This window comes from Dactylosporangium cerinum, assembly GCF_042653625.1.
Taxonomy (GTDB): Bacteria; Actinomycetota; Actinomycetes; order Mycobacteriales; family Micromonosporaceae; genus Dactylosporangium; species Dactylosporangium cerinum.
In genome coordinates, this window is the sequence record NZ_JBHSIU010000086.1 from 121,665 (window position 1) to 178,532 (window position 56,868).

49 protein-coding genes and 1 pseudogene (1 of these 50 cut by a window edge) are annotated in these 56,868 nt (G+C 71.6%); 32 read left to right on the forward strand and 18 right to left on the reverse strand.

All coding sequences use genetic code 11. From position 1 onward, the window contains the following. Positions 1–141: 141 nt before the first annotated feature. Genes alr through tsaE form a run of 3 tightly spaced genes read left to right on the forward strand, consistent with a single transcriptional unit; the run spans position 142 to position 2,869 of the window. Positions 142–1,266, forward strand: coding sequence for an alanine racemase (alr, locus tag ACFPIJ_RS49570; protein ID WP_380126457.1), 1,125 nt, complete (start codon positions 142–144; stop codon positions 1,264–1,266). Further along, the gene (locus tag ACFPIJ_RS49575) at positions 1,263–2,354 is read left to right on the forward strand and encodes an alpha/beta fold hydrolase (RefSeq protein ID WP_380126458.1); all 1,092 of its coding nucleotides are present in this window, start codon (positions 1,263–1,265) and stop codon (positions 2,352–2,354) included. Before alr ends, ACFPIJ_RS49575 begins: the two co-directional genes overlap by 4 nt. 11 nt (positions 2,355–2,365) lie before the next feature. Continuing rightward, positions 2,366–2,869, forward strand: coding sequence for a tRNA (adenosine(37)-N6)-threonylcarbamoyltransferase complex ATPase subunit type 1 TsaE (gene tsaE, locus ACFPIJ_RS49580; protein WP_380126459.1), 504 nt, complete (start codon positions 2,366–2,368; stop codon positions 2,867–2,869). On the opposite strand, the gene ACFPIJ_RS49585 is transcribed toward tsaE, so the two are convergent. After that, positions 2,834–4,903 carry an Hsp70 family protein gene (locus ACFPIJ_RS49585; RefSeq protein WP_380126460.1) on the reverse strand — a complete coding sequence of 690 codons (2,070 nt, stop codon included), beginning with the start codon at positions 4,901–4,903 and terminating at the stop codon, positions 2,834–2,836. The genes tsaE and ACFPIJ_RS49585 overlap by 36 nt on opposite strands. A gap of 125 nt (positions 4,904–5,028) precedes the next feature. Between ACFPIJ_RS49585 and tsaB the strand changes: the two genes are divergently transcribed. The 6 genes from tsaB (at position 5,029) to ACFPIJ_RS49615 (ending at position 11,074) form a co-directional block, all read left to right on the forward strand. Further along, positions 5,029–5,703 (forward strand): tRNA (adenosine(37)-N6)-threonylcarbamoyltransferase complex dimerization subunit type 1 TsaB, encoded by a 675-nt coding sequence (tsaB, locus tag ACFPIJ_RS49590; RefSeq protein ID WP_380126461.1) that lies wholly within the window; start codon positions 5,029–5,031, stop codon positions 5,701–5,703. After that, positions 5,700–6,143, forward strand: a complete 444-nt coding sequence (gene rimI / locus ACFPIJ_RS49595) for a ribosomal protein S18-alanine N-acetyltransferase (RefSeq protein WP_380126462.1) — start codon at positions 5,700–5,702, stop codon at positions 6,141–6,143. The genes tsaB and rimI overlap by 4 nt, the downstream gene beginning before the upstream one ends. Continuing rightward, positions 6,133–7,176, forward strand: a complete 1,044-nt coding sequence (tsaD, locus tag ACFPIJ_RS49600; protein WP_380126463.1) for a tRNA (adenosine(37)-N6)-threonylcarbamoyltransferase complex transferase subunit TsaD — start codon at positions 6,133–6,135, stop codon at positions 7,174–7,176. The genes rimI and tsaD overlap by 11 nt, the downstream gene beginning before the upstream one ends. 142 nt (positions 7,177–7,318) lie before the next feature. Next, positions 7,319–7,576 (forward strand): hypothetical protein, encoded by a 258-nt coding sequence (locus ACFPIJ_RS49605; RefSeq protein WP_203845156.1) that lies wholly within the window; start codon positions 7,319–7,321, stop codon positions 7,574–7,576. A 67-nt stretch (positions 7,577–7,643) separates the two neighbouring features. Further along, positions 7,644–9,335, forward strand: coding sequence for an ABC transporter transmembrane domain-containing protein (locus ACFPIJ_RS49610; RefSeq protein WP_380126464.1), 1,692 nt, complete (start codon positions 7,644–7,646; stop codon positions 9,333–9,335). Then, on the forward strand, positions 9,335–11,074 hold the full coding sequence (locus ACFPIJ_RS49615) for an ABC transporter ATP-binding protein (protein WP_380126465.1): 1,740 nt from the start codon (positions 9,335–9,337) through the stop codon (positions 11,072–11,074). The genes ACFPIJ_RS49610 and ACFPIJ_RS49615 overlap by 1 nt, the downstream gene beginning before the upstream one ends. A gap of 56 nt (positions 11,075–11,130) precedes the next feature. On the opposite strand, the gene ACFPIJ_RS49620 is transcribed toward ACFPIJ_RS49615, so the two are convergent. Beyond that, positions 11,131–11,460: a DUF1707 SHOCT-like domain-containing protein gene (locus tag ACFPIJ_RS49620; RefSeq protein WP_380126466.1), complete on the reverse strand. Its 330-nt coding sequence runs from the start codon at positions 11,458–11,460 to the stop codon at positions 11,131–11,133. 2 nt (positions 11,461–11,462) lie between these two features. After that, positions 11,463–11,942, reverse strand: coding sequence for a Cys-tRNA(Pro) deacylase (gene ybaK / locus ACFPIJ_RS49625; protein WP_380126467.1), 480 nt, complete (start codon positions 11,940–11,942; stop codon positions 11,463–11,465). A gap of 17 nt (positions 11,943–11,959) precedes the next feature. Between ybaK and ACFPIJ_RS49630 the strand changes: the two genes are divergently transcribed. Further along, positions 11,960–12,706, forward strand: coding sequence for a hypothetical protein (locus ACFPIJ_RS49630; protein WP_380126468.1), 747 nt, complete (start codon positions 11,960–11,962; stop codon positions 12,704–12,706). 18 nt (positions 12,707–12,724) lie between these two features. Here the strand turns inward: ACFPIJ_RS49630 and ACFPIJ_RS49635 are convergent, their stop codons facing one another. Together ACFPIJ_RS49635 and ACFPIJ_RS49640 are read right to left on the reverse strand one after the other, a co-directional pair. After that, positions 12,725–13,870 (reverse strand): class I SAM-dependent methyltransferase, encoded by a 1,146-nt coding sequence (locus ACFPIJ_RS49635; RefSeq protein WP_380126469.1) that lies wholly within the window; start codon positions 13,868–13,870, stop codon positions 12,725–12,727. A 3-nt stretch (positions 13,871–13,873) separates the two neighbouring features. Then, positions 13,874–14,635, reverse strand: a complete 762-nt coding sequence (locus ACFPIJ_RS49640) for a hypothetical protein (protein WP_380126470.1) — start codon at positions 14,633–14,635, stop codon at positions 13,874–13,876. Positions 14,636–14,865: 230 nt separating this feature from the next. Between ACFPIJ_RS49640 and groES the strand changes: the two genes are divergently transcribed. From groES to ACFPIJ_RS49655, 3 genes are all read left to right on the forward strand, one after another. Then, entirely contained in the window at positions 14,866–15,180 is a 315-nt protein-coding gene (gene groES / locus ACFPIJ_RS49645; protein ID WP_203845131.1) for a co-chaperone GroES, read from the forward strand. A gap of 96 nt (positions 15,181–15,276) precedes the next feature. After that, on the forward strand, positions 15,277–16,917 hold the full coding sequence (groL, locus tag ACFPIJ_RS49650) for a chaperonin GroEL (protein ID WP_380126471.1): 1,641 nt from the start codon (positions 15,277–15,279) through the stop codon (positions 16,915–16,917). Between the two features lie 109 nt (positions 16,918–17,026). Further along, positions 17,027–18,526 carry a molybdopterin-dependent oxidoreductase gene (locus ACFPIJ_RS49655; RefSeq protein ID WP_380126472.1) on the forward strand — a complete coding sequence of 500 codons (1,500 nt, stop codon included), beginning with the start codon at positions 17,027–17,029 and terminating at the stop codon, positions 18,524–18,526. A gap of 149 nt (positions 18,527–18,675) precedes the next feature. Here ACFPIJ_RS49655 and ACFPIJ_RS49660 read toward each other — a convergent pair. Further along, positions 18,676–19,041 (reverse strand): annotated as a pseudogene (locus tag ACFPIJ_RS49660) (WhiB family transcriptional regulator); the annotation flags it as partial. A gap of 180 nt (positions 19,042–19,221) precedes the next feature. On the opposite strand from ACFPIJ_RS49660, the gene ACFPIJ_RS49665 reads away from it, so the two are divergent. Next, positions 19,222–19,980: a helix-turn-helix transcriptional regulator gene (locus tag ACFPIJ_RS49665; RefSeq protein WP_380126473.1), complete on the forward strand. Its 759-nt coding sequence runs from the start codon at positions 19,222–19,224 to the stop codon at positions 19,978–19,980. A gap of 64 nt (positions 19,981–20,044) precedes the next feature. Here ACFPIJ_RS49665 and ACFPIJ_RS49670 read toward each other — a convergent pair whose 3' ends face one another. Next, the gene (locus ACFPIJ_RS49670) at positions 20,045–20,437 is read right to left on the reverse strand and encodes a DUF5319 domain-containing protein (protein ID WP_033357617.1); all 393 of its coding nucleotides are present in this window, start codon (positions 20,435–20,437) and stop codon (positions 20,045–20,047) included. A gap of 169 nt (positions 20,438–20,606) precedes the next feature. Here ACFPIJ_RS49670 and guaB point away from each other — a divergent pair, with 169 nt between their 5' ends. Together guaB and ACFPIJ_RS49680 are read left to right on the forward strand one after the other, a co-directional pair. Beyond that, positions 20,607–22,109 (forward strand): IMP dehydrogenase, encoded by a 1,503-nt coding sequence (gene guaB, locus ACFPIJ_RS49675; RefSeq protein WP_380126474.1) that lies wholly within the window; start codon positions 20,607–20,609, stop codon positions 22,107–22,109. A gap of 59 nt (positions 22,110–22,168) precedes the next feature. Next, positions 22,169–23,287, forward strand: coding sequence for a GuaB3 family IMP dehydrogenase-related protein (locus ACFPIJ_RS49680; protein ID WP_380126475.1), 1,119 nt, complete (start codon positions 22,169–22,171; stop codon positions 23,285–23,287). A 377-nt stretch (positions 23,288–23,664) separates the two neighbouring features. Here the strand turns inward: ACFPIJ_RS49680 and ACFPIJ_RS49685 are convergent, their stop codons facing one another. After that, the gene (locus ACFPIJ_RS49685; RefSeq protein WP_033357615.1) at positions 23,665–24,084 is read right to left on the reverse strand and encodes a roadblock/LC7 domain-containing protein; all 420 of its coding nucleotides are present in this window, start codon (positions 24,082–24,084) and stop codon (positions 23,665–23,667) included. Continuing rightward, positions 24,081–27,203, reverse strand: a complete 3,123-nt coding sequence (locus tag ACFPIJ_RS49690) for a nitrate- and nitrite sensing domain-containing protein (protein WP_380126476.1) — start codon at positions 27,201–27,203, stop codon at positions 24,081–24,083. Before ACFPIJ_RS49690 ends, ACFPIJ_RS49685 begins: the two co-directional genes overlap by 4 nt. A gap of 201 nt (positions 27,204–27,404) precedes the next feature. Between ACFPIJ_RS49690 and ACFPIJ_RS49695 the strand changes: the two genes are divergently transcribed. After that, entirely contained in the window at positions 27,405–28,670 is a 1,266-nt protein-coding gene (locus ACFPIJ_RS49695) for an ABC transporter substrate-binding protein (protein ID WP_380126477.1), read from the forward strand. On the opposite strand, the gene ACFPIJ_RS49700 is transcribed toward ACFPIJ_RS49695, so the two are convergent. After that, positions 28,660–29,874: a M48 family metalloprotease gene (locus tag ACFPIJ_RS49700; RefSeq protein WP_380126478.1), complete on the reverse strand. Its 1,215-nt coding sequence runs from the start codon at positions 29,872–29,874 to the stop codon at positions 28,660–28,662. The genes ACFPIJ_RS49695 and ACFPIJ_RS49700 overlap by 11 nt on opposite strands. Positions 29,875–29,991: 117 nt before the next feature. Here ACFPIJ_RS49700 and ACFPIJ_RS49705 point away from each other — a divergent pair, with 117 nt between their 5' ends. The 5 genes from ACFPIJ_RS49705 (at position 29,992) to ACFPIJ_RS49725 (ending at position 36,244) form a co-directional block, all read left to right on the forward strand. Beyond that, the gene (locus tag ACFPIJ_RS49705) at positions 29,992–31,674 is read left to right on the forward strand and encodes an FAD-dependent oxidoreductase (RefSeq protein WP_380126479.1); all 1,683 of its coding nucleotides are present in this window, start codon (positions 29,992–29,994) and stop codon (positions 31,672–31,674) included. A gap of 39 nt (positions 31,675–31,713) precedes the next feature. Then, the gene (gene guaA, locus ACFPIJ_RS49710; RefSeq protein ID WP_380126480.1) at positions 31,714–33,264 is read left to right on the forward strand and encodes a glutamine-hydrolyzing GMP synthase; all 1,551 of its coding nucleotides are present in this window, start codon (positions 31,714–31,716) and stop codon (positions 33,262–33,264) included. Positions 33,265–33,325: 61 nt separating this feature from the next. Further along, the gene (locus tag ACFPIJ_RS49715) at positions 33,326–34,261 is read left to right on the forward strand and encodes an NUDIX domain-containing protein (protein ID WP_380126481.1); all 936 of its coding nucleotides are present in this window, start codon (positions 33,326–33,328) and stop codon (positions 34,259–34,261) included. Between the two features lie 4 nt (positions 34,262–34,265). Next, positions 34,266–34,976, forward strand: a complete 711-nt coding sequence (locus ACFPIJ_RS49720; RefSeq protein WP_380126482.1) for an NUDIX hydrolase — start codon at positions 34,266–34,268, stop codon at positions 34,974–34,976. Positions 34,977–35,284: 308 nt separating this feature from the next. After that, positions 35,285–36,244: a CDP-alcohol phosphatidyltransferase family protein gene (locus ACFPIJ_RS49725; protein WP_380126583.1), complete on the forward strand. Its 960-nt coding sequence runs from the start codon at positions 35,285–35,287 to the stop codon at positions 36,242–36,244. A 330-nt stretch (positions 36,245–36,574) separates the two neighbouring features. On the opposite strand, the gene ACFPIJ_RS49730 is transcribed toward ACFPIJ_RS49725, so the two are convergent. From ACFPIJ_RS49730 to ACFPIJ_RS49740, 3 genes are all read right to left on the reverse strand, one after another. After that, positions 36,575–37,828, reverse strand: coding sequence for a phosphatidylserine decarboxylase (locus tag ACFPIJ_RS49730; RefSeq protein WP_380126483.1), 1,254 nt, complete (start codon positions 37,826–37,828; stop codon positions 36,575–36,577). 77 nt (positions 37,829–37,905) lie between these two features. Continuing rightward, complete coding sequence (locus tag ACFPIJ_RS49735; RefSeq protein WP_380126484.1) at positions 37,906–38,142, reverse strand: hypothetical protein; 237 nt, start codon at positions 38,140–38,142, stop codon at positions 37,906–37,908. Beyond that, positions 38,139–40,241, reverse strand: a complete 2,103-nt coding sequence (locus ACFPIJ_RS49740) for a PspC domain-containing protein (RefSeq protein ID WP_465252345.1) — start codon at positions 40,239–40,241, stop codon at positions 38,139–38,141. Before ACFPIJ_RS49740 ends, ACFPIJ_RS49735 begins: the two co-directional genes overlap by 4 nt. 159 nt (positions 40,242–40,400) lie before the next feature. On the opposite strand from ACFPIJ_RS49740, the gene ACFPIJ_RS49750 reads away from it, so the two are divergent. The 3 genes from ACFPIJ_RS49750 (at position 40,401) to ACFPIJ_RS49760 (ending at position 43,511) form a co-directional block, all read left to right on the forward strand. After that, positions 40,401–41,627 carry a PspC domain-containing protein gene (locus tag ACFPIJ_RS49750; RefSeq protein WP_380126486.1) on the forward strand — a complete coding sequence of 409 codons (1,227 nt, stop codon included), beginning with the start codon at positions 40,401–40,403 and terminating at the stop codon, positions 41,625–41,627. Further along, positions 41,627–42,280 carry a response regulator gene (locus tag ACFPIJ_RS49755; protein ID WP_203845162.1) on the forward strand — a complete coding sequence of 218 codons (654 nt, stop codon included), beginning with the start codon at positions 41,627–41,629 and terminating at the stop codon, positions 42,278–42,280. Before ACFPIJ_RS49750 ends, ACFPIJ_RS49755 begins: the two co-directional genes overlap by 1 nt. 151 nt (positions 42,281–42,431) lie before the next feature. Continuing rightward, positions 42,432–43,511, forward strand: coding sequence for a thioester domain-containing protein (locus tag ACFPIJ_RS49760; RefSeq protein WP_380126487.1), 1,080 nt, complete (start codon positions 42,432–42,434; stop codon positions 43,509–43,511). Positions 43,512–43,599: 88 nt separating this feature from the next. On the opposite strand, the gene ACFPIJ_RS49765 is transcribed toward ACFPIJ_RS49760, so the two are convergent. Then, a complete protein-coding gene (locus tag ACFPIJ_RS49765) occupies positions 43,600–44,328 on the reverse strand; it encodes a PIG-L deacetylase family protein (RefSeq protein ID WP_380126488.1) in 729 nt (242 codons plus the stop codon). 152 nt (positions 44,329–44,480) lie between these two features. Then, complete coding sequence (locus ACFPIJ_RS49770) at positions 44,481–45,005, reverse strand: chorismate mutase (RefSeq protein WP_308442021.1); 525 nt, start codon at positions 45,003–45,005, stop codon at positions 44,481–44,483. On the opposite strand from ACFPIJ_RS49770, the gene pcrA reads away from it, so the two are divergent. Further along, on the forward strand, positions 45,004–47,412 hold the full coding sequence (gene pcrA / locus ACFPIJ_RS49775; RefSeq protein ID WP_380126489.1) for a DNA helicase PcrA: 2,409 nt from the start codon (positions 45,004–45,006) through the stop codon (positions 47,410–47,412). The two genes, ACFPIJ_RS49770 and pcrA, sit on opposite strands and share 2 nt — an antisense overlap. A gap of 714 nt (positions 47,413–48,126) precedes the next feature. On the opposite strand, the gene ACFPIJ_RS49780 is transcribed toward pcrA, so the two are convergent. Then, positions 48,127–48,807 (reverse strand): M23 family metallopeptidase, encoded by a 681-nt coding sequence (locus ACFPIJ_RS49780; protein WP_380126490.1) that lies wholly within the window; start codon positions 48,805–48,807, stop codon positions 48,127–48,129. A 298-nt stretch (positions 48,808–49,105) separates the two neighbouring features. Here ACFPIJ_RS49780 and ACFPIJ_RS49785 point away from each other — a divergent pair, with 298 nt between their 5' ends. From ACFPIJ_RS49785 to ACFPIJ_RS49800, 4 genes are all read left to right on the forward strand, one after another. Then, complete coding sequence (locus ACFPIJ_RS49785) at positions 49,106–49,510, forward strand: cobalamin B12-binding domain-containing protein (RefSeq protein ID WP_380126491.1); 405 nt, start codon at positions 49,106–49,108, stop codon at positions 49,508–49,510. Between the two features lie 379 nt (positions 49,511–49,889). Beyond that, on the forward strand, positions 49,890–51,065 hold the full coding sequence (gene sucC, locus ACFPIJ_RS49790) for an ADP-forming succinate--CoA ligase subunit beta (RefSeq protein ID WP_380126492.1): 1,176 nt from the start codon (positions 49,890–49,892) through the stop codon (positions 51,063–51,065). Positions 51,066–51,070: 5 nt separating this feature from the next. Continuing rightward, on the forward strand, positions 51,071–51,958 hold the full coding sequence (sucD, locus tag ACFPIJ_RS49795) for a succinate--CoA ligase subunit alpha (RefSeq protein WP_380126493.1): 888 nt from the start codon (positions 51,071–51,073) through the stop codon (positions 51,956–51,958). Between the two features lie 60 nt (positions 51,959–52,018). Further along, positions 52,019–53,320, forward strand: a complete 1,302-nt coding sequence (locus tag ACFPIJ_RS49800; protein WP_380126494.1) for a cell division protein PerM — start codon at positions 52,019–52,021, stop codon at positions 53,318–53,320. Positions 53,321–53,482: 162 nt separating this feature from the next. Here the strand turns inward: ACFPIJ_RS49800 and ACFPIJ_RS49805 are convergent, their stop codons facing one another. Next, positions 53,483–54,061 carry a DUF4190 domain-containing protein gene (locus tag ACFPIJ_RS49805; protein WP_380126495.1) on the reverse strand — a complete coding sequence of 193 codons (579 nt, stop codon included), beginning with the start codon at positions 54,059–54,061 and terminating at the stop codon, positions 53,483–53,485. Between the two features lie 211 nt (positions 54,062–54,272). On the opposite strand from ACFPIJ_RS49805, the gene purN reads away from it, so the two are divergent. Both purN and purH read left to right on the forward strand, forming a co-directional pair. Beyond that, the gene (gene purN, locus ACFPIJ_RS49810) at positions 54,273–54,884 is read left to right on the forward strand and encodes a phosphoribosylglycinamide formyltransferase (RefSeq protein ID WP_380126496.1); all 612 of its coding nucleotides are present in this window, start codon (positions 54,273–54,275) and stop codon (positions 54,882–54,884) included. Next, positions 54,877–56,409 (forward strand): bifunctional phosphoribosylaminoimidazolecarboxamide formyltransferase/IMP cyclohydrolase, encoded by a 1,533-nt coding sequence (purH, locus tag ACFPIJ_RS49815; RefSeq protein ID WP_380126497.1) that lies wholly within the window; start codon positions 54,877–54,879, stop codon positions 56,407–56,409. Before purN ends, purH begins: the two co-directional genes overlap by 8 nt. A 20-nt stretch (positions 56,410–56,429) precedes the next feature. Here the strand turns inward: purH and ACFPIJ_RS49820 are convergent, their stop codons facing one another. Next, on the reverse strand, positions 56,430–56,868 hold the 3' portion of the coding sequence (locus ACFPIJ_RS49820) for a serine hydrolase (protein WP_380126498.1). The gene runs 236 nt beyond the window's last position; only the last 439 of its 675 coding nucleotides appear in the window; its start codon lies beyond the right edge, outside the window; it ends in the stop codon at positions 56,430–56,432.

Here is a 56,868-nt window from a genome sequence, read left to right on the forward strand (position 1 = left end):
GTCGATGCGGCGGCGCGACACCAACTGACCCCGACCTCATGATCCGGAAGAGCCTGTGTACCCAGGGGTGCACAGGCTCTTCCGGATCATGGGGAGACGGGCCCGAGCCCGAAAGCGGGGGCACCGCTTAGGCTTAGGTGCATGTGGCAGGCTCAGGTCCGGATCGACCTCGACGCGATCCGGCACAACGTGGCGACCCTCCGGGGGTTGCTGCGGCCCGGGACCGCCCTGATGAGCGTGGTCAAGGCCGACGCGTATGGCCACGGCCTGCTCCCCGTCGCCACCGCCGCCGTGCAGGCCGGCGCGACCTGGCTCGGTGCCGCAACGCTCGACGAGGCGCTGACCCTGCGCGAGCACGGCATCACCGTGAGAATCCTGTCCTGGCTGCACAGCCCCGGTCGCCCGCTGCACGAGGCGATCACCGCCGGCGTCGACCTGTCCGCGTCGTCGCCGGACGCCCTGGACGAGATCGCGGCCGCCGCCCGGCAGGCGCACCGCCCCGCGGCGGTCCACCTGAAGGTCGACACCGGCATGTCCCGCAACGGTGCCACCCGCGCCGACTGGCCGGCGCTGCTCACCGCCGCCGCGAAGGCCGAGGCCGACGGCGACATCGAGATCGCCGCCGTCTGGAGCCACTTCGCCTGCGCCGACGAGCCCGGCCATCCGTCGATCCTGCGGCAGCAGCTCGCGTTCGACGACGCCCTCGACGTCGCCGCCGGGCTCGGGGTCGAGCCGCCGCTGCGGCACCTGGCCAACTCCGCCGCCACGCTGACCCTCCCGGAGAGCCACTTCGACCTGGTGCGGGTCGGCCTGTCCACGTATGGTCTCGAGCCGATCCCGGGCGCCGCCCCCGACCTCCGCCCCGCGATGAGCGTCCACGCCAGGGTCGCCCTGGTGAAGGCCGTCCCGGCCGGCGAGGGCGTGTCCTACGGTCACACGTACAAAATCCTCATGGACACGAATCTCGCGCTCGTGCCGCTCGGCTACGCCGACGGCGTCCCCCGCTCCGCGAGCAGCCGCGGCCTGGTCGAGATCGGCGGCAAGGTCCGCCGCGTGGTCGGGCGGGTCTGCATGGACCAGATCATGGTCGACTGCGGCGACGACGAGGTGCGCCCCGGCGACGAGGCCGTCCTCTTCGGTGCCGGCGGGCGCGGCGAGCCGACCGCAGACGACTGGGCCGCCGCCGCCGACACGATCAACTACGAGATCGTCGCGCGGATGGGCAGCAACCGGACACCGCGCGTCTACGTGGGGGAGCAGGCATGACAGGAAGCGACGTCGAGATCAAGAGCGGCAGCCGGCGGCGCAAGGTCGGCATCATCGGCGCGATCCTCGGCGTGGCCGCCGCCGGTGTCGCGGCCGGTGTCGCCACCGAGCGGTATCTCGTGCACCGGTCGAAGCGCGCCGACGACGTCTACGCCGACGAGGAGTTCGGTGTCTGGGACTCCGACGAGGAGCTCACCGTCACCACCGACGACGGCATCGACCTGCACGTCGAGATCGTGAACGGCCCCGACAGCGACCAGGCGGACCAGCCGACGCTGGTGTTCGTGCACGGGTTCTGCCTCGACATGGGCACGTTCCACTTCCAGCGCAAGGCCCTGGAAGGCAAGCACCGCATGGTCTTCTACGACCAGCCCGGCCACGGCCGCTCCGGCCGGCTGCGCAAGGGCGAATACTCCCTGGACGCACTCGGCGCCGGCCTCCGCGCGGTGCTGCAGGCCACCGCCCCGACCGGCCAGGTCGTCCTGATCGGCCACTCGATGGGCGGCATGACGATCATGGCCCTCGCCGAGCAGGTCCCGGAGCTGTTCGAGTCCCGGGTCGAGGCGGTCGTGCTCATCTCGACCTCCGCCGGCAAGCTCGACCAGGTCAACTTCGGCCTGCCCGAGGTCGTCGCCAAGTTCCGCCGGCCGCTGCTGCCCGTGGTCGGCATCGCCGGCCCGATCAGCTCCGGCGTCGTCGACCGGGCCCGCCGCGCCTCCACCGACCTCGCGTGGCTGCTCACCCGGCGCTACGGGTTCGGCACCGCCCGCCCCAGCCCCGCCCTGGTCTCCTACGTCGAGAAGATGAACACCACCACCTCGACCGACGTCATCGCCCGATACCTGCGGACCCTCTACACCCACGCGCGGCTGCTGGTCCTCGGCCCGCTGCGGCGGGTGCCGGTCCTGCTCGTCTGCGGCGACCGCGACGTGCTCACCCCGCTCACCCACACCCGCGAGATCGCCGCCGTCCTGCCCGAGGCCGAGCTCGTCGTCGTCGCCGACGGCGGGCACGTCGTCATGCTCGAGCACGCCGACGAGGTCAACAACGCGATCGAGACGTTCCTCAAGCGGGTCCTGAGCCGGTGACACCAAACCCAGTGACACGTAACCCGGTGACCCGCACGCTGCCGGCCGTCGAGGACACCCACGCCTTCGGCCGCCGTCTCGCCACGGTCCTGCGCGCCGGCGACCTCGTCCTGCTCACCGGCCCGCTCGGTGCCGGGAAGACCGCCCTCGCCCAGGGCATCGGCGCCGGCCTGCGGGTCCAGGGCGCGGTCACCTCACCGACGTTCGTGATCGCCCGCGTGCACCGGCCGGCGAGCGACGGTGGGGTCGCCATGGTGCACGTGGACGCGTACCGGCTGGGCGACGTGAAGGATCCGCTCGGCGAGATCGACGCCCTCGACCTCGACGCCACCCTCGAAGAATCGGTGACCGTGGTCGAGTGGGGCGAGGGCTTGGTCGAGCAGCTCACCGACGACCACCTCGAGCTCCGCCTGACCCGCCACGACGACGACTCGCGCACCGTCACCGCCGTGCCGCACGGCCAGGGGTGGTCGGGCCGGTTACGCGGGCTGCAGGACCTCCCAGACGTCGACTGAGGTGCCCTCGTCGTCGGTGCAGCGGGCCAGCAGGTGGCGGCCCTCGTGGGAGAACGCGGTCCGGACCTGCTTGCCCGGCGACAGGTCGGCGCGGAACACCTCCACCTCCGTCTCCAGGTCGCGGACCGAGACCGAACCGTCGAGCACCGCGGCCCGCAGCCGGCCGTCGGGCGACGCCATCTCGGTGGCGAACGCGTCCGCGCGGCTGGAGCCCGTGTAGCCGGTGAACCGCCGGGCCAGATCCTCACCGACGACCCGGTCGAGGCGCGCACCGGTCGCCAGGTCCCACACGGTCGCCACGTCGCGGCGATACCGGCCGACGCTCGCCGCGCCCTCGCCGGTGGCGACGAGCCGCCACTCGCCCTCGTTGACCAGCACTGCATCCGGGCGGTGCGCGTCGGAGAAGCTGCTGGTCATGCGGCCGGACAGCACGTCCCAGACGCAGAAGTGGCCCTCGGCGTCCCAGGTGACCAGGGACAGCTGATGGTTGGGGCCGAGCGCGACCTGCCCGTGTTGGGGGCGGCCCGCGCCGCGGCCGGGACGCAGCTCGGTGACCAGGGCGCCGCTGTCGATCGAGCGGACCTTCACGTATTCACCGGTGCGGGAGCACTCCACGAGCATCCGCCGGTCCGGCATGAGCATCCAGTCGCCGGAGACCCGCAGATGGTGGCGTTTCGCCAGCTGGAACCGCTCCACCGTCGGGGAGATCCGCACGTGCGCGGCCGCCGTGCCGGAGACGACCATGCCGCCGATCGGGACGCGGTGCTCCAGCAGGACCCCGTCGGCGCGGCCGGCGTTGAGGTCGAAGACCCGGTCGTCGGCGGTGCGGACCTGGGCGAGCGGCGCACCCTGCCGGTACTGCTCGCCCTCCTTCACCAGCCAGCGGACCAGCCGCCCCCGCCCGCCGGGCACCGTCCAGGCGAGCGGCTCGACCCGCCACGGCGCCGGATCGGCCGGAAGCGAACGGCTCAACCGGCCACCGGCCAGCCGGGCCGCGCCGCGCAGCACCGCCAGCTCCGGCTCCGGTGGCCGGGTCACCGGGCGGCTCAGCCCGTTGTGCAGCGTCGGCGCGGGCGTCGGCAGGTGTGCGCAGCCGCCGACCAGCAGGACCGCCGCGACGTCCCCCGGCACGATCCCGGCCCGCGCGATCACCGCGCGGCAGCTGGCGATGAGCCACCGGTTGGCCGGCTCGGTCAGCTGGTCCAGCAGGCGCCGGTCGATGGTGTACGCCGGAGCCCCCGGCTCGATGTGATCCGTCGCCTCCGGCACCTCACTCAGCCGGTGCTTGAGCTTGCGCACGATGTCCAGAGCGTGGAAACCGGCCCGCACACTGACGTCACCACCGGCCGAGAACGCGGGCTCCACCCACTCCGCCAGGCTCGTGCGCAGGTCCGCGGCGAGCATCACGTCGAGGTCGCGGCCGTTGCCGGAGCCCTCCTGGCTCAACGGCACCGGCACGCCGTGCTGCATCTGGGTCAGCGTCGCGCTCCAGGTCGCGCCGAGGTCACAGACCAGCAGGTAGCCGCCCTCCGGGATCTCCAGCGCCGCGAGCGGGTCGAGGACGGCGGCGGACGCGTCGTGGACGAGCTCGACGTCGGGGAAGCCGGCGACGGCCGCCGCGGTGACGAGGACCTCCCGCCGCGGGTCATGGGTGCGGTACGCGGCCGGCACCGTCACGACGAGCCGCCCGATCCTGCCGTGCAGCCGGGTGGCCTCCTCGATGACGGCGTCCAGCGCCGCCGTGGTCAGCTCCGTGCCGTTGACGAGCTGGTCACCGAGCCAGATCGGGGCGTTCGCGTCGACCGCCCGGCGCACCCCGTCCACGTAGTGCCGCGGATGCTGGTCGCGTCGCTGCTCGGCGACGGCGCCCACGGACAGCCGCGGCCGGCCCGGTGCCGGGTCCAGGCTGGCGCCGCCCGGCCACCGGACCGAGCCGGTGACGGGCTCCCGCACCAGATGCAACTGGTCGTGCACGACGACAGCGGCGGACATGGCCCAGGAACCCATATCCACAACCAGGACCGGCTCGGTCATCGGCTCTCCTGACGCATCCCGCCTAGATGTCGGCCGATGCTAGGCTCGGCTCGTTGCGAATCGGTTAACGGATCGCGGACGCGACCGCGGACGTGCGTCACAGGCCGGTCGGTAGAGTTGGCGCCGTGCTGGTGATGGTGGTGGACTCCTCGACGCCCGCGGTGACGGCCGCGCTCGTCCGCGTCGAGGACCCCGAGCTGCCGGGCGGCGGGGATCCGCTGGTCACCGTCCTTGCCGAGCGGGTCACCGTGGACGGCAGGGCGCACGGCGAGCTGCTCGCCCCGCAGATCCAGGCCGTCCTCGCCGAAGGCGGTGCGGCCCCGGGCGACCTGGCCGCCGTCGTGGCCGGCACCGGACCCGGCCCGTTCACCGGCCTGCGGGCCGGCATGGTCACCGCCGCCGCGCTCGGCCACGCCCTCGACATCCCCGTCTACGGGGTCTGCTCGCTCGACGGCATCGGTCACGGGCAGCCCGGCCGGCTCCTCGTCGCCACCGACGCCCGCCGCAAAGAGGTCTACTGGGCGGTGTATTCCGGTGGTGTCCGCGTCGACGGGCCCGCGGTCGACAAACCCGCCGCCGTCAGCGTCGAGGTGGACGCGGCCGCCGGTGACGGCGCCGACAAATACGCCGAGGTGTTCGGGCTGCCGTTGCTGCCGCCGCGGTACCCCTCCGCGCGCGCTCTCGCCGCCCTCGCCGCCGACCGGGTCCGGGCCAAAGCCCCCGGCGAGACCCTGACCCCCCGCTACCTGCGCCGCCCCGACGCGGTCGCCCCCGGCGAGCGGAAGCCGGCGCTGCCGTGACGGTCGACCTGGCCGACCTGCGCTGGTTCCACATCGACGCGCTGCTCCCGATCGAGGACGAGCTGTTCGGCGAGGAACGCTGGTCCGCCGGCATGTTCTGGAACGAGCTGGCCAGCGGTCACCACTATCTCGTGGCGCTCGACGGCGACCGGGTCGTCGGTTATGCCGGGCTCGCCCTGGCCCTGCCCGACGAGGCCTGGATCCAGAACGTCGGTGTCCGCAAGGACGCGCAGCGGCGCGGGATCGGCCGGCGGCTCCTGGAGGCACTGCTCGCCGAGGCCGCCCGGCACGGCGCGCGGCAGGTGCTGCTCGAGGTCGCCGTCGACAACCTGCCCGCCCAGAAGCTGTATGCCGGCTACGGATTCGAAGGCATCGGCGTCCGGAAGGGCTACTACCAGCCGAGTAACACGGATGCACTGGTGATGATGCGTGAAGACTGAGCCACTGGTCCTCGGGATCGAGACCTCCTGCGACGAGACGGGGGTCGGCGTCGTGCGCGGCCACACCCTGCTCGCCGACGAGGTCGCCTCCAGCGTCGAGGAGCACGCCCGCTTCGGCGGGGTCGTGCCCGAGGTGGCCAGCCGGGCCCACTTCGAGGCGATGGTCCCGACGGTCCAGCGGGCCCTCGACACCGCCGGGATCACCCTCGCCGACGTCGACGCGATCGCCGTCACCGCCGGCCCCGGCCTCGCCGGCGCGCTGCTCGTCGGGGTCGCCGCGGCCAAGGCCTACGCGCTGGCCGCGGGCAAACCCATCTACGGCGTCAACCACCTCGCCGCGCACGTCGCCGTCGACACCCTCGAACACGGGCCGCTGCCCGAACCCGCGATCGCCCTGCTGGTCTCCGGCGGCCACTCCTCGCTGCTGCAGGTCGACGACCTGGCCGGCCGGGTCGAGCCGCTCGGCGCCACCATCGACGACGCGGCCGGCGAGGCGTTCGACAAGGTCGCCCGGCTGCTCGGGCTGCCGTTCCCTGGTGGGCCACCGATCGACCGGGCCGCCCGCGACGGGCAGATCGTCATCCCGTTCCCGCGCGGGCTCAGCGCCGCCCGGGATCTCGTCGAGCACCGCTTCGACTTCTCGTTCTCGGGGCTCAAGACCGCCGTCGCCCGCTGGGTCGAGGCCCGGCAGCGCGCCGGCGAGCCCGTCCCGGTCAACGACGTCGCCGCCAGCTTCCAGGAGGCCGTCTGCGACGTCCTCACCAACAAGGCCGTCGACGCGTGCCTCGACCGCGGCGTCCGCACCCTCGTCATCGGCGGCGGGGTCGCGGCCAACTCCCGGATCCGGGCCCTCGCCCAGGAACGCTGCGACAAGCACGGCATCACGCTGCGCGTCCCGCGGCCCAAGCTGTGCACCGACAACGGCGCCATGGTCGCCGCGCTCGGCGCCCACCTCGTCGCCGCCGACGCGCCCCCTGGCAACCTCGGGCTTCCCACGGATTCGGCGATGCCGATCACCATGGTCACGGCGTGACCGGAGCGGAGCGGAGGTCGCGCCGTGACGGGCTTTGAGGCAATGGAATGCAGCGTGACCGGAGCGGAGCGGAGGTCGCGCCGTGACGGGTCTTGAGGCCGAGGAAGGCAGGCTGAGCGGCATGGGAGTAGAGTCCAGCGCCGTGATCGTGCGCATGTGGGAGGTCCGGGCGCATCCCGAGGCGTTCGACGAACTGCTGTCCTGGGTGTGTGAGGCGATGCTGCCCAAGGTGGAGGTCCACCCGCTGCACATCTCCAGCGAGGTGTACTCGTCCACTGACCACCGGCTCGTCGTCATCTCCAAGTGGCGGGGCAGCACCCCCGAGGAGTTCAGCGACCCGCCGTCCCACCTCGTCTCCCGCCGCCCCCAGGCCTGGGACTTCACCGAGGTGGACCGCTGAGATCCTGCCCACCGGCTGGGAAAATGTAAGGCGCCGGGAAGGGCTGCCGGGTTACCGTCGGCGGGCCATGAAACGGTTGCCGCTCGACGATCCCGGTGAACCCGACAGCAGAACCGCCGGCAGGTATCTGCTGTGGGTGCTGCGCAACCAGCTCCCGACGATCCTGCCCGGCATCGCCCTCGGCGTCGTCTGGATGGTCAGCCAGGCTCTCGTCCCCGCCGCGCTCGGCGCCGGCGTCGACGCCCTCACCGCGCACGACCGGACCGCCCTGCTCGGCGCCGGCGGCGCCCTCCTCGGCCTCGGCATCATCACCGCGATCAGCGGCATCATGCGGCACCGGTTCGCCGTCACCAACTTCCTCGGCGCCGGCTTCCGCACCGTGCAGGTCACCGCCCGGCACGCGACCCGCCTCGGGGCGACCCTGCCGAAGAAGGTCGCCGCCGGCGAGGTCGTCAGCATCGGCACCACCGACTTCGACCACGTCGGCTACTCGATGGACGTCAGCGCCCGCACCGGCGGCGCCGTCGTCGCGATCATCGTCGTCGCCGCGCTGCTGCTCGACGTGTCCGTGCCGCTCGGCCTCGTCGTCGTCATCGGCGTGCCGCTGCTCGTCGGCGTCGTCGGCCTGCTCATCAAGCCCCTGCACCAGCGCCGCCGAGCCCAGCGCGAGCTCGCCGGCGCGCTCACCGGCCGCGCCGCCGACATCGTCTCCGGCCTGCGGATCCTGCGTGGCGTCGGCGGCGAGGACGTCGTGTCCGCCCGATACCGGACCGAGTCCCAGCAGGTGCGCGCCGCCGGCGTCCGGGTCGCCAAGGTCGAAACCCTCCTCGAAGGCGCGCAGGTGCTCCTCCCCGGCCTGTTCGTCGCCCTCGTCACCTGGCTCGGCGCCCGGTTCGCCGTCGCCGGCAAGATCACTCCGGGCGAGCTCGTCGCCTTCTACGCCTATGCCGCGTTCCTCGTCGGTCCACTGCGGACACTCACCGAGTTCGCCGAGAAGCTGACCCGCGGCCTCGTCGCCGCCGGCCGCGTCATCACCCTCCTGGGCGTCGAACCCGAGCTGCGCGACCCGGCCGAACCATCCGCCGTCACCGCCGGGGACCTGGCCGACCCCGGCTCGGGTTTCGTCGCCGGCCGCGGGAGCTTCACCGCGATCGCCGCCACCCGGCCCGAGGACGCCGCCGCGATCGCGGACCGGATCGGCCTGCTCGACCCGGCGTCGGAGGCGCTTCTGCTGGGCGTACCCCTGCAAACCCTGAAGATCGATGACGTCCGGTCGCACATCGTCGTCGCCGACAATGACGACCGCCTCTTCCGCGGGCGCCTGGGCGACGAACTCGGCGCCCGGCCCGCCGCCGTCCTCGCCGCCCTCGACGCCGCTGCGGCCCGCGACATCGTCGCCGCCCTCCCCGATGGCCTCGACACCGAGATCGCCGAGCGCGGCCGCGACTTCTCCGGCGGCCAGCAGCAGCGCCTGCGCCTCGCCCGTGCCATCGCCCTCGACCCGCCGGTCCTCGTCCTGGTCGAGCCGACCAGTGCCGTCGACACCCACACCGAGGCGCTCATCGCCCGCAACCTCCCCACCGTGCGCACCGGCCGGACCACCGTCGTGTGCACCACCAGCCCGCTGCTGCTCGACCGCGCCGACACCGTCGCGTTCGTCGACGTCACCGGCCGCGTCGCGGCCACCGGCACCCATCGCGAGCTGCTCGACGGCTGCCCGGCGTACGCCGCGACCGTCACCCGGGAGGACGACGCCTGATGCTGCCCATCGCCTCCGGCGCCGAGGTCCGCGCCTACCTGCGGCGCCTGATCAAGGCCCACCCGCGGATGCTCGCCCTGGTCGTCGTCCTGCACGTCGGCGCCGCCGTGGCCGGCCTCGTCACCCCCCGCCTGCTGGGCGACCTGGTCGAGAAGACCTCCGCGGGCACGACCACCGCGACCGTCGACCGCGTCGCCCTCACCATCACCGGCGTCATCGTGATCGTGTCGGTGCTGGTGCGCTACGCCCGGCTCGCCTCCGCCCGCCTCGGCGAGCAGGTCCTCGCGACCCTCCGCGAGGAGTTCGTCGACCGGGTCCTCGCCGTCCCACCGTCCACGGTGGAACGCGCCGGCACCGGCGACCTGCTCACCCGCGCCTCCCGCGACGTCGAAGGCACCTCCAGCACGGTCCGTTTCGCCCTGCCCGAGGTCGTCATCGGCGTCCTGCAGGTCCTGCTCACCCTCGGCGCCGTCGCCATCCTGTCGCCGCTCCTGCTGCTGCCCGCCCTCATCGCCGTGCCGGTCCTGTGGTCCAGCTCCGTGTGGTACTTCCGCCGCGCCCCCGCCGGCTACCTGGCCTCCAGCGCCGCCTTCGCCCAGCTCACCGACGGCCTCGCGGAGACCGTCGAGGGTGCCCGCACCGTCGACGTGCTGCGCCTGCGGCACCGGCGGGTGCAGCGCACCCAGGAGCACCTGCGCGGCGTGTACGGCACCAACCTGTACACACTGAAACTGCGCACCGTCTTCTTCCCGCTCACCGAGTTCGGCTACGTCCTGCCCGGCGCCGTCACCCTCGTGGCCGGCGGCTGGTACGTGATGGAGGGGTGGGCGACCGTCGGCCAGGTCACCGCCGCCGTGCTGTACTTCGTCGCCCTGATCGACCCGCTCGACCGGGTCCTGTCCTGGTTCGACCAGTTGCAGGTCGGCCTGGCCTCCTTCGCCCGCATCGTCGGCGTCCAGTCCGTTCCCGTGCCCGCCGCCGACGCTCCGCCGGCGTTCACTGATGAACGGATCGTGGCTCGGGGCGTGCGATTCTCGTACGTCGACGGCCGCGACGTCCTGCACGGCGTCGACCTGGAGATCCGCCCCGGCGAGCGGCTCGCCATCGTCGGCCCCTCCGGCGCGGGCAAGTCCACCCTCGGCCGCCTCCTCGCGGGCATCTACACCCCTGGCGCCGGGACGGTCACCGTCGGCGGCGTTGCTCTTGCTGACCTGCCGCTGGCCTCGTTACGGCGGCACGTCGCCCTCGTCACCCAGGAACACCACGTCTTCCTCGGCACCGTCCGCGACAACCTCGTCCTCGCCCGGCCCTCGGCCCCGGTCGCGGAGCTGCGCCGGGCCCTCGCCACCGTCGACGCCCTGGACTGGGTGGACGCCCTGCCCGACGGGCTGGACACGGTGCTGGGCGAGCCGCCCCTGTCACCGGCGCAGGCGCAGCAGCTGGCCCTCGCCCGGCTCGTCCTCGCCGACCCGCACACCCTCGTCCTGGACGAGGCGACGTCCCTCATCGACCCGCGGGCCGCCCGGCACCTCGAACGCTCCCTCGCCGGCGCCCTGGAAGGACGCACGGTGATCGCGATCGCGCACCGGCTCTTCTCCGCCCACGACGCCGACCGGGTCGCGGTCGTGGAGGACGGCCGGATCACCGAACTCGGCAGCCACGACGACCTGGTCGCCGCCGACGGGGCGTACGCCGCCCTGTGGCGCTCCTGGCACGGGACCGACCACCAGTTCTCATGATCCGGAAGACCTTGGGTACTCCTGACCACCCAAGGTCTTCCGGATCACGGAGAGGGTCAGTGGAAGGCGGCGTAGACCAGGCCCAGCAGGACGGCGGCGATCAGGGCGATCGCGAACACCAGCAGCACGTGGCGGTCGTTGGCGGCCTCGCTGCCGGCAGTCGCCGCCGGGGTGGGTGGCAGCGCCGGGAGGTCGTGGGTGGCGGCGCGCAGGTCGTCGAGGGTCTTCGCGGCGAGGACCGTGTCGCAGCGGTCGGCGAACTCGTCCAGGGTGAGGCGGCCCAGCTGGGTGTGGTGCTCCAGCGCCTCGATGACGCGCTGGCGGTCCTCGTCCGAGGCGCGCATGGTCAGCGGGCCGAGCCGGCGGTCGTCGTCAGCCGTGGGCATGATCAGTGGGCCGCGATGTCGGCGAGCACGGCACCGGTGACCTGGACGAGGTCGTCGGGGGCGAGCTCGATCTGCAGGCCGCGGCGGCCGCCGGAGACGTACATCGTGGACAGTCCGGAAGCCGACGCGTCGATGACGATGGGGAGCCGGGAGCGCTGGCCGACCGGGGAGATGCCGCCCGTCACATAGCCGGTGGCGCGTTCGGCGGCGGCGGGCTCGGCCATCGCGGCGCGTTTGCCGCCGACGGCGGCGGCCAGGGCCTTGAGGTCCAGGGACGTCGACACGGGCACCACACCGACCGTGAGCTGGCCGTCGATGGTGGTGACGAGGGTCTTGAAGAGGCGGGACGGCTCGACGCCGAGGGCCGCCGCGGCTGCCTCGCCGTAGGAGGCAGCCCGGGGGTCGACCTCGTAGGTGTGCGGAGTGAACGCGATCTTCTGCCGCGCCAACAGTGCGGTCGCCGGGGTGCCCTTGCTCGCCACTGGCCCACAATAGCGAGATGCAGATCGGTGCCGTCCAGATGTACCTGGGCTACGGGCACATCTTCCTGGGCGCCACCAGCGGCCGTGACATGTCCGTGTTCGACGGTGACGGGCCGATCACCGCGACCGACCGGCACGTGCGGGTCGCGGCGCGGCCGCAGGTCGGGCTGGTCAGGGTCCGGTTGTGGCAGGGGGCCGGGCCGCGGGTCGGCCGGCTGGTGTTCGACGGGGTGCTGGACCTGCCGGACGCCCGGTTCTGTGTGGAGGAGGCGACGGGGCTGTCGCGGTTCGTGACGAAGGTCAGTTCGGTGGAGCCGCGGGTGCTTGTCGCCGTCGACGACCCGGGGCACGCGTCGCGGATCGACGTGGTCCTCGAGCCGGAGTTCGTGCCGCGCAGCGCGCAGGTGTGGACGTCGGGGGAGCCGCCGTTTCCGAAGCTGACGGTCGCGCCGACGGCGCCGCGGCACCGGGCGGACGTGTTCGCCGACGCCCTGGCCGGGCACGACTTCCCGCGGCGGCGGCTGGCGGCGGCGCTGACGGTGATGGGGGAGGAGCGGCGGGTCCGGGGTTCGGAGCAGATCATCGCGTTCTTCATCAACGACGTCGTCGAGTGGCTGCGCTGGCTGCATGAGCGCATCACGTGGGACATGTGCCGCGAGTCGGGGCGGATGCTGACGGAGCAGCTGGGGCGCCGCCCGCCGGAGGACCTCGCCGACGACGTCCTCATCGACCTGCAGCGCCGCCTGGGCCAGCAGCTCTACTGACCCGGGCGGCGACCTGGATCAGGGGACTCTGCGAAGCAGGAGCACGGCCGGCGCGCCGGCCACCCGGGTCAGGGCGATCACCGCGGCCTGGGTGCCCGACAGCCGCAGCGACCTGCGCAGCTCCTCCACGTCCAGGGCGGAGCCGCGTTTGAGGATCGTCAGCGCGCCGACGTCCAGGGACCGCAGCGCGGTCCGCAGCCGCTTCAACGCGACCGGCAGCTGGTCGAGCACCTCGTAGCAGCGCCCGAACGGGGTCGGCACCGGTGTCGCGGTGTAGACGTAGGCGATGGTGGGGTCCGCCAGGGTGCCGCCGACCGTCGCGGCGAACTCGGCGACGAGGTGCGACCGGATCACGGCACCGTCCGGGTCGTACACGAAATTTCCGACCGGTCCGACCGGGGCGGCCAGCGAACCGCTCCCCGTCAGCGACTCCACCGACGAACCCTGGAACAGGGTCGCCCGCCGGGGAGCGGACGCGAGCGGGCCGCACCACGCCGCCGCCTCCACCACGTCACCGTCGACCGAGACCCATTCCCCCTCGGCCCCCGGCGGCAACATCGCGTGGTCGATCCCGGGAGCGAGTTTCAGCACCGTCATCGGCACGCGGGCGGCCAGCCCGACGACGAAGTCCCACGGCGGCGAGTAGGCGCGGGGGTCGAACACCCGCCGCCCGCCGGAGGTGCGCCGGGCGGGGTCGCAGAACACGGCGTCGACCTCGTCCAGCGGGACGGATGCCGCGTCGCGGGGCTCCACTCGTACCAACTGGGAAAGACCCAACGCGAGCACGTTCGCCGACGCGGTCGCGGCCGTCTCCTCGCTCGCGTCGACGGCGTGCACGCGCAGGCCGGCCCGGGCGAAGGCGATGGTGTCCGCACCGATGCCGCAGCCCAGGTCGGCGACGCTGGTCGCGCCCGCGGCGGCGAGCCGGGCCGCCCGCCGGGCCGCGACGGGACCCCGGGTCGCCTGTTCGAGACCGGCCCGGGTGAAGTGCATCACGCCCGCGTCGGCGCCGAACTTGGCGACCGCCTTGCGTCGCAGCGCCACCTGGGTCAGCGCGGTGGCGGCGAGGTCCGGCGGGAAGCCGGCCGCCCGCAGCGCCGACGCGGCCGCCAGGGGGTCGCCGTCCGGCAGTGCCGCCGCGGCTTTCAGGGCCTGTTCGAGCATGCGTTATGAGATCCCTAGGATGCCGTTGGCCTTGCCGAGACTCTTCTTGACCTTGAAGGTATAGCTGTCGCCGGCATTCGACGAGCCGTGCACCAGCCAGTAGTCGCCCTTGTCCTCCTTGGGCTGGCCCTCGGTCCAGTTCGGCGGGGCCTTCTTGCCACCGTAGTTGCCCGCGATGGAGTGGCTGGAGTAGATCGCCATGCGTTGCGTGTTGCCGTTGTACCAGGCGTTGATGAAGTTGTTCACGTAGCTGGACGGGTCCGAGGGGTACTCGGTCTTCTCGATCACGACGTCGGTGACGGCCTGCGGCTTGCCCAGCTTCTGCTCGTCGACCGTGACCTGGAGCTGGTCGCCGTGGTCGTTGCGCAGGATGCAGTCGGAACCGTCCTTCTTCGCGTACTTCCAGTTGGTGTCGGCGCCCTTTTCGATGTACTGGAAGTTGGACACGGCGCCGGCGCCGGCGAGCTGCTTGATCCGGCCGCTGTCGTTCCTGGTCCACGCGGTGACGACCGCCTGGCAGTAGCCCTTCGCGTCACCCGGGTAGGTGGGCGCGGCGCTCTTGTCCGTGGCGGGGCTCTGGTTGCCGCCGTCGGATGCCGCGGTGGAGGCGCCTCCGCCGTTGGTGTTCTCGCCGAACGCGGAGGAGTCCGAGGGGCCGGTGCTGGTGGCGGCCACGGGCGTGCCCCCGCCGTCCTTCTTGCCGCAGGCGGTGAGAGACCCCACGGTCAGGAGGGCGACGATCAGCGTGCCGAGCAGCCTCTTCATACCGCTGAGCGTAGATCGGCGGCGGTGTGCACGCCGCGGTCCGTCGCGTAGCCGACGACGGGTGAATTCGTGGCGTGTTTGGCACTCTCCTTGACGGAGTGCTAGCCAGCGACATAACCTCCGATTAGCACTCTCGTGTCGAGGGTGCCAGCCAACCGGCTGAAGCCGGCACCCGCGACGACGGCTTCACCGGGCACTCGATAGCGCAAGATTCAATACCCCAGGAGGGTATGCCCGTGACTACCGCGACGAAGGTTGCGATCAAGCCGCTCGAGGACCGCATTCTGGTCCAGGCCAACGAGGCTGAGACGACCACCGCCTCGGGCATCGTCATCCCGGACACGGCCAAGGAGAAGCCCCAGGAGGGCACCGTCCAGGCTGTGGGCCCCGGTCGTATCGACGACAAGGGCAACCGGGTTCCGATCGACGTCAAGGTCGGCGACACCGTCATCTACTCGAAGTACGGCGGCACCGAGGTCAAGTGGGGCGGCCAGGAGTACCTCGTGCTCTCCGCCCGTGATGTCCTCGCGGTCATCGAGAAGTGACCCAGACCAACAAGTAGAGCAGTGGCCACCGCCCCGGACCCGTGCGCGCAGCGCTGGCGGCCGGGGCGGTGTCGCCTTTGAAGGGACATCACACGCATGGCGAAGATCCTGAGCTTCTCCGACGAGGCGCGCCACCTGCTGGAGCACGGCGTCAACCGCCTGGCCGACACGGTCAAGGTCACGCTCGGCCCGCGCGGGCGCAACGTCGTTCTGGACAAGAAGTTCGGTGCCCCGACCATCACCAACGACGGTGTGACGATCGCGAAAGAGATCGAGCTCACCAACCCTTATGAGAACCTCGGCGCCCAGCTGGTCAAAGAGGTCGCCACCAAGACCAACGACGTCGCCGGCGACGGCACCACCACCGCCACGGTGCTGGCTCAGGCGCTGGTCCGCGAGGGTCTGCGCAACGTGACCGCGGGCACCAACCCGGCGGGCATCAAGCGCGGCATCGACCTGGCGACGGCCGCCGTCGTCAAGGCGCTCAAGGAGAAGGCGACCCCTGTCGCCAGCCACACCGAGATCGCCCAGGTCGCCACCATCTCCGCGCAGGACGCCACCATCGGCGACCTGATCGCCTCCGCGATGGAGCGGGTCGGCCGCGACGGCGTCATCACGGTCGAGGAGGGCTCCACCCTCACGACCGAGCTCGAAGTCACCGAGGGCATGCAGTTCGACAAGGGCTACATCTCCCCGCACTTCGTGACCGACGCGGAGTCGCAGGAGGCGGTGCTCGAGGACACCTATGTCCTCGTCACCACCCAGAAGATCGGCGCCATCGAGGAGCTGCTGCCGCTGCTGGAGCAGATCGTCAAGGACAACAAGCCGCTGCTGATCATCGCCGAGGACGTCGAGGGCCAGGCCCTGTCGACCCTCGTGGTCAACGCCATCCGCAAGACCTTCAAGGTCGTCGCGGTCAAGGCGCCCGGCTTCGGCGACCGGCGCAAGGCCATGCTCCAGGACATCTCGATCCTCACCGGCGCCGAGCTCGTCGCCCCGGAGCTGGGCTACAAGCTCGAGTCGGTCGGCACCGAGGTCCTCGGCACGGCCCGGCGCATCGTCGTGGGCAAGGAGCTCACCACGATCGTCGACGGCGGCGGCGAGAAGAGCGAGGTCACCGCGCGGGTCGAGCAGCTCCGCAAGGAGATCGAGGCCTCCGACTCCGACTGGGACAAGGAGAAGCTCAACGAGCGGGTCGCCAAGCTCGCCGGTGGGGTTGCGGTCATCAAGGCCGGCGCCGCCACCGAGGTTGAGATGAAGGAGCGCAAGCACCGCATCGAGGACGCGATCTCCGCGACCAAGGCGGCGGTCCAGGAGGGCATCGTCCCCGGCGGCGGCGCCGCCCTGGCCCAGGTGCTCCCCGTCCTCGACGGCGATCTCGGCCTGACCGGTGACGAGAAGGTCGGTGTCTCGATCGTGCGCAAGGCGCTCGTCGAGCCGCTGCGCTGGATCGCGCAGAACGCGGGCTTCGACGGCTACGTCGTGGTCGGCAAGGTCGTCGGGCTCGACTTCGGTCACGGTCTCGACGCCGCCACCGGCGAATACGTCGACCTGGTCAAGTCCGGCATCGTCGACCCGGTCAAGGTGACCCACAGCGCGGTCTCCAACGCCGCGTCGATCGCCGGTCTGCTGCTCACGACCGAGAGCCTGGTCGTCGAGAAGCCGGCCGCCCCGGAGCCCGCCGCCGGTGGCGGTCACGGGCACGGCCACGGCCACTCGCACGGCCCCGGTTTCTGAGTCACGCGACATCGTGAGGGGCCCTTCATGCGTGAAGGGCCCCTCACACAGTTATTAGGGATCGATTACCGCCCTTGGTGGGTGATGATCCACAGCGCAGACTGGAGCCGTGCTCACTCGTAGGAATGCCGCCCTCGCCGGTCTGGCGGCCGCCGGGGTGTCCCTCGGCGTCGCCGAGGTCGTCGCGATCCTGACGGGCGCGACCACCTCCCCCCTCGTATCCGTCGGCGGGGTCGTGATCGACTCGGTGCCCGCGTCCGTCAAGGACTTCGCGGTGGCGGTCTTCTACACCTACGACAAGATCGCGCTGCAGGTCGGCACGCTGCTGATCCTCGCCGTCTTCGCCGCCGTCGCCGGAATTCTCGCGACCCGCCGGATGGTGTACGGGTATGCCGGCATCGCCGGCTTCGCCCTCGTCGGGATCGCCGCCGCCATGACCCGCCACGACGCGCCCTGGTATGCGTTCGTGCCGACCCTCATCGGTGCCGCCGCCGGCGCCGGGGTGCTGCGGTGGCTGCTTGTCCGGCCGCCGGTCGAGACGTTCGAGGAGCGCCGCTTCTTCCTCCGCGCCGCCGGTGGGACCCTCGCCGCCGCGTTCGTCGCGGGGATCACCGCCCGCTGGTGGGCGACCCGCCGTGGGGTCCAGGCCGACCGCGCCTCGGTGCGGATCCCGGTGGCGCCCGACACGGCCGCGCCGCTCCCGCCGGAGGCCGACGCCGCCCTGCCCGACCTGGCCCCGTTCGTGACGCCGAACAAGGACTTCTACCTCATCGACACCACCCTCGTCGTGCCGCAGGTGTCGTCGGAGGACTGGACGCTGCGCATCCATGGGCGGGTCGAGCGGCCGCTGACCCTCACCTTCGAGGAGCTGCTCAAGCGTCCGATGATCGAGCGGTACGTGACGCTCGCCTGCGTCTCCAACGACGTCGGCGGCGGGCTCATCGGCAACGCGAAGTGGCAGGGCGTGCGCATCGCCGACCTGCTCGACGAGGTCCGCCCGAAGGCCGGCGCCGACCAGGTGGTCAGCCGGTCGGTCGACGGATGGACCGCCGGCACCCCGACCGCGCTGCTGCGCGACGGCAGGGACGCGATGCTCGCGATCGCGATGAATGGCGAACCGCTGCCCATCGAGCACGGGTTCCCGGTCCGCATGGTGGTGCCCGGCCTCTACGGGTACGTGTCGGCCACGAAATGGCTCGCCGAACTGGAGCTGTCGTCGTTCGCCGACTTCGACGCGTACTGGATCAATCGTGGCTGGGCACGGGAGGGGCCGATCAAGACCCAGTCGCGGATCGACACCCCGCGCGACGGTGGCAAACCGGCCGCGGGGCAGGTCATGATCGCCGGAGTCGCCTGGGCGCAGCACCGCGGCATCTCCAAGGTCGAGGTCCGCGTCGACGAGGGGCCCTGGCAGGAGGCGAAGCTGGCCGCGGTGCCGTCGATCGACACGTGGCGGCAGTGGACGCTGCCGTGGACGGCGACCCCGGGCAAGCACCGGCTGACGGTCCGGGCCACCGACAACGGCGGCGACACGCAGACCGAGGCGGTGGCACGACCGGACCCGGACGGTGCCACGGGATGGCACTCGGTGCAGGTCGAGGTGCGCTGACCCACCCCCGGGCAGCAGGCGGGCCCGGCCGGTGGCCGGGCCCGATCAGCGCAGCGGGGCTACCTGGCGGCGGGGCGGGCGCGGTCAGCGCCGGCGCGGCGGCGCTGGGCGGGCACGTTCGGCGCCGGATGGGTGCGAACCGTGCGCAGTGGCACCGGCGGGGGCGAGGGACGCAGCCCCAGCTTCGCCTCCAGGCGCGACACGTCGACCGTCGTGCGACTGCGGTCCGCGCTGTCCTCCCAGCCGATGGCCAGCAGTCGCAGCCGCTCGCTCTCGCTGAAGCCGCCCCAGACGCCGTACGGCTCCCGGGTGGCGAGCGCCTGAGCGGCGCACTGCGCCCGGACCGGGCATGCGCGGCAGACGTTCTTGGCCGCAGCCTCGCGCCGGCCGCGTGACGCGCCACGCTCGCCGTCCGGGTGGAAGAACTGTGCGCTGTCGCGCCCTCGACACAAGCCGAGTCGCTGCCAGTCCCACACGTCCGCGATCGGGCCGGGCAGTCGAGTCACATTCGTCATTCGCCCCTCCTTCCTAGCTTGCGGACTGGAATTCGCGAACTGCACAATCCCTGTACAACGCGCGAGACCGCCGCAGGTAACGGGATGTCGTCGGTCAATTTCTCGTAGGCCAATCGCGGCGAAACCACGTCTAGATCTCGCCATTTCGTGTTTCTCTCTTTGAGAGAGAGGAGCACGACGGTGCGTACGATTTTGGTGTGTGTGCGAACACAGGTCGCGGCACAGACGGTCGCCGCAGCCGCGGCCAGGCTCGGGGTGGCACACGCGGTGCGGACCGCCGTCACGATGGTCGAGGCGCTGGCCCGACTCAGTGAGCAGCCCGCGGACCTGGTGCTGGCCGACCCGACCCTGGCCCGGCCGGACAGTGCGGAGTTCTCACGCCGTGTCCTGGCGGTGTCGCCCGGCTCGACGGTGGTCTTCTTCGGCACGGAGGAGCCGCGCGCGGCGGCCGCGGCGATCGCCGCCGGCGCCAGGGCGGTCATCCGGGTCGACACGGCGGACCCGGTGACGACGCTCGCGAAGGCGGTGCTGCTGGTGCTCAGCCAGGTCGGCCGCAGCAACGGCGACCCGGTCCTGCCCGCGCGGGTCGGCACGCCGACCCAGCCGGCCGGCGGGGTGCTCCCGGCGGGCCGGGGGCTGCCCGGCGCCGCGAGGGCCGCGGTCGGGATGGCAGGCGCGCGCGTCGCGGGCGCCGGCGTGCCACAGCAGCGCGGCGACGTGCCCGGCGAGACGCCGCGGCGCCGCGTTGAACTGACCGAGCGCGAGCTGCAGGTGCTGCGCGGCATGGCCGACGGCAAGAGCAACGCCGAGATCGGCCGGGAGCTCTTCGTCTCCGAGGACACGGTCAAGACGCACGCTCGCCGGCTGTTCCGGAAACTGGGAGCGCGCGACCGGGCACACGCCGTTGCGGCGGCCTTCCGTGCCGGTCTGGTGAGTTAGCGCTCCGAGCCATGCCGCGTCGGTACCCCGCGCGCGGCAAACCTAAACGAGGGCGTCCAGCGACTCAGCCGTCGTTGTCGTCCGTCGCACTCGCGAGTGCGTCGTGGACCCCGTCAGCGTAACCCCGCGCGTATTCCCATGTGACGTAATGGTCAGGGTCCGGGTCGAAAGCGGGCTCGTGCACCCGTGGCCGGCCCGACGTGAGCAGGTGCTTCAGGTTCCCCCGCAGCAGGTCCCAGTCGAAGTAATGCGGCTCGTGGCAGTCCTCGCACTCGATGACGAGCCCACGGACGCCGATCGCCGTGAGCAGCGCCTGGTAGATCTCGAGGTCGGCAAGGTCCTCGAGAACGTCCTGGCGCTCGGCGGCGGTCAACGGGTCGTCGGCACCGCTGTCGTCGAGCTCGGCCGAAGGATCGGCCGGGTCACCGGCGAAGGGGTCGATGGGCTCTTCGTGCACGCCTCAACGGTAGCCCCATTACCGGCGCGTGTGGGGCTCGGTAGTGAGAGCGGTGGTTCCGGCGGATCTGGCAGCGAAGTTACCCAGGGCACGTCCGGCTATGGCGGAGGGGTGCGCCGCCGGGGCGGAAGTACGATGAGACGCACCCGCCGGACGACCGAGAGCTGGGATGCGCTTCATGGATTTCTCGCCGCGACCTGACGTTCTGCCGTTGGGCCTGACCTTCGACGACGTGCTGTTGCTGCCAGGTGAGTCCGACGTCGTGCCGAGCGCCGTCGACACCTCCAGCCACGTCACCCGGAACATCACCCTGCGCATCCCGCTGGTCTCCAGCGCGATGGACACGGTGACCGAGGCCCGGATGGCGATCGCCATGGCACGGCAGGGCGGCATCGGCACGCTGCACCGCAACCTGTCGATCGAGGACCAGGCGCAGCAGGTCGACCTGGTGAAGCGGTCCGAGGCCGGAATGGTCACCAACCCGGTGACGTGTTCGCCCGACGACACGCTCGGCGAGGTCGACCGGCTCTGCGGGCGCTTCCGCATCTCCGGTGTCCCGGTCGTCGACGCCGCCGGCCAGCTGGTGGGCATCGTCACCAACCGTGACATGCGGTTCGTCTCGGACCCGGCCACGCCCGTCCGCGACATCATGACGGTCACCCCGCTCTACACCGCGCTCGTCGGGGTGAGCAAGGACGAGGCCCGCGCACTGCTGCGCAAGCACAAGGTCGAGAAGCTGCCGATCGTCGACAACGCCGGCAAGCTCCGCGGCCTGATCACGGTCAAGGACTTCTCCAAGAGCGAGAAGTTCCCGCACGCCACGAAGGACGACGCCGGCCGGCTCCGGGTCGCCGCCGCGGTCGGGGTCGGCGAGGACTCCTACAAGCGGGCCCGCACGCTGATCGACGCCGGCCTCGACATCGTCATGGTCGACACCGCACACGGGCACAACCGGCAGGTCGTCGAGATGGTCGCCCGGCTCAAGAAGGAGACCACCGTCGACGTGGTCGGCGGCAACGTGGCGACCTATGCCGGCGCCCGGGCGCTCGCCGAAGCGGGCGCCGACGCGGTCAAGGTCGGTGTCGGCCCGGGCTCCATCTGCACGACCCGCGTCGTCGCCGGCGTCGGCGTGCCGCAGATCACCGCCATCATGGAGGCCTCCCGCGCCTGCGCGCCGCTCGGTGTGCCGGTCATCGGCGACGGCGGCATGCAGTATTCCGGCGACATCGCCAAGGCGATCGTGGCCGGCGCCGACACCGTCATGCTCGGCAGCCTCCTGGCCGGCTGCGAGGAGAGCCCCGGCGACCTGATCTTCATCAACGGCAAGCAGTTCAAGTCCTACCGGGGGATGGGCTCGCTCGGCGCGATGCAGTCCCGCGGCCAGGCCAGGTCGTATTCCAAGGACCGCTACTTCCAGGACGACGTGCTGTCCGACGACAAGCTGGTGCCCGAGGGCATCGAGGGCCAGGTCCCCTTCCGCGGCCCCCTCTCCGCGGTGGCCCATCAGCTGGTCGGCGGTCTGCGCTCCGGCATGGGCTTCGTCGGCGCCGCCACCGTCCCCGACATGCACGAGCGGGGCCAGCTCATCCGGATCACCGCGGCCGGGCTCAAGGAGAGCCACCCGCACGACATCCAGATGACCGTCGAGGCACCCAACTACCACTCGCGGTAGCGCAACCCGCGCGAAGCGCGGACACCCCCAGCAGTGCCCAACAATGGCAGGAGCGGCAAATGCGTGACGTGGTCGAGATCGGGCTGAGTAAGAGCGCCCGGCGTGGCTACCACCTGGACGACATCGCGATCGTCCCGACACGGCGCACCCGTGACGTCGACGACGTGTCGACCAACTGGCAGCTCGACGCGTATCCGTTCAAGATCCCATGCGTGGCGCACCCCTCCGACGCCATCATGAGCCCCGCGACCGCGGTCGAGCTCGGCCGCCTCGGCGGGCTCGGCGTGCTCAACGTCGAGGGTCTCTGGACCCGCTACGCCGACCCGAGCAAGATCCTGGAGGAGTTGTCCGACCTCGACGACGACTCGCAGGCCACCAAGCGCCTCCAGGAGGTCTACGCCGAGCCGATCAAGCCGGAGCTCATCGGCGAGCGGGTCAAGGAGATCCGCGACGGCGGCGTCACCGTCGCCGTGCGCGTCTCACCGCAGCACACCCTCGCCCTGGCCCCGGTCATCCTCGACGCGGGCGTCGACCTGCTCGTCATCCAGGGCACCCTCGTCTCCGCCGAGCACGTGTCGACGACCGACGAGCCGCTCAACCTCAAGGAGTTCATCGCCGACCTGGACCTGCCGGTCATCGTCGGCGGCTGCACCAACTACCAGACCGCGCTGCACCTGATGCGCACCGGCGCGGCCGGGGTCATCGTCGGCATCGGCGCCGACGAGTGGTCGACGACCGACCGGGTCCTGGGCATCCGGGTGCCGATGGCGACCGCGATCGCCGACGCCGCTGACGCCCGCCGCGACTACCTGGACGAGACCGGCGGCCGTTACGTCCACATCATCGCCGACGGCAACCTGCAGACGTCCGGTGACATCGCCAAGGCCCTCGGCTGCGGCGCCGACGCCGTCATGGTCGGCGAGCCGCTGTCGCGCAGCAACTCCGCCCCTGCCGGCGGCGCCTGGTGGCACTCCGCCGCCAGTCACCCGAAGCTGCCCCGCGGCTCGTTCGGGTCCGCGGAGGAGACCCTGGGCACCCTCGACAAGGTGCTCTACGGGCCGTCCGAGGACCCCGACGGCGTGCTCAACCTGTTCGGCGGCCTGCGGCGGGCGATGGCCAAGTGCGGCTACCGCGACCTGAAGGAGTTCCAGAAGGTCGGCCTGGTCCTCGACCGCTGACCCGTTCCACCCCGTCGTGGACGGCCCGGCCCGGTTCCCCCGGCCCGGGCCGTTCGCGTTCCAGCCGATCGCGGTTCGGCACGCCAGCACCGATCATGGCTGAGAACGAAGCCCGGCGATCGCCAGACCGGGTGGCGCCAGCGCCGAAACAGTGACCTCTCGCCGCCGCCCATGATCGAAGGAGCGCCGTGGCCGTCCACGCGACCGCCCGGCGCCTTCGGCGGTCGCGGTGACCACGCAACCCTGTCGAACGGACGGGCCAGTGGCTGGTCGGAACCCCTACGCGAACCGCAACCAGCGATCTTCCACGCCCGCGCTTGATCGAAGGAGCGCGTGGGTCGGGCGGGCGACCACTGCGCTCCTTCGCTCGGGTGCGGTCAGCGGGGGAGGGCCTGCTGGAGCTCGGCGCGCAGCGCGGGGGTGAGCATCTCGCCGGCCTGCTTGGCGAGCCGGGCCATCTCGTAGCCGACGACGCCGATGTCGGCCTCGCGGCCGGCAAGGGTGGCGAGGATCGAACCGTCGCGGATCGTCATGACCAGGAAGAAGCCCTGGCCCATCTCGACGACGGTCTGCTTGACCTCGTCGCCGTCGAAGATGCGGGCGGCACCGCTGGTGACACTCACCAGGCCCGACGTCACGGCGGCCAGCTGGTCTGCGCTGTCCCGGGGCAGATGGTCCGAGACCGCGACCAGCAGGCCGTCGGAGGACACCACCACCGCGTGCGCGATGCCCGGCACCCGTTCGGTGAAGGCGTTGATCAACCAGCTCAGGTCCCGTGCTTGTTGGCTCAGGGTCACGCCGTGCTCCCTCGATGATCGTTGATCGGCACCGTGGGTACCTCATCCTCGTTCGCGGCTCGGTGCACGCCACTGTAGAACCGGGTGAGCATGCTGCTGACGCTCGCTGGGTCCGGCTCGGTGTGCGATGCCACCATGATCGGTTGCGTCACGTCCGGCATGGACGCCTGCCCGGTGTCACCCGGCAACTGTGCCAGCGGCACCCGGATCGGCAGTCCGCTGGCGCTCGTGCCCGCGGTCACCGGGGTGCGCTGGGCCGGGACCGACGGTGTCGTCGACGCGGGCGCGTCGCCCGCGCCGGCCTTCGACCACCACCGGGTCCCCTTGGCCGGTGGCGCGGCGTTGCCCCGCGCCGCCGCGCCGATGATGTCCTCGGCCCGGCTGGGTCCGCGCCGCGCCGGCGCCGCGGCCGGCCCGCCGTTCGACGGCCGCTGCGCGAGCGGCCCGGAGGCCGGTGCCGCGGCAGCCGGCGTGGCGGGAACCCCGGAAACCGGTGCACCGGGCGCGCCACCGTTGGTCGCGCCTCCGTTGGTCGCGCCGGCACCCGGCGTGCCGTTGCCGCCGGCAGCCTGACCGGGCACACCCGACACGGGCACACCTGACACGGGCACACCGGAGACGGGTACACCCGAGACGGGCGCGCCGCGCATCGCGCCCCCGGAGACCGGCACGCCGGACACCGGTGCACCCGACACCGGCACGCCGGAGACCGGCGCCCCGGAGCTCGGCGCCCCGGACACGGGAACTGCGGAGACCGGCACGCCCGGGACGGTCGTGCCGTTGGACGGGACCCGCTGGCCCGGCACGACGTCCGAGTCGGCCGACGCCGACGCGGAAGCCGCAGCGGCCGCGGCCGACGAGGCGACCGGCCAGGTCGTCACCGCGACCGGCGCCGAGGGCAGGGGCGGCGCGGCGACCGCCGGCACGTCGTCGTCGGCGCCCGCGAGGCTGGGCCGGGCGGGCAGCGCCGCCAGCACCGCCGTCGGGGCGTCCTCGATGGAGATCACCGTCGCGCCGGGGCGGTCGCTCTCGGCGGCGATCGGCAGGCGTGACATGCCGGCGATGCGGTTGCCGCTGCCGTGGTACAGCCCGGCGCCCTCCGGCGGGGCGGCCAGGAGGCGGGCCGGGAGGGTCACGTACGCCGTGACGCCCTCGTCGGTGGCGTCGAGCCGGACCTGGACGCCGTGCCGCGCGGCGAGGTGGCCGACGACGACGAGACCCATCCGCTCGGACGCGGCGACGTCGATGGCGATCGGGGCGGAGACGCGGTCGTTGGCGTCGATGAGACCGGACTCGGTCATGCCGAGGCCGCGGTCCTCGATGACGATCGTGGCTTCCTTGGTCTGCTTCGCGGGCCAGCCGGCGACGGTGACGACCGTGTCCGGCGGCGAGAACGTGGTGGCGTTCTCCAGCAGCTCGGCGAGCAGGTGGACGATGTCGGAGACGGCGTGCCCGACGACGAAGATGTCGGTCGCCACGTCGTGGCGGATCCGTGCGTACTGCTCGATCTCCGCCATCGCGGCCAGGGTCACCGCGGACAGCGAGACCGGCTGCGCCCATCGCCGGGTCGCCTCGCTGCCGGCGAGGACGAGGAGGTTCTCGTCGTTTCGCCGCATGCGGGTGGCGAGGTGGTCCAGCCGGAACAGGTTCGCCAGCTGGTCGGGGTCGGTCTCGGCGGACTCCAGCTGGTCGAGCAGCTGCAGCTGACGTTCGACCAGGGTCTGCGAGCGGCGGGCCAGGTTGACGAACATCGAGTTGACGTTGCGCCGCATGACGGCCTGCTCGACGGCGAGGCTGACCGCGCTGCGGTGCACGGCGGTGAACGCGTCGGCGACCTCACCGATCTCGTCGGTGGAGCGGACCCTGGTGGTGGTGTCGACGGTGACCGTCTCACCCCTGGGCAGGGTCCGCAGGCGTTGGATGGCCTCCGGCAGGCGGTGCTGCGCCACGTCGAGGGCCTGCGCCCGCAGCTGCCGCAGCGAGCGCGCCATGGACCGGCCGATGAGCCAGGACAGCAGCAGCGCGACGAGCATGACGAGCACGATCACCGACGTGGCCACGATGGCGTCGGTGCGCTGGGCGGTGCTGCGGTTGCCGGCGCCCTCGATCGCGTCCTCGAGCAGTTCCTGCTCGATGGTGCGGATGTAGTCCAGCTCGCTGGTGCTGGCCAGCCACCACTCCTCGGGGGTCACGCCGACGGCGGCGCCCCGGGCGCGGGAGATGACCTGCTGCTGGAGCCGGGTGACGGTGCCGACCGAGGGCTGGCGCAGATTGCGGTCGTAGAGGGCGAGGTGCCGCGGGCTGGCGGAGCCGCGGAACTGCTCGACGGCGGCGACCTGCCGCGCCTGGATCTCCGAGAACGTCTCGAAGTCGTCGGGGGCGAACCTGCCCGCGCTCGCGGCCGCGAAGATCCGTCCGCGCAGCTGGTCCTTGAGCTCCTTGGCCTGGGCGAGGTCCATCAGGGAGGAGACCTCGGCGACCGACTGGGAGTCGCCGCCGATGTCGGGGCGGTCGGGGACCAGCTCGAACAGGTGCTGAATGGTGGAGGAGTACTGGTCGAAGACCGCCTCCTGGCGCAGCCACCGCTGCTTCACGCCCTCGCGGACCAGGTACAGGTCCGCGAAGTCGGCGCTGACCCGGTTCTGCGACTGGTTGAAGATCGGGTTGGCGAGCAGCGGGCGCGCGGCCTTGGAGAAGGCGGCCAGCGCCGCGTCGGTGGCGGCGTAGTTCGCCGACAGCTCCTGATTGCTGGAAGTCGATCCGGCCGGCGCCTGCACGGTGGTCGACTTGGCGAGAACTCCAGCCGTTCGGTCCCTTTCCAGCTGCAGATAGTGGATCAGATTGGTCAGTTGGCGGCCGACTTTGACCCCTTGGGCGAACTGGTCGAGCTTGGAGGCGTCCTGCACGGAGGCATTGATCTGAACCCCTGCGATGACCAGGAAGGCCACGGCGGGCAGCACGAGCACGGCGGCGAGCTTGGTCGGCACCCGCCAGTCGCGGACCCGGAACAGCGACGCGCTGCGTCGCTGCGGCTCCCCTGGCCTGCGTCGCCGGTGGCTGTTCACCTTCATGACGACGGCGGGAGCCCTCGATGAAGGTGGCGAAGCGAAGGTCTGCACCCCTCACACCTTTCGCATGCGTCATCGCGCTGCCTGAGCAGCGTGCGAGCCTTATCAAACCAGGGTTGCGACATCTGTCCAACCACGTCATTGTGGTGCAGGTCACATTACTCGAAGCTCGACACCGGGGTTGAAACGCATCGACCAGACAGGAAGGATACGGCCGTCCGACCTGCCGCGTGTCCCAAGGAGTCCTCTGTCGTGCACATCCACGGCCGCCGGCCCGCAATGGCCGTGTTCGCCGCGGCTGTTTCCGTCACGGCACTGCTGCTGACCGGCTGCACGAGCAAGGGCAGCCCCGCGCCGAAGATCCCCGCGACGCTCGCCATCGGCCTGCTCGTCTCCACGACCGGGCCCAATGCCGCGATCGGCCAGCAGGCCCAGCTCGGGGCCAAGCTCGCCATCGAGATGGTCAACAACGACGTCAAGGACCTGCCGATCAACCTGCCGCTGAGCACCGGGGTCGGCCTGCGCAACGGCGCGAAACTCTCGCTCGTCGTCGGCAACACCGAGAGCGCGCCGGAGAAGGTCGAGAAGGAGGCGTCGCGCCTCGTGCACGACGGCGCCGTGGGCCTGATCCTGGCCGACACGCTCGACGTCGCCGCACCCGCCGGCCGGGAGACCGACACCATCGGCGTGGCGCTCGTCGACGCGCTGAGCACCGCGGACACGTTCGTCGACCTCAACCGGGCCGCGCACTTCCGGATCCAGCCGAGCGACCGGCAGATGGTGTCCACCGCGCTCGCCCTGCTCTACCGCGAGCGCAACGGCGACAGCCAGTTCAGCCGGGTCATCACCGCGTCGGGCCGGGCCAGCGGCGCGACCGGCGACGAGATCGCCAGCGTGCGCACCTCGATCGCGGACCTGAGCCTCGCCGCCGGCTACGCGATCGGCGACAAGGAGCAGATCACCCTGGCCGCTGACGGCGCCGGTGACAGCGACTTCGTCAAGAAGGGCGACGCCGTCCTCGCGATCGTGACCAACGCGCAGGAGGCGGCCGCGGCCGCCGAGCTCGCCGGCCGGCTCAAGGGCAAGGCGCCGGTCATCGCGTTCGGCCCCGGCGTCGGCGCGCTGGACGCGATCAAGGGCAACAACCAGGTGCTGCGGGCCAGCGGCTGGTCCAGCGAGTTCGCCGGGCGCAACCCGATCGCGAGGATCGTCGGCGGCATGTTCGAGCAGGCGTTCCACACCAAGATGACCGACGTGGCCGCGGCCGCCTTCACCGCGACGATGATGCTCGCGCTGGCGATGGACTCCGTGGCCGACCCGAGCCCGCCGGTGATCCGCAACGCGGTGCAGCAGATGTCACTGCCGGCGACGCAGACCGTCATGCCGTGGAACGGGATCCGGTTCGACGGCAGCGGCTACAACCAGCTCGCCGCCGGCGTCATCGAGCAGCACGTGCCCAACGGCTATCAGGTGATCCACCCGATCGAGCTGGCCGCGACCCCGACGCTCAGCCTGTAAGGAGCCGCCGCAGCTCGTCCGGCTGCCGGTAGAGCTCGTTGAGATCGAGCACCTCGCCGTCCGGGGCGACCAGCCGGCGGGCCACCAGCGGATGCTCGCGCCGCCACTCCTTCTTCAGGAGGGTGTACTCGACGAGCACCGACAACAGCACGACGCCCATCCATGGGGGTGCCGGCGGGTCCTCCCCGGTCTCGCTGCCGAACGCCTCGCCGCGGCGGGCCCGTTCGACGTCGACCGGCCGGCGCAGCAGGGTGCCGGCGAGCTCGTCCCGGCCGTCCGGGTCGCGGCCGAGCACCGCGCGCACCGCCTGGACGTACTCACGGGCCTGCCGCTCGACCTCGCCGCCGTACACCTCGACGGGGAGATGCTCGAAGCGCGTCCAGGTGCCGTCGCCGCCGATGACCTCGGCCGCGAGGGCCTGCTCCTCCTCGGCGGTCAGCGAGTCCAGGGCGATCGCGTCCGTGGCCAGTCCGGGCTTCGGGACCTCGTGGAGGGCCCGCAGGTCCGCGGCGAGCCCCGGGTGCCGCTGCGGCACCTCGTCGAGCAGCGCGGCGCCGTCGACGGTGGGCGCGCCCCACCGCTCCAGCCGCAGCCGCCACCCGGCGTGCAGGTCGGCGATGCGCACCGGCGCCGGGCCCGGTTCCGGGCCGTCGGCGGCGATGAGGCGGCGGCCCTCGGCGGCGGCGAACGCGGCGAACGCGGTCTCGATCGTCGCGGCCCGCAGCATGGCCGCGGCGGCGTCCTCCACCCCGGACAGCCCACCGCCGCCGGCGGCGATCGCGGCCGCGTCGCGGACCTGCTCGACCGCGAGCTGGAGGGTGCCGGTCGCGGCGAGGAGCTTCGGGTCGGTGCCGGCGGCGCGGGCGGCGAGCAGGCCACGGACCAGGTCGGCGTGCTTCGTGTCCGGCAGCGCCAGCTCGTGCGCCAGCAGGATGCGCAGATGATCGGCCGGCAGGCCCCAGACCAGGGGCAGCCCGACGCGCAGGACCGCGCCGGTCCAGTGGACCGTGCCCGATCCGGTGAGGGCGACCGCCACCGGCGGCGGGGCGTCGGCGTACTTCGCCGCCTCGATGACCAACGAGTGCAGGGCCGCGTGCCGGGCGGCGCTCACGGTGGCGGGACCGGGGCCGCCGTGCGCCGTGCCGGCACCGCGCAGCAGCCGGCGACCACGCCAGGCGGGCAGGCCGCCGGGAAGTCTCGCCATGTGCCTCAGTGTGCCGCACCCGGCGCCGGTGTCCAGGGAGGCGCGACGGTTGGACTGACACCCGCCGATGCCAAAATAGGTACTTCCCAGTAACTTACCGGTGGGTCACCATGAGGCGTGCGATATGACGTGGTGGTCATCGGTTCGGGCTTCGGCGGCAGCGTGACCGCGCTCCGCCTGGCCGAGAAGGGCTACTCGGTCGCGGTCCTGGAGGCCGGCCGGCGCTTCGCCGACGACGAGTTCCCCAAGACGTCGTGGGACGCCAAGCACTTCCTGTGGGCCCCCGCCCTGCGCTGCTTCGGCGTCCAGCGGCTGACCCTGCTGCGCAACGTGCTGGTGCTGTCCGGCTCGGGCGTCGGCGGCGGGTCGCTGATCTACGCCAACACCCTCTACCGGCCGCTCGAGCAGTTCTACGACGACCCGCAGTGGCGCGACATCGCCGACTGGCGCACTGAGCTCGCGCCGTTCTACGACCAGGCCGAACGCATGCTCGGCGTCAGCGTCTACCACCGCATGACCCGCGCCGACGTGGCGATCAAGGCGGTCGCGGAACGGATGGGCGTCGGCGACACCTTCCACCAGACCCCCGTCGGGGTCTACTTCGGCAGGTCCGGCGTCGACCCGTACTTCGGTGGGGCCGGCCCGCTGCGGCACGGCTGCGAGCATTGCGGCGCCTGCATGACCGGTTGCCGGGTCGGGGCGAAGAACACCTTGGTCAAGAACTACCTGCATCTGGCTGAGCGGCTCGGCGCGGAGGTGCATCAGTTGACGACGGTGGCGTCGGTGCGACCTGACGACGGCGGCTACCGCATCGACACCCGCGGCACGGGTCGCCGGCGGGACCGGCGGACGTTCCACGCGGGCCAGGTCGTGTTCGCCGCGGGTGCCCTGGGCACGCAGGAGCTGCTCCTGCGGATGCGCGCCGACGGCCACCTGCCCGCGATCTCCGCGACGGCCGGCACGCTCACGCGGACCAACTCCGAGTCGATCGTCGGCGCCCGTTCGCTGCGCAAGGACGTCGACTTCACTGACGGCGTGGCGATCACCAGCTCGTTCCATCCCGACGCGCACACCCACATCGAGCCGGTCCGCTACGGCCCCGGCTCCAACGCCATGGGCCTGCTGCAGACCGTCCTCACCGACGGCGGGCCGTGGCGGCCGCTGCGCTGGTTCGGCGCCTTCTTCCGGCACCCGATCCGGCACACCCGGGTGCTGTCGGTGCGCCGCTGGTCGCACAAGACGGTGATCGCGCTGGTCATGCAGTCGCTGGACAACTCCCTCAACGTCCGGCTGCGCCGCGGCTGGACCGGCCGGCGCAAGCTCACCACGTCGCAGGGCCACGGCGAGCCGAACCCGACCTGGATCCCGGCCGGCAACCAGGCCGTCCGGCTGCTCGCCGAGGAGATCGGCGGCATGCCCGGCGGCAGCTGGTCCGAGGTCTTCAACATCCCGATCACCGCCCACATCCTCGGCGGCGCGCCGATCGGTGACTCGCCGGAGCGCGGGGTCGTGGACGCCTACCACCGCGTGTACGGCCACCCCGGGCTGCACGTCGTCGACGGCGCGGCGGTCAGCGCCAACCTCGGCGTCAACCCGTCGCTGACGATCACCGCCCAGGCGGAGCGGGCCATGTCCATGTGGCCGAACCGCGGCGAACCCGACCCGCGGCCGCCGCTCGGGGAGGCGTACCAGCCGGTGCCGCCCGTCCCGCCGGACAATCCGGCCGTTCCGGCCGGTGCGCCCGGCCAGCTGCGGCTCACCCCTGTACCCACGCCGCAACCGCTGCAAGAACAGCCCTGAGACGCAGGTCACGTCGGGGTGCCGACTAGGCTCGACGGCATGACCACGCCGCCGCCGGTTCTCGTCGTCGACTTCGGGGCCCAATATGCGCAGCTGATCGCCCGCAGGGTGCGTGAGGCGCATGTCTACTCCGAGATCGTCCCGCACTCGATGCCGGTCGCGGACATGCTCGCCAAGGGCCCGGCCGCGATCATCCTGTCCGGTGGTCCCTCCTCGGTCTACGAGGAGGGCGCCCCGCAGGTCGACCCCGCCCTGTTCGCCGCGGGCGTGCCGGTCTTCGGCATCTGCTACGGCTTCCAGGCGATGGCCGTCGCCCTGGCCGGCGAGGCGAGCCACACGGGCCTGCGTGAGTTCGGCGGGACGCCGCTGAGCATCATCGACGGTGGCGTGCTGCTGCGCGGCCTGCCCGACGCCCAGTCGGTGTGGATGAGCCACGGTGACTGCGTCACCGTCGCCCCGCCCGGGTTCACGGTCACCGCGGGCTCGCCCGCCGCGCCGGTCGCCGCGTTCGAGGACGTCTCCCGGCGGCTCGCCGGGGTGCAGTTCCACCCCGAGGTCGCGCACACCCCGCACGGCCAGGAGGTGCTGCGCCGGTTCCTCTACGAGATCGCCGGCATCGAGCCCACCTGGACGTCCAACAACATCATCGAGGAGCAGGTCGAGGCGATCCGGGCCCGCGTCGGCAGCAAGCGGGTGCTGTGCGCGCTGTCCGGCGGGGTGGACTCCGCCGTCGCCGCCGCACTCGTCCACAAGGCCGTCGGCGACCAGCTGACCTGCGTCTTCGTCGACCATGGCCTGCTGCGCGCCGGCGAGGCCGAGCAGGTCGAGAAGGACTACGTCGCGGCCACCGGCATCAACCTGAAGGTCGTCGACGCCTCCGCGCGCTTCCTCGGCGCCCTCGCGGGCGTGATCGACCCCGAGCAGAAGCGCAAGATCGTCGGCCGGGAGTTCATCCGGGTCTTCGAGCAGGCCGCCCGCGACCTGGAGGCCGAGGAGCATGTCGAGTTCCTCGTCCAGGGCACCCTCTACCCGGACGTGGTCGAGTCCGGCGGCGGCACCGGCACCGCCAACATCAAGTCCCACCACAACGTCGGCGGGCTCCCGGACGACCTGCAGTTCGCGCTGGTCGAGCCGCTGCGGACGCTCTTCAAGGACGAGGTGCGCGCGATCGGCGCCGCCCTCGGCCTGCCCGAGGAGATCGTCATGCGGCACCCGTTCCCCGGCCCGGGCCTGTCGATCCGGATCATCGGCGCGGTCGACGAGGAGCGCCTCGCCATCCTGCGCGCCGCCGACCTGATCGCCCGCGAGGAACTCACCGCGGCCGGCCTGGACCGCTCGGTGTGGCAGTTCCCGGTGGTGCTGCTCGCCGACGTGCGCAGCGTCGGCGTCCAGGGCGACGGCCGCACCTACGGTCACCCGATCGTGTTGCGCCCCGTCTCCAGCGACGACGCCATGACCGCCGACTGGTCCCGGCTGCCGCACGAGCTCATCGCGAAGATTTCCACCCGGATAACAAACGAGGTCCGGGAGGTCAACCGGGTGGTCGTGGACGTTACGTCCAAGCCTCCGGGCACTATTGAATGGGAATGAATCCCCGTTCAGGTCAGTGTCGCCCTTGCGACTGGCTGGAATTGCCGGACAATTTATCTCCGTGACTCCAGCGTTACAGCCGCTCCGACGCATCGCGGCCTATTGCGTCATCGCCGACTCCGACGAGTTCCTGCTGGTCCGGGCGTCGGCGAAGTCCGGCACGCCCGGAGTCTGGTCGCTGCCCGGCGGCGCCGTCGACCACGGTGAGAACCCCGTGGACACCGTCGTGCGGGAGACCGCCGCGGAGACCGGCCTGTCGGTCGCGGTGGCCCACCTGCGCGACGTCATCGCCGACATGCGGGCACTGCCCGACCGCGGCCTCACGATCCACACCGACCGCCTCATCTACGAGGTGACGATGCGGGGCGGCGCGCTGCGCGACCGGGTCGGCCAGCCGACCGACCTGGCCCGCTGGGTCACCCGCGAGGAGGCGGAGCAGCTGCCGCTGCGCCGGTTCACGGCCGACGCGCTCGGCCTGGTCGAGGCCGCCGTCGACCTGCGCCCCGACGGCGTGCCCGAGGTGCCGTCCTTCTACGCCGTGCCCGGCCCGGACGGGTTGCACCGGGCCCAGCGCTTCGCCGCCTACGCCGTGTGCACCGACCGGCGCAACCGCGTCCTGCTGACCCGCATCTCCGACGGGTACCCCGGCGGCGGCTCCTGGCACCTGCCGGGCGGCGGGACGGACTTCGGCGAGCAGCCCGGGGTGGCCCTGATCCGCGAGCTGGTCGAGGAGACCGGCCAGGAGGGCCGCATCGTCGAGCTGCTCGGCGTCGCCTCGCACCGGGACGCGGCCCAGCTCGGCCCCGAGGGCTACCCGATCGACTGGCACGGCGTCCGGGCGTTCTACCGCGTCCACGTGGCCCGCTCCAGCCGCCCGGTGATCCACGACGTCGGCGGCTCCACCGCGGACGCCCGTTGGTTCGACCCCGAGGACCTGGACGAACTCGCATTGACGGAGGTCACCGAGGAGGCGCTGCGAGGGGTCGGCCTACGCTGAGATCATGAGCGCATCCCGGATGATCACTGTCTACGGTCGCCGTCCCGGCGGCACCGACGACATCGGGGGACCGGTCCGCCACGGCGAGAGCCCCACGACCGCGATGGTCCGGCACTTCGTCGAACAGGCCGACCTGTCCGTCGTGGTGCTGTCGGTGCTCGACGTGCACGCCGTGATCACACCCGAGCTCCATGAGGACCGGGTGGTCTTCGAGGTCGCCCTGGCGCCCGGCGCGGCGGTCGGCGACTTCACCGAGCGCCCGGACCCCAACGGACTGCCGACCGGGCAGCGTTTCGCCGCGTACGGCTTCGTCACCGACCCGTCGGACAACGTCCTCCTCACCCGGATCGCGCCGGGCTACCCGGGCGCGGGCAAGTGGCACCTGCCGGGCGGCGGCACCGACCCCGGCGAGCAGCCGTCCGAGGCGCTGCTGCGCGAGCTGATCGAGGAGACCGCCCAGCAGGGCGAGATCGTCTCGCTGCTCGGCGTCACGCACCGGCGCAACCCCGGTGCGATCGGCCCGGAGGGGTACCCGATCAACTGGCACGCGGTGCGCGCCCTGTACCGCGTCCTGGTGCCCTCGCCGACCACACCCAGAGTGACCGAGGCGGCCGGCGGTTCGACCGCCGCGGCGGCCTGGTTCACCCGCGCCGAGCTGCCTGCTCTTCACGTCACCGAGGTCGTCCAGTGGGCCGCCTCACTCCCACGACCGTAAAGTGATCGTGATCGTTAAGATAAATTATAGGTGAATTTGGTACTACGCTGAGTAGTCCGGCGTAAGCCCTGGAAGAGCATGTTTCTAGGCGGGTTCCTATCTGAGCCATCGCCAAGCGCGACACGATATGCGATGGTGTAGATCGCGAGACAGTCTCGCGAAGACGGGCAACTAGGGGCAAAACGCCCTCGAATGCGACCGTGGGAACCCCGTTCCTGCATGGAGGATCAGTGCCGAGAGCACCTTGGCAGCGACGACGCACCACGGACAGTCCGCGCCCCGGAGGGGGCCGGCAGTGGGCAGGGCGGCTGCGACGCAGCGGTTCGCTTGCCCGCCAGGTGCTCTTCGCCGGGCGGGTCGGTCGTCGCGGTGACGGCAACGTCGCCGGCGCCACCGCACTGCTCATGCCGCCGCCGACTGAGACCGACGCCCGTGAGGGCAGGGTCCGGCTCCCCCGGCTGCGTATGCGGCGCCGTGACGGACTGTCACGAGACGTGGTGTCTGTCGCGCCGGTCAGCCCGGCCGTGCCGCCCCTCGCGATCGCTCCCGACGAAGGTCCCGGCCTCAGCATCCCGCTGCTGCCCGGCGAGCGCACCGTCGCCCGGCGCATCCGCTTCGCCCTTGTCAACGCCTGCACCATCAGCAGCCTCCTGCTGGGCCTCGCCGCGATCTTCATCGCCGTCAACCACGGCGACGTCCGCGTCGCGGCCACCCTGCTGATCGCCTGCGTCATCTTCGACGGCCTCGACGGCTTCCTGGCCCGCCGCCTCGGCGTCGCCAGCCCGTTCGGCGCTCAGATGGACTCCCTCGCCGACATGTGCTCCTTCGGCCTGGCCGCACCCGTCGTCGTCTACGCCTGGCTCAACGACTCCGCCCCGGCGGCCGTCCTGATGCCGGCCTGCGCGCTCGTGGCCGCCTGCGCCGCGATCCGCCTGGCCCGCTTCAACGTGTCCCCGAAGGACGGCCGCTTCTTCTGCGGCGTGCCGACCACCATGTGCGCGGCGGTGCTCGCCCTGGCCACGCTCATCGCCCCGGAGATGCCGCCCGTCCTGCGGGTGGCCGGCGTCGCCGTCCTGGGCCTGGCGATGGTGTCGAGCTTCCCGTATGCCAAGCTCGCCCGCCTGGCGAAGCTCCCGCCGTGGCTGTTCGTCCTGCCGGTCGTCGGCGCGCTGGTCGACTTCCGGTTGACGTTCGTCGCGGTGGTGCTGGCGTACCTGGTGAGCGGCCCGGTCCTCTGGCTCCGCCAGCGCCGCCACGTCACCGCCTGACACAGCTCCGCGACACCAGGCGCCCCGCCTCCGGTCCTCCGGACGTGGGGCGTTTGCGCATATTTCCCGACCGCAGCCTCCCGGTGCTGATCGGTCCTTGGATCATGGGTTGCGCCGCGGAGTCTGTACCGTCGGGTGCTGAATGCGGCTTTTGTCCAGCTGGAAGGTGTTGGCTTCACCGGAAAGCCCAGGACCGGGCGGCCCCGACCTGCGCCGCGGTCCGGGTCGTGTTGATAGCCGGGCCCGCCCTCGATCACGACAGGTGACACGGCGGAGGACCGGTCCGATGGTGCTTGGACCGGTCCTCCTGCAGCTGTGGTGCGGGTCGGATCAGAGCCAGTTCGCGATCACCGTCGCGCCGCCCACCACGCGGTCGCCGGGGGCGACGGCCGGGGTGGCCTTGTCCGCCGGGAGGTAGACGTCGGTGCGGGAGCCGAACCGGATCAGGCCGAACCGCTCGCCCTTGGCGAGGAGCGAGCCGACCGGGGCGCGCTGCACGATGCGGCGGGCGATCAGGCCGGTGCGCTGGACGACCGCGACCGGGCCGTGCGCCGTCTCCAGCAGCGTGTACGCCGCCACGTTGTGCTCCGCCTCCGGCTTCATGGCAGCGGCGTAGCCGCCGTCCTCGACGAAGTAGTCGACCACCTTGCCGGCGACCGGGGCGCGGTTGACGTGGACGTCCAGGACGGACAGGAAGACCGCGATGCGGAGGAACTCGATGTCGCCGAAGCGCTTGTCGTGCAGGCGCTCGACGCCGAGGACCTTGCCGTCGCTGGCGGCGACGACGGCGTTGGCGTCCTCGGGGACGTCGCGCTGCGGGTCGCGGAAGAAGGCGGCGACCGGGGCGGCGGCGAGGGCCGGGATCAGCCACAGCTTCGACTTCGGGCGGGCGGCCTTCGCCAGAGCTGCCAGGCCGAGCGCGATGCCGGCGGCGGCGACGCCGTTGGAGTCGATGTTCATGCCGCGGGTGAGGGGGACGCTCGACGGGCGGAAGGCCGGCAGCAGGTTGTGCGCCGCGGCGTGGTGGGCCGGGGTGTGCCGGAGGCGGTGCACGCGGACCGGTGGCACGTTGCGCAGGACGAGGTCGCTGCCCACGCCGTAGAGGGCGGCCTGGCGCTCCACCTCGTCGGCGGCGCCGCTCGGCAGGCGGGTGGCCGGGACGACGACGGTGAGGACGCCGCCGGGGTTGACGAGCTTGGTCAGGTCGGCGAGGACGGCCCGGGCCTCGTCGGCGCTGCCGGCCAGGGGCTCGGCGAGGATCACGACGTCGGCCGGCTCGGCCTCGGTGTGGGACTCGACGACGCGGGTCCGGTCGGTCACCCAGCGGCCCTGCCGCTCGATGTGCTCGCGCAGCGTGATGGTGCCCCCGATGGAGCCGGCGACGACGGTCAGCCGGTCGTCGGGCAGCAGTGCGTCGATGGCGGCCGCGAGGGTGGCGGAGCCGGCGGCCGCGCCGACGAGGAGGCCGGTCTTGGGTCCGCCGTGGCGGGCGAGCTCGCTGGCGAGGACCCGGGCGGCGCGGTCACCGATCTGGATCGGGCGGCGGGAGACGCCGGACGCGCCACCAACGGGAGACTGGGTCATGTCTGAAGGGCTCCTCAAAAAAAGACAAAGTAGGGCCGGCGGGAAAGCGTGTCCCGCCGGCCCAGCATATTCCGTGTCTAGTCCAAGTCGTCCTCGTCGCGCGACGCCGGCACCGAACTCGAAGGTTTGTCGTTTTTGTCGGATCGCAGGGCTCCGAGCAGTCCCAGCAGCCCGAAGACGATCAGTCCGACGGCGACGATCCAGCCGGCGTTGAGGTTGACCGTGGACGTCTGGTTGAACAGCCAGACGATCACGATGCCGAGGAAGATCAGGCCGAACGTGAGGGAGAGGCCATCGGTGCGGTGCGGCTTCACCGGGTCACCTCCAGGTTGCCGTAACGAAGGTAGAGGTTGAGGTGCAGTTCGCCGCCGCCGACGCCGTCGGTCCCGGTGTCGGTGAACTCGTTGTTCTGGTTGAACCCGCCGCACTCGCGGCCCAGGATGTGGCAGTCGCCGCCCTCGACGCGGACCTCGACGGTGACGTCCACGTTCGGCGGCAGGGTGATGCGCATGTTGCCGGTGAGGTCGATCCGGAACTCGAGGTCGGTGTTCTCGCCGCTGAAGTCGACCCCGGACAGGTCGGCGTTGATGTCGCCGATGTCGGTGCGGTAGTCACGGTCGAGCTGCTTGACCGAGGTCGGGTTGAGGTTGATGTTCTCGATGCGCTGCGGCCGGCCGATGTCCTCGCCCGTCGACGCGGTCGAGATCGCCAGGGCGATGCTCAGCAGAACCCCGAGCAGGATCATGAGCCGGGCCCGGCCGAACCACGCGCCGACGATCAGGCCGAGCGCGACGACCGCGAGCGGCACCGCGAAATACGTGCTGACCAGGAAGTTTGCCGTGGTCACCTCGAACGCGGCGAGCACGCCCAGCGACACGCAGATCAGCGAGAAGATCACCCGGCCGAGGCGGGAGCGCACCTTCGGCGGCTTCGGCGGTTTCGGGGCGAGCCCCGGATACGGCGACCCCGGCATGCCGGCCGGGTAGCCGAGCGACGCCGCGTAGGGGCTCCGGTTGCCGAACGGCCCGTGTGGCGCGAACGGCGGCCGGTAGCCGGCCGGCGCGAGGGGCGGCAACGGCGGCAGTGGCGGCACCGGAGGCGTCATGGCCGGCCGCGTCGGTGCGGGGGGGACCGGAGGTGGCGTCACGGCTGCCTGGTGTTGCAGCCACGCCGGGTGCACGGATGGTGCCCCGGCCGGACCGGTGGCGGCCGCCTGGAACGGCGGCGTGCTCGACTGGAACGGGGGCACCGACGGCGGGAACGGTGTCGTGGCCGGGGCCGGCGGCGGCACGAACGGCCCGGGCGGGGTCCCGGGCGCGCCGCCGCCCGGCTGGTTGCCCTGCGGGGCGCCGAGGAGGTTGCCCTGCCCGCGCACGAGCAGCGCGACCACGCCGATGACCACGGCCAGGCCGACCGCGGCGGGGCCGACGTTGCGCGACATCACCAGGAGGAACGCCAGCACCGCGCCGACGCCGATCACGATGGCGAGGGGCGCCGAGGTCGTCGACCGGCCGCGGCCGAGCAGGGCCTCGAGCGGGGAGCCGGTGTCGCCCTCGGCGGGCAGCAGGAGCCAGCCCAGCAGGTACGCGACGATGCTGATCCCGCCGGCGAGCGTGAGCACGGCGAAGATGACCCGCCACAGGGTCGGGTCGGTGTTGGTGGCCCGGCCGATCGCGGCGCAGACGCCGGCGACGTAGCGGCCCTGCTGGGGGCGCACGAGGTTGCCCCGGTTGAAGCCGCTGCCGAACGGCGTCGCCCCGGGCGTCCCGAACGGTCCCGGACCACCCGGGCCCGGCCCGCCGGGCGGCGGTCCGAACGGTCCATTGCCACCGGGCGGCGGTCCGAACGGTCCATTGCCACCGGGCGGCGGTCCGAACGGCCCGGTGCCACCGGGCGGTCCGGGCGGCGGCCCGGGTGGCGGTGGCGCGGAACCCGCCGGGGGCTCGTCGCGCTCGGCCTTGGTCAGGTCGACCTCGGGCGGCTCGGCCCGGACGGTGGGCGCCTCCGAGTCCTCTGGGTCCTCCAGGTCCGTGGACGCCGGGTACGCGGTCATGCCGTAGGTGGGGGCGATGTACGTGGGCTCGGTGTACACCGGCGATCCGGCGGGCGGCGCGCTGGACGGCTCGGCACTCACCGGCGCGGCGCTGACGGGCGCGGCGCTGACGGGCGCGGCGCTGACGGGTGCTGCGCTGACCGGGACCGCGCTCACGGGAGCCACGCCGGCGGGCGCGGCGCTGACCGGGGCGGCACTCACGGGGGCATCGCTCACCGGGTCGGACCGTTCGGCGTCGGCAGGGGAGTCGGGCAGGTAGTCGGCCTCGTAGCGGGGCTCCACTCGTACACCATCCGGCTTTTGATCTTCTGCATGTGCTTGTGCGGCCGCCGGCTCGTCGGCGGCAGGCGGGTTCGTCATGCCACTGATGTTCGCTGACGGGACGGCTGGTCCGCCTCAGGCATCGACCCTGACACCACCCTGATTTGCCGGTTCCGGGGTCGCTCGGAGTGGTCCAGGCGCCGGTCCACGTGTGACGATCTGGGGGACCTCACCCGACCACGCGTTGAAACGAGCCTGATGACCAGCCCCGTGCCGATCCGCCGCCTCTACCGCGAGCCCGCGGACCGGGTCGTCGCGGGCGTCGCCGCCGGCATCGCCGCGCACCTGGGCGCCTCCGTGGTGCTGATCCGGGTGGCGTTCGTGGTGCTCGCCGCGTTCTGGGGGCTCGGCGCGCTGCTCTACGCCGCGTTCTGGGCGGTGCTGCCGATGCCGCCGCACGTGGGATCCGGTCGGCGCAACGTCAACCAGCTGTTCTCGTTCCTCGCGCTCGGCATCGGCATGGTGCTGCTGGTGCTCATGGTGGAGCCCAGCGACGGCATCCAGTCGGTGATCGGCTGGCTGGCCGCGGTCATCGCGCTGGGCGCCGGCATCATCTGGCACCAGGCGGACCCGAAGCGCCGTGAGCGCTGGTCGGCGACGGTGCCGGGGATGCCATGGCTCGGCGCGGTGATGGACAACAACCGCAAGTCCTACCTCGTGCGGTTCATCGGTGGCGGGCTGCTCGTCGTCGTCGGCATCATCGGTGCCTTCGTCGCCGGGGTGCCCCTCGCCGGCGCGAACCTGGCCTCGATCGGCTACGGGCTCGGCTTCGCCGCCGTTGCCCTCGCCGGGGTCGGTCTGGCGCTCGCCCCGCTGCTGTACCGGATGTTCACCCAGCTCAGCACCGAGCGCGAGGCGCGGGTGCGCGAGCAGGAGCGGGCCGAGCTCGCCGCCATGGTGCACGACCAGGTGCTGCACACCCTCGCCCTGATCCAGCGCAACGCCGGTGACCTCAAGGAGGTCCAGCGCCTCGCCCGCGGCCAGGAGCGGACCCTGCGCAACTGGCTCTACAAGCCGACCGCCTCGCCGACGGAGAAGTTCGGCGCCGCCCTGGAGGAGGCGTCGGCCGAGGTCGAGGACACGTTCGCGATCGCGGTCGAGACCGTGGTCGTCGGCGACCTCGACGTCGACGAGCGGGTCGCGGCGATCGTCGCCGCCGCCCGTGAGGCCCTGGTCAACGCGGCCAAGCACGCCAAGGTCGAGACCGTCTCGCTGTACGCGGAGGTCGAGCCCGACTGCGTGAGCGTGTTCGTCCGGGACCGCGGCGTCGGCTTCGAGCTCACCGCCGTGGAGTCCGACCGGCACGGGGTCCGCGGTTCGATCCTCGCGCGCATGCAGCGGCACGGGGGCAAGGCCGAGATCCGCAGCACACCGGGCGACGGCACCGAGGTGCGGTTGAGCCTGCCCATCGATACGGAGAAGTGATGACTGACGAGACCCAGCGCCTGCGGGTGTTCCTGGTCGACGACCACGCCATGTTCCGCGCGGGGGTCCGTGCCGAGCTGGGCGTGCACGTCGACGTGATCGGCGAGGCGAGCGGGGTCGCCGAGGCGGTGCAGAAGATCACCGCGCTGGAGCCCGACGTGGTGCTGCTCGACGTGCACATGCCCGACGGCGGCGGGCGGGCCGTCCTGGACGCGATGCGCCGCAGCCGGCCGCAGGTGAAGTTCCTGGCGCTGTCGGTGTCCGACGCCGCCGAGGACGTCATCGGGCTGATCCGGGCCGGCGCGCGGGGGTACGTCACCAAGACCATCTCGCCGGACGAGCTCGCCGACGCGATCCGCCGGGTTGCCGACGGCGACGCGGTGTTCAGCCCGCGCCTCGCCGGGTTCGTGCTCGACGCGTTCGCCGCGCGGCCCGACGCCCCGGTCGCCGATCCGGAGCTGGACCAGCTGACCAACCGCGAGCGGGAGGTGTTGCGTCTGCTGGCGCGGGGGTACGCGTACAAGGAGATCGCGAAGGAGCTCTACATCTCGATCAAGACGGTCGAGACACACGTGTCGAATGTCCTGCGCAAACTGCAGATGTCGAACCGGTATGAGCTGTCGCGCTGGGCCGCGGATCGCCGACTCGTTTAAATTTTTCTATGGCTTTTCCGGACAAACCGGTGTGACTGGTGTGACTGGCGTGACTGGCGAGGTGACAGGAGGGGTCTCCGACCGCTACAAACGAGCGTCCCCCCTGATCCTCGTCAAAGGTGGTCCAGTTACCGTGTCACACCTTTCCCGTATGGCCGGACTGGCCGCAGCGGTGTTCGTCGGGGGTGCCGTCGCTCTGAGTGGGGCGGGCGTCGCGTTCGCCGACACCGTCACCGGCACCCAGGTCTACATCGATGACAACGCCGCCGCGATCAAGGTCATCAACCTGAAGGACAAGTCCGGCACGCCGCACGAGACCGCCGCCCCGCGCCTGGGCATCAAGGTCGCCGGCTCGACCGAGCCGGTCCTCGCGTACTGCATCGACTTCGCGCGCGACATCACGCACACCGCGTATGTCGAGTCGCCGTGGTCGAAGAACGGGAACACGTCGCCCACCGAGGCGGAGCTGGGCCAGGTGCAGTGGGTGCTGACCCACGCGTACCCGACCGTGGGCGCCGACGCGCTTCTCGCCGCCGCCAAGGGCACCAAGCCCGAGGGTGTCAGCGCCGAGCTGCTCAACAAGCTGGTCTACGCCGGCACGCAGAGCGCCATCTGGACGATCACCGACCCTGACCTCTTCGCGCTCAGCCCGTCGAAGGAAGGCTTCAACACGGGCAACACGCCGGAGCAGTACGCCGTGATCGTCGCGATCAGCGACTACCTCGTGAAGGCGTCGAAGAACCCGGCCGCCGACCCGCAGCCGAAGCTCGAGATCAACCCGGCCACGCTGGCCGGCGAGACCGGCAAGAAGATCGGGCCGTTCACCATCGTGTCGGGTGGTGGCACCGCCGACCTCACCGCCACCGGTGGCAAGCTCGTCGACGCCGACGGCAAGCCCGTCACCTCGCTGCCGAACGGCGGCAAGTTCTACGTCGTCGCCGACGCCGCGGGCACCGTGTCGATCGAGGCGAAGGGCAGCGGCTCCGTGCCGATCGGCCGCATGTTCGTCACCGCTCAGGACCCGAACAAGACGCAGAAGCTCATCCTGGCGGGTGTCGCCGGCACGAAGCTCGAGGCGAAGGCCACGGCCACCGTGACGCTGCCGCCGCCGAGCCTGCCGTTGACCGGTGTGAAGCTCACCGGCGCGATCACCGCTGGTGCGCTGCTCGTCGCGGGTGGCGTGGCGCTGCTGCTGGTGGTTCGCCGCCGGCGGGTCCGCTTCGTCGCGTAACGCTTGTTGTGCTCTCCGGGGCGGCCGCTTTCTGCGGCCGCCCCGGTGTGTTTTGTCAGGCCGGTGTGTTTGTCAGGCCGTGTGTTTGTCAGGCGGTGTGGAACACCGAGAACGCCTCGGCGAGGGTGCCTTCCGGGAGGCCCGCCGCGCTCGCCGTGGCCGCCAGGCGCTGGCGCATCAGGCCGTCGAGGTCGTCCAGGTGGGACGTCTGTGACACGTGGGCCCGCAGGGCCTTGAGCTTGCGCTCGTACGTGCCGGTGATGTCGACCACGTGATCCGGATCGGGGCCGCCGGAGTACCAGATCTCGCGGACCGTCCAGGCGGGCAGGTCGAGGTCCGTGAAGGTGAACGGGTTGCGCGCGTCCGGGTACACCGCGCACGTGGCCGCCTCCCCGGCCGCCAGATGGTCGGGGTGGCTCGGGCCGGCGATACGGTCCCAGCGGCGCAGGGGCGAGTTGGTCAGCACCCGGTCGGGGCGGAACCGGCGGATCGCCGCGGTGATGTCGCGCCGCAGTTCGATCGACGGCGTCAGGATGCCGTCGTGGTACCCGTCGAGGAACTCGACGTGGTTGACCCCGACGACCGCGGCCGCCGCGCGCTGCTCCGCCTCCCGCAGGGCCGGCATCAGCTCCCGCGGGGTGTCGTCGAACCCGCCGGCGTCGCCGCGCGTCACCAGCAGGTAGCCGACCTCGATCCCGGCGTCGACCCAGCCGGCGACGGTGCCGGCGCTGCCGAAGTCGACGTCGTCAGGGTGCGCGAGCACGCAGAGGACGCGCTGCACGTCCTGCAGAGGTGTGGCCGATCTTGGGAAGCTCATGCTTCCTGTTGTATCGCGTCCGGTCGGCTTTTTGGTCTGCGCGGCCCGCTTGGTCTGCGGGGTTCAGGGGTTTTTACTTGGGCCGCTCGGTCTGCAGGGTGTTGCCTGGGCCGCTCGGCTACCGGGCCGCTCGGCTACCGGGCCGCTCGGGCCTACAGGGGGCCGCGGCCGGCGCGGAGGATCAGCAGGGCCAGCTGGGTGCCGTCGGCGCCGAGCTCGGCGGAGAAGCGCTCCAGGATCTCCCGCTCGCGCGACAGCACCAGGCGGGTGCCGCCGGCGGCGACGCGGGTCGCGCCGACCTCGCGGGAGATCGCGGCGCGCTCCTTCCAGAGCGCGACCAGCGCCGCGTCGATCTCGTCGATCCGGTTACGCAGGCCGGCGATGTGCTCGTCGGCGGCGGGCTGCTGCTCCATGGTGATGGCGGCCATTCTCTCGTCCTTGTCAGTCTGGCTCTGGTGCCCCGCCCCGGGAACGCGAACGCCCCGGGCTCGGGAGCCCGGGGCGTCGGTAGGTTCAGCGTTCAGGCGCGACCTACGGCTGCCGGACTCCCGGAGCCGTAAAAAAAGTAGGGCCGCACCTGCTCGATCACGTCGTCGAGTATGGCACGGGATTCTCGGCGACGTGAAGTGCTCCGGCGGTTTTCTGTCAGTGGGTCGGCATAGACTCGCCCGTGCGATGCATGCTCTCTTCGATCTTCCCCAGTCAGAGCCGGCCGGCGTGACCGCTTCCGCCCCGGCTCAGCCGTCCCGCCGCCGCGATCCGGAGGCGCTGCTCGACGGGCTCAACGGTCCGCAGCGTGACGCCGTGACCCACGAGGGTTCCCCGCTGCTCATCGTCGCCGGCGCCGGCTCGGGCAAGACCAAGGTGCTGACCAGCCGGATCGCCTATCTGCTCGCGGCCCGTGCCGTGCACCCCGGTGAGATCATCGCGATCACCTTCACCAACAAGGCCGCCGGCGAGATGAAGGAGCGCGTCGCCAACCTCGTCGGCGGTCGCGCCCGGCTGATGTGGGTGTCGACGTTCCACTCGGCGTGCGTGCGCATCCTGCGGGCCGAGCACGACCACGCGGGTCTCAAGTCGACGTTCTCGATCTATGACGCCGACGACTCCCGCCGGCTCATGCAGCTCGTGATCCGCGAGCTCGACCTCGACCCGAAACGCTATCCGGCCCGCGGGCTGGCCGCGCAGGTCTCCAACCTGAAGAACGAGCTGATCGACCCCGAGGCCTTCACCGCCAAGGCGGTCGGCCCCGCCGAGCGGACCCTCGCCGAGGCCTACACGCTCTATCAGCAGCGCCTCACCGAGGCCCACGCGCTCGACTTCGACGACCTGATCATGCGCGTGGTGCACCTGCTGCAGAGCCACCCCGAGGTCGCCGAGACCTATCGCCGCCGGTTCCGCCACGTCCTCGTCGACGAATACCAGGACACCAACCACGCGCAGTACATGCTGGTGAAGGAGCTCGTCGGCAGCACCGGCGAGCTGTGCGTCGTCGGTGACGCCGACCAGTCGATCTATGCGTTCCGCGGCGCCACGATCCGCAACATCCTCGAGTTCGAGCGCGACTATCCCGACGCCCGCACCATCCTGCTGGAGCAGAACTACCGCTCCACCCAGACGATCCTGTCCGCCGCCAACGCCGTCATCGGCCGCAACACCGAGCGCAAGCCCAAGCGCCTGTGGAGCGACCAGGGCGCCGGCGAGCAGATCGTCGGCTATGTCGCCGACACCGAGCACGCCGAGGCCGACTGGGTCGCCCGCGAGATCGACCGGCTCTCCGACAACGCCGGCGTCCGCCCCGCCGACGTCGCCGTCTTCTACCGCACCAACGCGCAGTCCCGCGTGTTCGAGGAGATGTTCATCCGCTTCGGCCTGCCCTACAAGGTCGTCGGCGGCGTCCGTTTCTACGAGCGCAAAGAGGTTCGCGACGCCCTCGCCTACCTGCGCGCCGTGGTCAACGACGACGACACCGTCAGCGTCCGCCGGATCCTCAACACCCCCCGCCGCGGCATCGGCGACCGCGCCGAGGCGTGCGTCGAGGCCCTCGCCGCCCGCGAGCGCATCTCCTTCGGCGCCGCCCTGCGCCGCGCCGCCGAGGCCCCGGGCATCTCCACCCGCGCCGTCAACGCGATCGGCGACTTCGTCGCGTTGCTGGATGAGCTGCGCACCCTCGCCGAGACCGCCCTGCCCGAGGAGGTCCTCGAGGCCGCCATCGAGCGCTCCGGCTACCTGGGTGAGCTGGAGGAGAGCACCGACCCGCAGGAGGTCGGCCGGGTCGAGAACCTGCAGGAGCTGGTCAGCGTCGCCCGCGAATACACCGAGCGGGCCGAGGCCACCATCGCCGTCGCCGCCGAGCAGGGCGACGCCACCGCCGCCCCGCCGCCCACCGTCGCCGGCTTCCTTGAGCAGGTCTCCCTCGTCGCCGACGCCGACCAGATCCCCACCGACGACCCCGACCACACCGGCGTCGTCACCCTCATGACCCTGCACACCGCCAAGGGCCTCGAGTTCCCGGTCGTCTTCCTCACCGGCCTCGAGGACAGCGTCTTCCCGCACCAGCGCTCCATGAGCGACCGCAAGGAGCTGGAGGAGGAGCGCCGGCTGGCCTATGTCGGCATCACCCGGGCCCGCCAACGCCTCTACATCTCCCGCGCGGTCACCCGCTCCGCCTGGGGCCAGCCCGCATACAACCCGCCGTCACGCTTCCTCGAGGAGCTGCCACCCGAGCTGGTCCGGTGGGAGCGCACCGACGCGGCGTATACGAGCTGGTCCGGCGGCGGTGGCCACGGCGGCCGCAACACCGGCCCCGCCCAGTCCCGCACGTCCTCCTTCGTCGGTGGCACCCCGAAGGCAGCCCAGCTCGCCGCCAAACTCGGCCTGGACGCCTCCAAACTCTCCACCGCCAGCGAACTCGCTCGCGACGTCCCCTCCCTGACCGTCGGCGACCGCGTCAACCACCAGCGCTACGGCCTCGGCCGCGTCCTGGCCGTGGAAGGCGCGGGCCCCCGCGCCCAGGCCCAGGTCGACTTCGGCGACCAGGTGATGTGGATCGTCCTGCGCCACGCGCCCATCGACAAACTCTGACCCACCCCACCCAGTCCACACCAACCGACCACAGCACGACCGCCACCGCGCGGTGGCAGAGCACGAACGGGCTGCGCGGCTGGGTGCGGCGCTGTGAGGGCGGCTCGGCGCTGTGCGGACGGCGTGGACGGCTGGGCTCTGCGAGGTCGGTGCGGCTCGGTTGGGCAGGACTCAGCCCGGACAGGCGGAATGGTGCAGCGCGGATGGCGCGGCTGGGTTCGGCGTGGCGTGGACGGTGTTGCGCGGGGTCGCGTCTTGGATCACGAACGAACCGCCGCATTCACCCTTGGAACCCGGCGACTCGGCGTTCCGGCGAAAAAGTGTGGAGCGCAAGGGGTGCGTACGCTCCACCCATTCATGCTTTCCGCGGAGATCTCTTCGCCGATGTTGTTGCCGTGCGGACGGTCGGGAGCGCTGTGGTCGTCCACGCGACCAGCCGGCGCCTTCGATCACGCGGCCAAGATCGTTAGCCTGCGATGCGGGCTCTGCTGGCGTCCCGATTCGGGTTATTTGTTGGAATTTCTTGAAGCCGGTGGCAATCGAGAGCCCGCATCACGGCGGAGCATCACGACCGGGGCAGGCTGAACACAGAAGACGATCGCCGGTGGGCCCTGCTGGAGCACCGAAGGAGTAGCACGTTTGCCGGCGAGCCCTGCGCGGCAGTGCGTCCGTCGGCCCCGGCGTGCCTCGCGCCCATGGGGGGCGACTTCGCGGTTAGTTGTAGATGTCCTCGGTGTGCTTCTGGATGTCTACGCCGTGTTTGCGCATGAAGGCCAGGGGCTCGACCGGCTTGTCGTTCTCGCGGACCTCGAAGTGCAGGTGGGCGCCGAACGAGTGGCCGGTGTTGCCGGTGAGGGCGATCCGGTCGCCCGCCTTCACCAGTTGGCCTTCCTTGCACAGGAGCTTGGAGGCGTGGCCGTAGACGGTGACGATGCCGCCGCCGTGGTCGATCATGACGTTGTAGCCGTAGCCGCCGTTCCAGCGGCAGAGGATGACCTTGCCGGCGGCGACGGCGTTGAAGGGGGTGCCCTGGGGGGCGCCCAGGTCGACGCCGGGGTGCAGGCGGCCCCAGCGTTCGCCGTAGAAGGACGTCAGGGTGTAGCGCTGCATCGGCAGGATCCACACGTCGGGGGCGGGCATGTTGACCGTCGACATGGGGGTGGTGCGGGAGCGGCTGGCGCGGTCGTCGGTGCCGCGGACGCTGACGTCGTCGAAGTTGCCGCTGGCCTCCAGGGACAGGTCGTTGCGCGGCTCGGGCAGGGCGGTGGACACACCGAGGGCGACGATGCCGGCGCCGACGACGGCGGTGGTGAACACGGCGGCGTAGCGGGTGCGGGGCGACTCGGCCCGGCGGCGGCCGCGGTAGGCTCCGCGCCGCTGCGGTGCTTCGTCCACGCGTCACCTCCCAGGTGCCCCACGGGGAAGGTTCGAAATGAACCGGCTGTCCCGGCGAAGGCGGCAATTCCGATATGACGGAAACGTAAACGCATTGCAATGCTCAGCCGCAGGTCACCGTAGCCAATGTGGAATGCGCGCCACAAGCAGCGACAGGCCGGTAGGTGCAATGAGTGCCCGGGGGGTTGGTTGTGCGTAACTGTGGGTGCGCAAGGTCGTTGCGGACGTTCGATGCGGTACCTTCGGCCCGAGGTGTGCCGCAACGGAGCGGTGCGCCCAAACGGGAAGGACCGTGAGGATGAGCGCGCGGACCCGCGTCGTCATCGCCAAGCCCGGCCTCGACGGGCACGACCGAGGCGTCAAGATCGTGGCCAGGGCACTCCGGGACGCCGGGATGGAAGTCATCTACACGGGCCTGCACCAGACGCCGGAGCAGATCGTGGAGACCGCCATCCAGGAGGACGCCGACGCGGTCGGCCTGTCGGTGCTGTCCGGGGCGCACATGACGCTGTTCCGGAAGGTCATCGAGCTGCTCGCCGAGCGTGGCGCCGATGACATCCTGGTGTTCGGTGGCGGCATCATTCCCGACGACGACCTGCCGGAGCTGGAGCGGCTCGGGGTCAAGAAGATCTTCACGCCCGGGGCGACCACGCAGTCGATCGTGGAATGGGCGCAGGCGCACATCGTGACGGCGCATGCCTGATCGACGGCTCTATATGTAAAAAGAGCCGAAAAGAAAGAAACGGGAAAAGGGGGAGAGGCCGGACGCACCCCTCACGCGTCCGGCCTCTCTATCGCACGATGCCCCGCCGCCACCCCTCGACCGACAGGGCATCGGCCGCCTTTGGTGCCGGCCCTACCCCTCGGGGTGACCCGCGCGGGCGGGCCGACACTGCACTCAACGACGGTCCGTGGACGGGGTTACGCGGCTGGGCCCGGTGTACCTCTAAAGGGGAACCGGCTGTGGAATCCGGCACACCGTGCACCCGCCAAGTCGCAGCCTGTTCAGACCTGGTTAGGCTGCGAGCGTTGAGCCGTCCTCGCGATGGGGCAGGCGGCACGGTTGACGGAACGGGACCACTGTGGACCTGTACGAGTACCAGGGGCGCGCCCTCTTCGCCAAGCACGGGTTGCCTGTGCTGGGCGGCGGCGTCGCCGAGACCCCTGAAGAGGCCCGTGCGATCGCCGAGGAACTCGGCGGCCGGGTTGTCATCAAAGCCCAGGTGAAGGTCGGTGGCCGAGGCAAGGCCGGCGGCGTGAAGCTCGCCGAGGGTGCCGACGAGGCCACCAGCCACGCGACCAACATCCTGGGCATGGACATCAAGGGCCACACGGTCCACAAGGTGATGGTCACGACCACGGCCGACATCGCCGAGGAGTACTACTTCTCGTACCTGCTGGACCGGGCGAACCGCACGTTCCTGTGCATCGCCAGCGTCGCCGGCGGCATGGAGATCGAGACCGTCGCGCACGACGCGCCGGAGAAGGTCGCCAAGGTTGCGATCGACGCGGTCAAGGGCGTCGACGAGGCCACCGCCCGCGCGATCGTCGAGCAGGCGCAGTTCCCCGCCGACGTCGCCGACCAGGTCGTGTCGATCGCGGTCCAGCTGTGGCAGGCGTTCATCGCCGAGGACGCCACGCTGGTCGAGGTCAACCCCCTCGCGAAGACGACGGACGGCACGGTCCTCTGCCTCGACGCGAAGGTGACCCTCGACGAGAACGCGGGCTTCCGCCACGCGGACCACGAGGAGCTCGAGGACAAGGCCGCCGCCGACCCGCTCGAGCAGGCGGCGAAGGCCAAGAACCTCAACTATGTGAAGCTCGAGGGCAACGTCGGCATCATCGGCAACGGCGCGGGCCTGGTCATGTCGACGCTCGACGTGGTGGCCTACGCGGGCGAGGGCCTCGGCAGCAAGCCGGCCAACTTCCTGGACATCGGCGGTGGCGCCAGCGCCCAGGTCATGGCCAACGGGCTGGAGATCGTGCTCGGCGACCCGGACGTGAAGAGCGTGTTCGTCAACGTCTTCGGCGGCATCACCGCCTGCGACGCCGTCGCCAACGGCATCGTGCAGGCGCTGCAGCTGCTCAAGGACCGTGGCGAGGCGGTCTCCAAGCCGCTCGTGGTCCGCCTCGACGGCAACAACGCCGAAGAGGGTCGCCGGATTCTCGACGACGCCGCCAACCCGCTGATCGAGCGGGTCGACACGATGGACGGTGCGGCCCGCCGCGCCGCCGAGCTCGCAGCGAGTGGGGTGTAACGACCATGGCGGTATGGCTGACCGAGACCAGCAAGGTCATCGTCCAGGGCATGACGGGGGCCGAGGGCTCCAAGCACACCCGGCGGATGCTCGCCGCGGGCACGGACGTCGTCGGCGGCGTCAACCCGCGCAAGGCCGGCACGCAGGTCGACTTCGACGGCACGAAGTTGCCGGTGTTCGCCAGCGTGGCCGAGGCCATCGAGCAGACGGGCGCCGACACCAGCGTCATCTTCGTCCCGCCGGCGGGCACCAAGTCCGCGACGCTCGAGGCGATCGACGCGCAGATCCCCCTCGCGGTGGTCATCACCGAGGGTGTGCCGGTGCACGACACGGCCAACTTCTGGGCGCACCTGCAGTCCAGCGGCAGCAAGACCAGGGTGATCGGGCCCAACTGCCCCGGCATCGCCAGCCCCGGCAAGTCCAACGCGGGCATCATCCCGGCCGACATCACCGGCCCGGGCAAGATCGGCCTGGTCAGCAAGTCGGGGACGCTCACGTACCAGATGATGTACGAGCTGCGTGACATCGGCTTCTCCACCTGCATCGGCATCGGTGGCGACCCGGTCATCGGCACCACGCACATCGACGCGCTCGCCGCGTTCGAGGCCGACCCGGAGACCGCCGCGATCGTCATGATCGGCGAGATCGGCGGCGACGCCGAGGAGCGTGCGGCCGACTTCATCAAGGCCAGCGTGCGCAAGCCGGTCGTCGGCTACATCGCCGGCTTCACCGCGCCGCCCGGCAAGACCATGGGGCACGCCGGTGCGATCATCTCCGGCTCGGCGGGCACCGCCGACGCGAAGAAGCTCGCGCTGGAGGCCGCCGGCGTCCGCGTCGGCAAGACCCCCACCGAGACCGCCAACCTGATGCGCGATCTCGTCAAGGCGCTGTAAAGAGATTTGGGACGGCCGGGGTGAGTGACCGGCCGTCCTCTCTTTGACAGAGTAAGAGCGATGCCGACCACCCCAGAGGAACCAGACGACGGGGCCCCGACACGGCTGGCCGACCGGGAGACCGTCCGCCTGCCGATCCAGCGGCGCTCCACCCGGGGCCGCCCCCCGGGCCGTCGCCCTGCCCGGCGTGCCCCGCTGATCCTCGCCGCCACCGTCACCACGCTGTGGGCTGCCCTCGTCACGCTCGTGCCGGCCCTTGTCGTGGTCTGGCTGCTGCACGCCATGGACAGCTCCGGCGCCCCTCTCTGGCAGATCCTGCGCGTCGGCTCGGCCGGCTGGCTGCTCGCGCACTGGGTCCCGCTGGACACCGGGATCGGTCCGGTGTCCCTCGCGCCGCTCGCCCTGACCGCCGTCGCCGCCTGGCGGGTCTACCGGGCCGGGGTCCACACTGCCCGCGCCGTCGGCGCCCGGGCCCGCCCCACCGGTGGGACCTGGACGCCATGGCCCGCGGCGCGTGCCGGAGGGTGCGTCGCCGTCGTGTACGGGCTGCTCGGCGCCGTCACCGCGCTCGTCGCCGGGCACCGGGGCGTGGAGGTCTCCGTCGTGCGGGCGGGCTGCACCTTCGCCGGGTTCGGCCTGGTGGCCGGGGGACTCGGCGCGTTCGTCGAGGCCCGCGGCGTTGCCCGGCTCGCCGGCCGGCTGCCCGCGGTGCTGCGTGACGCGACCCGCACGGGCACGGTCGCCGCGCTGCTCATCCTCGGTGCCGGCGCCGCCGTCGCCGGGATGGCGATCGCGGTCAGCGGTGGTGACGCCGGTCAGATCATCGACGACTATCACACCGGCGTGGCGGGGCAGGTCGGCCTCGTCGTGCTGTGCGGCTTCTACACCCCCGACGTCGCCACGTGGAGCGCCAGCTACCTGGTCGGGCCGGGGTTCCACGTCGGCGCGGAGACGACGATCAGCGCGGCCGAGGTGTCGATGGGCCGGCTGCCCGCGGTGCCGCTGCTGGCCGGGCTGCCGTCGACGCCCGCGACCGGCTGGGCGCCGTTGCTGCTCGGGCTGCCCTTGGCGGCGGCGCTGATCGCCGGCTGGCTGCTGGCCCGCCGGTCGCTGCGCAACGACCCGGCGCGGGGCTGGGTGCCGTTGCTCGGCGCGGCCGCGTTGGCCGGGCCGGTCGCGGGGCTGCTGCTGGGGCTCGTGTCGGTCGCGGCGAGCGGGTCGGTCGGCGGCGGCGGCCTGGAGCAGGTCGGGCCGAATGCGGGGGCGGTCGGCTTCGTGGCGATGCTGATGGTGACGATCGGCACGGTGCTGGCGACGGCCGCCACGAAGATCGCGCTGCGGGTCCGGCAGGTCACGCCCTGACGTTTGCCCGTCGTCACGGCGAAGCGGTTGGGCAGATGGCTGGTCACCTTCGCGTCAGCGATGTCACAGCGCCTTGCGGTAGGGGTACCAAATGAAAAAACGCAAAAGGCCCGGCCGCTGCGAACAGCGAACCGGGCGATTGCGTTGGGCTCAGCGTGGGGTCTAGTAAACGGTGAACCAGCCGCTGGCCATGCCGGCGGCGTAGAGGACCCAGAAGCTGATCTCGATGACGACGCCGACGGCGCCGGTGATGATGCCCGCGAGCGCCATGCCGCCGTTGTTGGCGAGGCCCTGCTTGACCTTCTGCTGGCCGAGGTAGCCGAGCACGATCGCCGCGGCACCGAGCAGGACACCGATGTAGCAGCAGGCGAGCGGGATCGACACGATGCCGAGGATCATCGAGACGAGGCCGAGCGTGTTCTGCTGCTGCGGCTGGCCGTAGCCGGGCTGCTGGTAGCCGCCGGCCGGGTAGGCGCCACCGGAGGTCGGGTAGCCACCGCCCGAGGTCGGATACGGCTGGCCGGACACCGGCGGCTGCTGCGCGTAGGGGTCCTGGTAGGCGGGCTGCTGCGGCTGCGCGTACGGGTCCTGGTACGCCGGCTGCTGAGGCTGGGCGTAGGGGTCCGGCTGCTGCGGCTGCCCGTACTGGGGCTGCTGCCCGTACTGCGGCTGCTGACCGTAGGGGTCCTGGTACGGCTGCTGCTGCCCGTACGGATCCTGGCCCTGTGGTGGGTAGCCCATTGCGATGGCTCCTAAGGCTGGGGACAACTCATCGAGACGCGTTTTGCATCAGGGTAGTCCCGAGGGGGATACGGAACTTTGGCAGCGTACTGGTCAGGGTCGAGTCTTCGCAGTGCCGGAACGGTGGAACATCGGCAGCATGCCTGATTTGCTGCTATATGTCGCCCGGCCCGGCGCTGAGCAGGGCTGACCCGGTCGGTAGAGTTTTACGGTGACCGTTCGGCTTGTCGTGCTCGTGTCCGGTTCCGGTTCCAATCTGCAGGCGCTGCTCGATGCCGCCGCCGACCCTTCCTATGGTGCGTCGGTCGTCGCCGTCGGTGCCGATCGGCCCGACATCGAAGGGCTCACCAGGGCGGCCAAGCATGATGTGCCGACCTTTGTGACGGCCGTCCGTGATTTCGCGACCCGGGACGACTGGGACGCTTCCCTGACGGCGTCGTGCGAGGGGTTCGCGCCCGACCTGATCGTCTCGGCCGGCTTCATGAAACTCGTCGGCCCGCGGTTCCTCGCCTCGTTCGAGGGCCGTTATGTGAATACGCACAATGCGTTGCTCCCGGCGTTTCCGGGCATGCACGGGCCGCGGGACGCCCTCGCCTACGGGGTGAAACTCGCCGGCGCCACGCTGCACTTCGTCGACAGCGGCGTCGACACCGGGACGATCATCGCGCAGGTCGCGGTGCCCGTCCTCGACGACGACACCGAGGACACGCTCCTCGAACGGATCAAGGTGGCCGAGCGCCGCCAGCTGGTTGACACCGTCGGCCGGATGGCCCGCGAAGGCTGGACCGTCAACGAACGAAAGGTCAGGTTGGGTCGTGGCTAACCGCCGTCCCATCAGGCGCGCGCTCATCAGCGTCTACGACAAGACCGGGCTGGAGGATCTCGCGCGCGCCCTCGCCGGCGCCGGCGTCGAGCTCGTCTCCACCGGCTCGACAGCGGCCCGCATCGAGGCGGCCGGCCTGCCGGTCACCAAGGTCGAGCAGCTCACCGGGTTCCCCGAGACGCTCGACGGCAGGGTCAAGACCCTCCACCCCCGGGTCCACGCCGGCCTGCTTGCGGACCTGCGGCTCGAGACGCACGCCGCGCAGCTGGCCGAGCTGTCGATCGAGCCGTTCGAGCTGCTCGTGTCCAACCTGTATCCGTTCACCGACACGGTCGCGTCGGGTGCGTCCGACGACGAGTGCGTGGAGCAGATCGACATCGGCGGGCCGGCGATGGTGCGGGCCGCGGCGAAGAACTTCCCCAGCGTGGCGGTGGTGACGTCGCCTGCTTCGTACGGTGACGTGATCGCGGCTCTGGCGGCGGGAGGCTTCTCGCTGGACGAGCGGCGTTCGTTGGCCGGTGTCGCTTTTGCGCACATCGCCGAGTATGACGTTGCTGTTGCTGCGTGGTTTGCTCGCGATACTTCGGACTTTTCGGGTACGGCGCTGCGTCGTTCCGCCACGCTGCGGTACGGGGAGAACCCGCACCAGCCGGCCGCGCTGTACGTGGATCCGGCTGCCGCGCCCGGGCTCGCCCAGGCCGAGCAGCTCGGCGGCAAGGAGATGTCCTACAACAACTACGTCGACGCCGACGCCGCCTGGCGCGCCGCGCACGACTTCACCGAGCCCTGCGTCGCGATCATCAAGCACGCCAACCCGTGCGGCATCGCGATCGGCGCCGACGTGGCCGACGCGCACCGCAAGGCGCACGCGTGCGACCCGGTCAGCGCGTTCGGCGGGGTGATCGCCGTCAACGCCCCCGTCACCGTCGACCTGGCGAAGCAGATCAGCGAGATCTTCACCGAGGTCGTGGTGGCTCCCGCGTATGAGGAGGGCGCGGTCGCCGTCCTCACCGCCAAGAAGAACCTGCGGGTGCTGCAGGCCCCGGCCTGGACCCCGGCCGCGGTCGAGTCCCGGCAGGTCTCCGGCGGCGTCCTGGTCCAGGCCGCCGACCGCATCGACGCAGCCGGCGACGACCCGGCGAACTGGAAGCTCGTCACGGGTTCGGAGGCGTCGCCCGAGGTCAAGCGGGACCTCGAGTTCGCCTGGCGGGCCGTGCGCGCGGTCAAGTCCAACGCGATCCTGCTCGCCTCCGGCGGCGCGACCGTCGGCGTCGGCATGGGCCAGGTCAACCGGGTCGACTCCGTGCGCCTCGCGGTCTCCCGCGCCGGCGACCGGGCCGCCGGCTCCGTGGCCGCCTCCGACGCGTTCTTCCCCTTCGCCGACGGCCCGCAGGGCCTGATCGAGGCCGGCGTCACCGCCATCGTGCAGCCGGGCGGCTCGATCCGCGACGAGGAGGTCATCGAGGCGGCCCGCGCCGCCGGGGTGACGATGTACCTCACCGGCACGCGGCACTTCTACCACTAGGTCGCTGCTTCGGGGGCCCTCTACGGCGTTGTGATCTTCGCCGGTACGGGGGCCCCGAAGTACGTCGCCACCGCGTCGCTCACGGCATGGGCGCCCTTGTCGAGGGTGCCGCTCGCGCCCTGCTCGTACATGGCGGCCACCACGTATCGCTCGCCGGGACCCGCGAACCCGACCGTGTGCGTGACCCACACCGTCCGGCCGTTGACCGGCTTCTGCGCCCAGCCGTCCTTGTTGCCCGGGCTCAGCCCGCTGCCGGCGGCCCAGACCCCCCAGCGCTGGTTGCCGGCGACGTTGCGCAGCGTCTTGACCAGGTAGGCGCGGTCGGTCGGGTCGAGCTTGTCCAGCACGTAGCCCATCAACGCCTGCAGGTCCTCGGCGCTGCACCGCAGGTTCCGCCAGAACGCGTCGTAGCCCGGGACCACACTCAGGGTCTTCATGCCGAACCGCTGCTGGAACCGG

Coding starts and splice junctions, on each gene's coding strand:
- ACFPIJ_RS49750 (WP_380126486.1), top strand. CDS start 40,401: ATGACCAGCCCCGTGCCGATCCGCCGCCTCTACCGCGAGCCCGCGGAC.
- alr (WP_380126457.1), top strand. CDS start 142: ATGTGGCAGGCTCAGGTCCGGATCGACCTCGACGCGATCCGGCACAAC.
- ACFPIJ_RS49755 (WP_203845162.1), top strand. CDS start 41,627: ATGACTGACGAGACCCAGCGCCTGCGGGTGTTCCTGGTCGACGACCAC.
- ACFPIJ_RS49575 (WP_380126458.1), top strand. CDS start 1,263: ATGACAGGAAGCGACGTCGAGATCAAGAGCGGCAGCCGGCGGCGCAAG.
- ACFPIJ_RS49680 (WP_380126475.1), top strand. CDS start 22,169: ATGCGTGACGTGGTCGAGATCGGGCTGAGTAAGAGCGCCCGGCGTGGC.
- ACFPIJ_RS49740 (WP_465252345.1), bottom strand. CDS start 40,241: ATGACGAACCCGCCTGCCGCCGACGAGCCGGCGGCCGCACAAGCACAT.
- ACFPIJ_RS49635 (WP_380126469.1), bottom strand. CDS start 13,870: ATGCTCGAACAGGCCCTGAAAGCCGCGGCGGCACTGCCGGACGGCGAC.
- pcrA (WP_380126489.1), top strand. CDS start 45,004: ATGCATGCTCTCTTCGATCTTCCCCAGTCAGAGCCGGCCGGCGTGACC.
- groL (WP_380126471.1), top strand. CDS start 15,277: ATGGCGAAGATCCTGAGCTTCTCCGACGAGGCGCGCCACCTGCTGGAG.
- ACFPIJ_RS49610 (WP_380126464.1), top strand. CDS start 7,644: ATGAAACGGTTGCCGCTCGACGATCCCGGTGAACCCGACAGCAGAACC.
- ACFPIJ_RS49615 (WP_380126465.1), top strand. CDS start 9,335: ATGCTGCCCATCGCCTCCGGCGCCGAGGTCCGCGCCTACCTGCGGCGC.
- ACFPIJ_RS49700 (WP_380126478.1), bottom strand. CDS start 29,874: ATGGCGAGACTTCCCGGCGGCCTGCCCGCCTGGCGTGGTCGCCGGCTG.
- ACFPIJ_RS49640 (WP_380126470.1), bottom strand. CDS start 14,635: ATGAAGAGGCTGCTCGGCACGCTGATCGTCGCCCTCCTGACCGTGGGG.
- ACFPIJ_RS49585 (WP_380126460.1), bottom strand. CDS start 4,903: ATGACCGAGCCGGTCCTGGTTGTGGATATGGGTTCCTGGGCCATGTCC.
- ACFPIJ_RS49730 (WP_380126483.1), bottom strand. CDS start 37,828: ATGACCCAGTCTCCCGTTGGTGGCGCGTCCGGCGTCTCCCGCCGCCCG.
- ACFPIJ_RS49720 (WP_380126482.1), top strand. CDS start 34,266: ATGAGCGCATCCCGGATGATCACTGTCTACGGTCGCCGTCCCGGCGGC.
- sucD (WP_380126493.1), top strand. CDS start 51,071: ATGGCGGTATGGCTGACCGAGACCAGCAAGGTCATCGTCCAGGGCATG.
- guaB (WP_380126474.1), top strand. CDS start 20,607: ATGCGCTTCATGGATTTCTCGCCGCGACCTGACGTTCTGCCGTTGGGC.
- groES (WP_203845131.1), top strand. CDS start 14,866: ATGCCCGTGACTACCGCGACGAAGGTTGCGATCAAGCCGCTCGAGGAC.
- guaA (WP_380126480.1), top strand. CDS start 31,714: ATGACCACGCCGCCGCCGGTTCTCGTCGTCGACTTCGGGGCCCAATAT.
- ACFPIJ_RS49760 (WP_380126487.1), top strand. CDS start 42,432: ATGGCCGGACTGGCCGCAGCGGTGTTCGTCGGGGGTGCCGTCGCTCTG.
- ACFPIJ_RS49800 (WP_380126494.1), top strand. CDS start 52,019: ATGCCGACCACCCCAGAGGAACCAGACGACGGGGCCCCGACACGGCTG.
- ACFPIJ_RS49805 (WP_380126495.1), bottom strand. CDS start 54,061: ATGGGCTACCCACCACAGGGCCAGGATCCGTACGGGCAGCAGCAGCCG.
- ACFPIJ_RS49765 (WP_380126488.1), bottom strand. CDS start 44,328: ATGAGCTTCCCAAGATCGGCCACACCTCTGCAGGACGTGCAGCGCGTC.
- ACFPIJ_RS49630 (WP_380126468.1), top strand. CDS start 11,960: ATGCAGATCGGTGCCGTCCAGATGTACCTGGGCTACGGGCACATCTTC.
- ACFPIJ_RS49620 (WP_380126466.1), bottom strand. CDS start 11,460: ATGCCCACGGCTGACGACGACCGCCGGCTCGGCCCGCTGACCATGCGC.
- ACFPIJ_RS49785 (WP_380126491.1), top strand. CDS start 49,106: ATGAGCGCGCGGACCCGCGTCGTCATCGCCAAGCCCGGCCTCGACGGG.